Below are 54,824 nucleotides of genomic sequence, written 5' to 3' on the forward strand. Positions count from 1 at the left end.
GCCGTGTTGTGTTCGGTGGTCCAGCCGCGGCGTCGGGCGATCTCGCCGGTGGCGCGGGACTGCATGGCGGTGGCCCAGGAGATGAGGTCCTGCCATCGTGCCGCGACGTCCACGAGCGTGGCGTCATCGGTATCCGCTACCTCGACACCGGTCAGGGCATCGACAAGGACCGCACCCACCGGCAGGCCGGTGAGTTCTGGCAGCGAGGCCGGGGCCGCGGTCTCGGTCGGCCCCTCGGCGAGATCGCTCACCGTCGCAGGTGTGCTGCGCCCGTGACCTGGCCAGGTCACCGTGGCAGCCGGTAGGGCGCCCTCGTCGCTCAGGGCTTGCGCGCTCCAGCACAGCGTGTGGAACACCGTCGTCGTGCTCGTAGGGGCCGGTGGCAGCGCGGCGAGGGCGCGTTCGACGGTGGTTGCGGGGCTGGTTGGTGTCTCCACTCGGGCTCCCTTCGCAGATGAACCATGAGAATAAGATGTCCTTGCGTCGAATATACGTTCGACAGCCAACGACCGCAGCCCCAGACCCAAATCTGTGGACAACCCTCGACCGCCGGGCAACCGAGCGGTCCACCAGCGTGACCGGATCCGTCCGCCCCGCGACCTGATCCAGCCTCCCGCACGGGTCGCACCAGGAAGCAGACTGGGACCATGAGCAGAGCACTGATCGTCATCGACGTCCAGGAGTCCTTCCGGGTGCGCCCGCTGTGGGCCGACACCCTCAACCCGGGGGTCGCCGAGCCGGTCAACCGGCTGGTCGACCTCGCCCGCGCGGCCGGCGACCTCGTCGTCTGGGTGCTGCACACCGAGCCGGGTTCGGGCAACCCGTTCGATCCGGCGACCGGTCACGTCCGCCTGTTCGAGGAGCTGGGCGAGCCCCGGCCCGGTGAGCCGCTGCTGCACAAGACCTCGCACAACGCGTTCACCACCACCAACCTGCAGCAGATCCTCACCACTCACGGCGTGGGCGAGCTGCGGATCTGCGGCATCCGGGCCGAGCAGTGCGTGGAGACCACCACGCGCCTCGCCTCCGACCTCGGTTACGACGTGACGTTCGTCAGCGACGCGACCACGACCGACCCGCTGGGCCGGTTCAGCGCCGCGGACATCCTGGAGCGCACCGAGACCGTGCTTCGTGACCGGTTCGCGCGCATCGCGACGGTCGCCGAGCTCGAGTCCGAGGTGGCAGCATCGACGGCGTGACCACCGTCGTCTTCCTGCTCCTGCCCGGGGTCCACCTGCTCGACCTGGCGGGCCCCGCGCAGGCGTTCTTCACGGCCGGGGACTTCGGCCACCGCTACGACCTGCGCTACGTCTCGGGCACCCCGACCAGGAGCAGCGCGGCCGGCGGCACCCCGGGCAGCCCGGTGCCCGACGTCGCCGTGGTCGCCTCCGCGCAGGGTCTCCCGCTGGTCGCCGGTACCGACTGGCCGGCGCTCGGCCCGGACGACCTCGTCGTCGTCCCCGGGTGGCGCGTGGGAGACGACCCGCAGGCGTGGCCCCGCCTGACCGCGGAGGCGCGCGAGCGGCTCCGCGCGCACCACGCGGCGGGCGGCACCGTGGCCAGCGTGTGCGCGGGCTCCGACGCCCTCGGCCAGGCGGGACTGCTGGACGGCCGGCGCTGCACCACCCACCACGCCGTCCAGGACGCGCTGGCGGCGCGGCACCCGCGGGCGCACGTGGTGCGGGACGTCCTGTTCACCACGGACGGCGGCGTGGTCACCTCCGCGGGCATCGCCAGCGGCATCGATCTCTCGCTGCACCTGCTCGCCATGCGGCACGGCCCGGCCCTCGCCGCCCGCGTGGCGCGGGAGATGGTCGTGTACGCCCGCCGGAACGGGGCGGAACCGCAGGCCAGCGCGATGCTGCGGCACCGGTCGCACGTCGACGACACGGTGCACCAGGCCCAGGACCACATCGACGAGCACTTCGCGCGGACCCTGCCGCTCGCCGCCCTGGCCGCGCGGGCCGGCGTCGCCGAGCGCACGCTGACCAGGGCGTTCACGCGGGCCACCGGGGTGACGCCGCTGCGCTACCAGCAGCTGCTGCGGCGCGAGCGCGCCGAGCACCTCATCGAGCACGGGGCCACGGTGGGGTCGGCCGCACGGACGGTCGGCTTCGAGGACTCCCGGTCGCTGCGCCGGCTGCGCACCGTTCCGGAGCCCCGATGAGCACGAGGCGAGGGCGTCAGGCGCCCGCGCCGCCGTCGACCTGGAGCACGGCGCCCGTGACGTAGGACGCGCGGTCGCTGAGCAGCCAGGCCGCGGCCTCGGCGATCTCCTCGGGCTGGGCACCACGGCGCAGCGGGATGCCGGGGGCGAGCTGGTCCATCAGTCCGGGCGTGTACTCCTCCCAGGTCTGGATCATCCGCGTGTGGGTGCCACCGGGGGAGACGGCGTTGACCCGGATGCCCTCCGGTCCGTAGGTCACGGCCGCGGACTCGGTGAGGCTGTTCAGGCCTCGCTTCATCGCACCGTAAGCGGGCAGCACGGGGTTGGCCCGCAGGCTGCCGATGCTCGTGTTGTTGACGATCGCACCCCGGCCCGCGGTCGCCCGGATCGCCGCGATCTCGGCCACCATCGACAGCCACGGCCCGCGGAGGTTCACCGCATAGAGGTGGTCGAAGTCGGCCTCGGAGACCTGGTCCAGCGGTGCGGGCTCCGTGAACGCGGCGCCGTTGTTGAAGGCGACGTCGAGGCGGCCGTAACGCTCGACCGCCCGGTCGACGGCGGCGCGCACGCTGCCGGCGTCGGCCAGGTCGGCCACAGCGTGGTCCGCCGTGCCGCCCGCCGCCCGGACCTCGTCGGCCACGGCACCGAGCTCTGACTCCGTGCGCGCCGTGAGGAAGACCGCGGCGCCCTCCCGGGCGAAGAGGCGGGCCGCGGCGGCACCGATGCCGCGGCCCGCGCCCGTGATGAAGGCGACCTTGCCGGCGAGCAGGCCGGCCCCGGTCGTCGTGGTGGTTGCTTGCGTGATCGATTCGCTCATGCCGACGAGCGTGCGCCCGCTCCTGTGGCCCATCCAGGCATCGCGGGTACCTGGCTACGGCCGTGCCGCCTGCCCATACTCGGGGTATGGACAGAGCCGAGCTCGCGACGTTCCTGCGGTCCAGGCGCGAGCGCATCGCACCGGCCGACGTCGCGCTGCCCGCAGGGCAGCGGCGTCGGACGCCGGGGCTGCGCCGCGAGGAGGTGGCCCAGCTCGCGTTCATCTCGACCGAGTACTACACGCGCCTCGAACAGGCCCGCGGCCCGCACCCGTCGCGGGAGGTGCTGTCCGGGCTGGTGCGGGCGCTGCGCCTGTCCGACGCCGAGCGGGACCACCTGCACGACCTCGCGGACGTGCCGCCGGGTCTGCCGTCGGGTCCGCCGCGCGAGGTGCGGCAGAGCATCCTGGACCTCCTGCACCGGCTGCCCTCGTCTGCGGCGTTCGTGACGTCGGCAGCGCAGGAGGTGCTCGCCTGGAACCCGCTCGCGGCGGCGCTCATGGAGGACTTCTCGGCGACGCCGCGGAGCGAGCGCAACCTGCTGCGCCGGGCGTTCCTGGGCGTCGACGCGGAGGATCGACGACTGTTCGGCGTCTCGGACCTGGACGAGTTCCAGCAGGCCTCGGCCCGCAGGCTGCGCACGGTGCTGGCCCGGTACCCCGACGACCCCGAGCTCGCCACGCTGCTGGAGGAGCTCCTGCGCGGCAGCGACCGGTTCGCCCGGCTGTGGGCCGCGGGGGACGTACAGGTCGCGCCGGTGCTGCGCAAGACGTTCCGGCACCCGCTGGTCGGCCCGGTGACCGTCAACTGCGACGCGCTCGACATCGCCGACCGGGACCAGCACGTGGTGATCTACACGGCCGACCCGGGATCGTCGTCGGAGGAAGCGCTCCGGCTGCTGTCGGTGCTCGGCACGCAGCGGATGGACGTGACGGCCTGAGCTCCTGGGTCCCGCCTCAGACCAGCAGCCCGACGACCACCGCGACCACACCCAGCAGCGGGACCACGCCCTGCTTGAGCGCGGCACTGCTCTTGCTCGGGTCCGAGACGATCAGCACGAGCGACGCCGCCACCATGGAGCCCGCGCCGGCCAGCACGAGCGCGGTGCCCGCCGCCATCGACCCGGCGGCCGTCAGCACGATGCCCACCGCCGTGACGATCGCGAGGAACAGGTTGTAGTACCCCTGGTTCAGGGCGAGCGGCTTGGTCACCTCGGCCTCCTCGGCGCTCATCCCGAACGTCGCGAGGGTGCGCTTCTCGGTCCAGGCGAAGGACTCCAGGTAGAAGATGTAGACGTGGATGAGTGCCGCGAGGCCCGCGAGCACAAGTCCGGCGATCAGCAAGGTGGTGCCCTTCGTTCCCTGGGTGCCGGCGCGGAACGCGGCCGGGTGATCGGCAGTATGTCAGGGGATGGGCGACCACGGCCTGTTGACGGATGATTTCGCCTAGGCGAAACTGTCTGTCATGTCACTGCTCACCGTCGGGGAGGCCGCCGAGCGCCTGGGAGTCTCGACCCGTCAGGTGCAGCACCTGGTCGCCCAGGGCCACCTCCGTCAGATCGCCCGCGGCGTGGTCGACGAGACCTCCGTGGACCGGGTCCTCGCCGTACGTGGTGCCCGGCAGGGCCGGGGCTGGGCGGAGCCGACGGCGTGGGGCGCCGTCGCGATCCTCTCCGGCAACGCGGTGGAATGGATGGGGGCGAGCCAGCGCTCGCGGCTCAGGACTCAGCTCCGTGGGCTCTCGCCTGCCCAGCTCGTGGCGCGCACGCGGAACCGGGCAACGGCGGTCAGGTACGCAGCGCACCCGGCGAGCCTCTCGCGTCTACGCGCCGAGATCGTCGACACGTCGCAGGCTTCCGCGCCCCTCGGGCTCGCCGCGACGGCGTCGGTCGACGGCTACGTCGAGCTCGGCGAGCTCGATGCCGTCGCGGACCGGCACCGCCTGGTGCAGGACGAGGAAGGGCAGGTCACGCTGCGCGCCACCTCGATGGACCTCGCCGTCGTCCGGGTCCTTGCCGAGACCGCGGTCACCGTCGCGGCCCTCGATCTCGCCGAGTCGCTCGACTCGCGCGAACGCCACGCGGGTCTCGCCGCCCTCGAGCGAGCACTGGAGCGACTGTGACCGACCGGCCCACCCTCGACGTCGCGACACCGCCGGGCGGGTGGGGCACGCCCTGGCCGAACGTCGCCGAGATCGAGACCGCGCTGCCGCACGAGAGCTGGACGCTCGTCGGGGGCCTGATGACCCAGCTCCACGCCTTTCGTTCCGGCATCGACGTGGTCAGGCCGACGAACGACGTCGACATCGTGCTGCACGTCGAGACGACCCGGGGTGTCGCGGCGACCGCCGCGACAGCACTGGAGGGTCTCGGCTACGTGCTCACGCCTCCGATCGATCCTCGCGAGGGGAGCGCCCACCGTTTCGTCCGTGACGACGCCAGGGTCGACGTCGTCGCGACGGTGTCGGACGTCGTCGACGTGCTGGCGGCGGACCACGCGCCGCCGAGCGTCACGGAGAAGCTGCGCGGGCATGCGATGGTCGCCATCGAGGGCGGCACCCAGGCGCTGCGCCGCACGGTCAACGCCCGGCTGACCGTCTCACCGGAACGCACGACGACGATCAGCGTGCCGGACGTCTTCGGGGCGATCGTGCTCAAGGCAGCCGCCTATCGGACCGACTCCCGCGACCCTGAGCGCCACCTGCACGACGCCGCCTCGTTGCTGTGCTGTCTCGAGGACCCCTACGCCGAACAGGAACGGTTCGCCGGCTCGGACCGACAGCGGTTGCAGACCTTGCGGCTGAACCTGCCCGATGAAGCACGGGCCTGGCGCGCCCTGCCGGCAGGACACCGGCGCAACGGACAGGCCGCTCTGCGCATCCTGACGGCGTGACCAGGCGGCACCTCGAACCCCGCCCGGCCGTCCCCGGGAATAGCCGGCGCGTCCAGATGGCTCCGTCTCGTATGGAGTGGGAGATGACGGCGCTGACGCGCGAGCGGCTGTCCATGGGTGACGTGCGCTCCCGGCCGGGCGCCCTGTGGGCCGTCGTGCTGGCGGGTGCGGCCACGCTGGAGACCGCCGGGGCCCGCCACCGGCTCCTGTCCGGCGACGCGGTGCTCGTCGACTCCCGGACCGCGCACCGGCTCGTCGCCGACCGCGAGACCGACCTGGTGCACGGCGACCTGCGGCCCGCGGTCCCGTCAGCGGCGCTGCCGAGCCCGCTGGTCGTCCACGGTTTCGACCAGCGGCAGCGCGGCGTCGTCGCCCTCGTGACCGCGTGCCCCCTCGACGCGATCTCCAGCCCGGCCCCGTTCGCCGCGAGCTACGCGGGCCTGATCGGCGCGGCGATGACAGCGCTGTGGCAGGAGACCGGGACCGGCATCGACGCCGGCGCCACCGCCGACACCCAGGTCGCCGACGTCGTCGCGGCGCTCGCGGACCGGCCCGGCGAGCCGTGGACCCTCGACCGGATGGCCGCGCTGGTGCACCTGTCGCGCTCCGCGCTGACCGAGCGCTTCCGCCGCGCCACCGGGCACAGCCCGATGCAGGTGCTGCGGGAGGTGCGCATGCACCGGGCCCGCACGCTGCTGATCGACCGGTGCCTGCCGGTCACGCGGGTCGCGTTCGAGGTGGGCTACGGCTCGGTCGCTGCGTTCAGCCGGGCGTTCACGTCCGACCACGGCCTCTCGCCGCTGGCGTGGCGGACCGGGCCGGACCAGGCTGCGCCGTCCGCCGCCTGTACCGGCCCGAGCACGAACCAGGCCCGGAACCCGGCCCGGCCCCGCCCGGCCCGGCCCTGGGTCCCGTCGGCCCCGCTCGGCCCGTCAGGTGCGGGGTACCCGCAGGAACGCCCAGCCGAGTCCCGCCGCGACCGCCGCGGCCGCCCCGACCAGCATCAGCGGCCGGACGCCGTGCCCGTCCAGTAGCACGCCGCCCAGGGACGAACCGGCGGTGATGGCGATCTGGAACGCGGTGACCTGCAAGGACATAGCCGACTCGGCCCGCTCCGGCTCCACCCGGGTGACCCAGAGCTGGGTGATCACCGGCACCATGCTGATCGAGAAGCCCCACAGCACCACAGCGACGGCCAGCACGGGCACCGACGAGGCGAACGCCGTCAGCACGAGGCCCGCGGCCAGCGCGACCGGGGCCGCCGCGGCCAGCGGCCGCAGCCACCGCGCGAGCACCCCGGCGAGCACCGTGCCCACCGTGCCGCCGATGCCCCAGGCCAGCAGCATCCAGGTGGTGGCGGCGGGGTCCACCCGCTCGATGGCGATCCGGATGTACGGGTACGCGGTGAAGTTGGCGAACGCCACCAGCACCACGCAGCCGATGCCCGCCATCAGCCGCCCGTTACGCAGCGCCTCGCGGAGCATCCGCAGGCCCGCGGTCGGGTGCGGCGGCACCGAGGGCAGGCTCAGGCCGAGCACGACGGCGCCGAGCGCGGTGAGGACGGCGACGCCCCCGAACGTCGTCCGCCAGCCGACGGCGTCTCCCACCACGGAGGCCAGCGGGATGCCGACGACCGTCGCGATGCTGGTGCCGAACGCCAGCGCGGACGAGACCACGTGGTCCCTGCCGGGCACGGCCCGGGTGCCGGCCCCGAAGGCGAACGACCAGTAGCCGGCGAGCGCGATGCCGAGCAGGAGCCGGCCGAGCAGCAGCACGGCGAAGCTGGGCGCGAGGGCGACCGCGATGTTCGAGATCGCCGCCGCGACGAGCAGCGCGACCAGCACGGTGCGCCGGTCGGCGCGGGGGAGCAGCACCGCGATGCTCGGCGCGGTGAAGGCCCCGGCGACCGCGGTGGCCGCCACGGCCAGCCCGGCCGTCCCCTCGCTCGCGCCGACGTCGGCCGCCAGCGCGGGCAGCACGCTCGCCGGCAGGAACTCGCTGAGGACCACCATCGCGATCCCGAAGGAGAGGGCCACGACGGGTGTCCAGGTCGGGTTGCCCGACGGCGGGGCCGCAGCGGCGTCGCGCTGCGTGGTGGTGGTTGTGCTCGTACTCATGGGCACCACCCTGACCGCCCGCGCCGCCCGCCGGTTGATCGTGCGGCGGGTGCCGTTGACCGGACGGCGGGACTACTCGACCTCGGCCGGGCGGGGGGCCACCCGGTCGTGGCGCCAGGCACGGATACCCGCGACGACCGACGCCGCGATGACCACGCCCGCCACCACGTACGCGATGGGCCGGACCGACGGGTCCGACGCCGCGTAGTAGCCGAGCACCGTGATGAGCACGCCCCAGCTCACGGCCCCGAAGATGTTCGCGGTGAGGAACCGCAGGTAGGACATCCCGCCGACGCCCGCGATGACCGGCACGAACACGCGCGCCCAGGGCATGTACCGGCCGATCACCACGGACCACCAGCCGAACAGCTCGTAGAACCGTTCGGTGCGCACCACGGTGGCCTGTACCCAGCGACCCTTGCGGGTGCTCAGGTACGGCCGCCCGTACCGCCGCCCCAGCAGGAACGCGACCTGGTCGCCCGCCACCGCTGCGATGCCGACGCCGATCGCGAGCACCCAGATGTCGATCCGGTCGGTGCTCCCGGCCACGATCCCCGCGCCGAACAGCAGCCCGTCGCCGGTGAGGAACGGGATGAAGACGCCGACGAAGAACGCCGTGCCGACGAACACCAGGCCCCAGACGGCCAGGTAGAAGGCGAGGGGGCCGAGCACGTCGAGCCAGCCGGCGACGTCGTCCGAGACAGCGGTCCTGATCATCGAGGGCGTCCTCCGGTGCCGTGGGGGAGCGTTGGTGAGGACAGCCTAAGCTCCGCCGTCGCCCGCGGGGACCGCCGGACGGGTGGACCTAGGCCCCGGGCCGGTCCACCACGCGGGACATCACGAGCGCCGTGCGGGTCTTGACCACGTGCGTGACGGTCCGGATGCGTTCGACGGTGCGCTCGATCTCCTCCATGCTCGTGGCCATGACGTGCACGATCGCGTCGGCGTCGCCGGTCACGGTCGAGACGCGTACCACCTCGGGGATGGGCGCGAAGTCGCGCTCCAGCACCTTGGGTGACACGATCCCGGAGCAGAAGATCTCGACGTAGCCCTCCAGGATCCAGCCCATGGCCTGCGGGTCCACGCGCACGGTGAAGCCCGCGATCTCCCCGCGGGCGAGCATGAGGTCGACCCGGCGCTTCACGGCGGGCGCCGAGAGGCCCACCACGCTGCCGACCTCCTGGTACGTGGCACGCCCGTCGCGCAGCAGCTCGCCGACGATCGCCCGGTTCACGGCATCCATGAACGAATCGTTCAATACTCGCTGCGATTGCGCAAGATTCCGTGCCTGGATACGCAACGGATGCCTGCCTGTTGTGAATCGGTCCGGCCGTAATCTCGCGCCATGACGCAGACCACCGCGCAGCGGACCGCCACGCCGCGGCACTACCTCATGTGCCCGCCCACGTACTTCGACGTCGTCTACGCCATCAACCCGTGGATGGACCCGTCCTCCCCCGTCGACACCGCCAAGGCCCTCGCCCAGTGGGAGGCGCTGCGTGACGCCTACGAGGCGCGCGGTCACAAGGTCGACATCATCGAGCCCGAGCCAGGCCTGCCCGACATGGTCTACGCGGCCAACGGCGGCATCGTCGTGGGCGGACGGGCGCTCGCCGCCCGCTTCACCTACCCGGAGCGCGCGGCCGAGGGCCAGGCGTACGACCGCTGGTTCGGCACGCCCGCCGCCGACGGCTACCGCCGCCTCGGCGAGTCGGCCGAGATCATGGAGGGCGAGGGCGACCTGCTGACGATCGGCAAGCTGCTGCTCGCCGGCACCGGCTTCCGCACCACGCCCGCCGGCCACGCCGAGGTGGCCGAGCGGCTGGAGCTCGCGGAGCAGGGCATGGAGCTGGTCCCGCTGGAGCTCGTCGACCCGCGCTACTACCACCTCGACACGGCCCTCTCCGTGCTCGACGACGGCGCCGTCTCCGGCGAGACCGTCGTGGCCTACCACCCCGAGGCGTTCAGCCCGGCCGCGCAGGAGACGCTGCGCACCCTGTTCCCGGACGCGATCCTGGTCGGCGCCGACGACGCCGCCGTCCTGGGCCTGAACGTCGTGTCCGACGGGCTGAACGTGTTCCTCAGCGACCGCGCCCGCGACTACGCCGACGCGCTCAAGGAGCGCGGCTTCGTGCCCGTGGGCATCGACCTGTCCGAGATCTTCAAGGGCGGCGGCTCGGTCAAGTGCTGCACGCTCGAGCTGCGCCCCGCCACCACCGAGGAGACCCGATGACCACCGTCCCGTACCTCGACGTCGCCGCCACCGCCCGCTGGGTCGCCCGCCGCGGCCCGGAGGCCGCCATCGCCGCGCTGACCGACGCCCTGGACCGCGACTTCGCGCGCTGGCCCGAGCTCGACAAGCGCCCGCGCATCGCGTCGCACTCCCCGGAGGGTGTCATCGAGCTGATGCCCACGTCGGACGCCGAGACCTACGGCTTCAAGCTGGTCAACGGCCACCCGCTCAACCCCGCGCGAGGGTTCCAGACCGTCACCGCGATCGGCATGCTGGCCGACGTCGGCAACGGGTACCCGACGTTCCTCGCCGAGATGACGCTGCTCACGGCGCTGCGCACGGCCGCGACGTCAGCCCTCGCCGCCCGCTACCTGGCGCCGGCCAGCTCGCGGACGCTCGCCCTGATCGGCTGCGGCTCGCAGGCCGAGTTCCAGGCGCTCGGCATGCGCGCCGAGCTGGGCATCGAGACGCTGCGCGTCTTCGACGTCGACCGCGACGCGATGGAGAAGCTGGCGAAGCACGCCAAGGCGCTCGGCTTCGACGTCGTCCTGGCCGACGACGCCGCCGACGCCGTGCGCGGCGCCGACGTCATCACGACGTGCACCGCCGACAAGCAGAACGCGACCGTGCTGCACGACGCCGACGTGACGGGCGGCGTCTTCATCAACGCGATCGGCGGCGACTGCCCGGGCAAGACCGAGCTGGACCCGGCGATCGTCGCGCGGGCGAGCGTGTTCGTCGAGCTCCCGGAGCAGACCCGCATCGAGGGCGAGATCCAGCGCCAGGCCGCCGACTTCCCCGTGACGGAGCTGTGGCAGGTCGTCACGGGCGCCGCGCAGGGCCGCCGGAGCGAGGACGAGCTCATCGTGTGGGACTCCGTCGGCTTCGCCGTCGAGGACTGGACCGCGCTGAAGTTCGTCCTGGAGGACGTCACGGCGAACGCGCCGGAGCTGCTCCAGCACCTGGACCTCATCGCGGAGCCGGAGAACCCGAAGGACCTGTTCTCCCTGGTCGCGGAGGCCTGACCGCCCCTGACCGGCGGAGGGCGAACGTACGAATTCGAGGTGTGTTGCTCTGCGTAGAGCTTGTCTACGCAGAGCAACACACCTCGAATTCGTAGGTCGTCTGCCCGCCGCGACACGCCGACGACATGCCCGGGACACGCTTCCGGTGGGTCCGATGGTCGAGCTCGCTACAGGAGCTCCGCGCGCAGGTCCGGCTCTGTCTCGAACTCGTGGAACGGGTGGGTCGGGGTCGTCAGGTGGTGGTGGCCCAGGCGGAGCAGGTCCTGGTCGACGCCACCCGGGGTGAGCATGAGCATCCAGTCGGCCGCCATGTCGTACAGCTCGGGCTCCAGGTAGCCGATCTTCACCACGACGACGTCGGTGGCGCGCGGGTCCAGGCCCAGCACCTTGAAGTCGCGCTCCAGGTGGTACGGCTTGCGCCGCTCCGTGAGGATCACGCGCAGCCCGCCCGCGCGGACGACGGCGACGATCCCGGCGTCCGGGTCGCCCTCGCTCACGTGCTCCACGACGCCCGTCAGGCGGACCGGCCCGTGCGGGCCGTCGTCGACCCGGGCTCCGGCCTCGACGTCGACCGCCGCGCCCGGTCCGTCCGCGGCGAAGGCAGCGGCCACAGAGCGCGCCGCCGCGCCGTCCGGCAGCGAGGCGTAGATCGCGGTGCTCCCGCCGTCCTCGGCCGGACGGGAGAAGGCCGGCTCCGCGAGCAGCCGCGCGAGCGTCCAGGTGACGTCGCCCGCACCGCCCGCCGTCGGGTTGTCGCCCGAGTCGGACAGGAAGTACGGCCGCGCCTCGCTCGCCAGCGCGGTCGCCACGCACTGCTCGTACGGGGCGGCGGGCGCGACGAACGCGAAGTCGTCGCGCGCGTCCCAGTACTGCCGGGCGAGCTGCTCGGCCTCGCGCACGATCACCTCCTCGTCGTCGCCCGTGACGACGACGGCGGCCCGGCAGCTCGGCTCGTCGGCCCACGCGTACCCGACCCAGAGCGCGGCGTCGAGCACGCCGGGCAGGTCGGCCACGCGGGCGACGTCGGCGTAGATCGACGCCGCGGGCTCGATGCGGGTGCTGGTCTTCTCGCCCGGCAGCAGCACGGGGACCTGCAGCCACGCCTTCTTGGGCGCGCCCCCGGACCGGAGGCGCGCGAGCAGGTTGGTCGCGGCGCGCTCGCGGGTCTCCCAGGCGTCCTCGTGCGGGGCCATGCGGTAGCAGGTGATCAGGTCGCTGGCCTGGGCCAGCTCGCGGGGCACGTTGCCGTGCAGGTCCATGGTGGTGCTGATCAAGGTTCCGGGGCCGACGGCGGCGCGTACCGCCGCCGCGAGGTCGGACTCGGCGTCGTCCCGGCCGACCACCGTCATGGCGCCGTGGATGTCGAGCAGCAGGCCGTCGTACGGCCCGTGCTGCGCCTGCTGGTCGCGCAGGGTCGCCACGATCTCGTCGCGCACTGCCTCGTAGACCTCGGCGGGCACGGCGCCGCCGGGCAGCGACCGCGCGTGCAGCACGCCGCTCCACTCGGCGGCGTCGCGCAGGGGAGCGCCGTCGGCGAGGAACGGGTAGTGCTTCACGAGCTCGTCGCCGCGGCGCAGGGTGAAGGCCTCCCACCCGGAGCGGTGCGGGGAGAACGTGCTGGACTCGATCGACATACCGGCGATCGCGACCCGCGGGCGGGGGTTGGTCATCGTGGTCCTTCCGACGTTGTGGGGGACGGGGCAGAGGGCTGGGCGGTGAAGGCGTGCGGGACGAGCGCGTCCTCCAGCAGGCGGCCCACGCCCACGAGGTTCGCGTCGGCGCCCAGCCCGGACGGCGCGATCACCAGGTCGCGGGTCATCAGGGGGTGGGCGCCCTCGTAGATCTGGCTGCGGATCGCCGAGACGAACGGCTCCAGCGTCGAGAGCGCGCCGCCCAGGTACACGGCGCCGGGGTTGAAGAAGTTGACCACCGTGCACAGCGCCGCGCCGAGGTGCCGGCCGGCGGTGCGGGTCAGCGTGGTCGCCACGGGTTCGGCGTCGCGCACCAGGGCGAGGACGTCGGCCGTCCCCGCGACGTCGTACCCCTGCTCGTGCAGCAGCCGCACGAGGGCGGCGCCGGAGGCCACGGTCTCCAGGCAGCCGCGGTTGCCGCAGGTGCACGGGGTGTCGCCGCCGGCGGGGATGCGGGTGTGCGTGATGTCGCCCGCCGCGCCGCCCGCCCCGCGGTACAGCCGGTCGTCGACGAGGATGCCGGCCCCGATCGCGCTGCCCGCCTTGACGGAGACCGAGTGCCGCGTGCGGCGGGCGTGCCCGAAGTGCTCGCCGACGGCCATCGCGTTGGCGTCGTTCTCGACCACGGCGGGTACGCCGAGCGCGTCCTCCAGCCAGGAGCCGACGTCGAACCCCGACCAGCCGGGCATCCGCGACGGGCTGTCCAGGGCGCGCTGCGCGACGTCGACAGGGCCCGGCAGGGAGATGCCGACGCCGAGCAGCCGGCCGCCGTCGGGCGCGGCGCCGGCCAGCTCCCGCAGCGCCGCCGTGACCTGCGCCAGGACCGGCTCGGGTCCGTCGGCGATCGCGAGGGGCACCTCCGTGGTCGTGGCCAGCTCGCCGCCGTGCCGCAGGATGCCGAGCCGGGCGTGCGTGCCGCCCACGTCGACCACACCGAGGTAGCCGGTGCTGCCCGGCACGCGCAGGGCGCGCGGCCGCCGTCCGCCGCTGGACTCGCCCTCGCCGGTCTCCTCCAGGGCGCCCGCGGCGAGCATCGCCTGCACCCGCTGCGAGACGGTGGACGGCGCGATGCCGAGTGACTCGGCGATCTCCTTGCGCGAGCGGGCGCGGCCGCTGGACACGAGCACGAGGATCTCCCGCTCGAGCCGCGGCGCGGCGACTCGGGGACGCGTGGGCTGGGGCACGGGCCTCCTCCAGACTTCTTGCAGAACTTTTTTCGATAAGTGGAACAAGTGCCGGGCAAGAGTCTGCACCACGTTCCCGCTGATCCGGGCGGGCGGGGCTTTTTACGGCGCCGAATTAACAGTCTTGTTACGGCTTTCGCATAGATCCGGGAAACTTTGTACGTCTACGGTGCTCCATTATTCGGCTGACGAAACAAGTGCCCCGTGCCGCACAGGCCCCGGCGTCGTCAGCCCCCGCAGACCAAGGAGACCCAGATGCGCACCACGCATGCCGGACGGGCCGCACGGCTGGCCGTCGGCGCGACCGCCGCCGTCGCCCTCCTCGCCGGATGCTCGACGTCCTCCGGTGCGGACACGTCCGCCGCCCGTACCGACGTGAACTACGCCCTGCCCGCCAACGCGACCCCCAACTGGATCGTGCCGCTGGGCATCGCGGGCAAGCTCGCGACCCACAACTCCGCCATCATGCGCACCCTCTGGGAGCCCCTGGTGGCCTACGACGGCTCCGAGGGGGAGGTGGGGCGCGTGGCGAGCGCCGATCTCGCCGACGAGATCACCTTCTCCGACGACGCCCGCACCGTGACGATCACGCTCGACGACCGCACCTGGAGCGACGGCGAGCCCGTCACCTCGGCGGACGTGAAGTTCTGGTTCGACCTCGTGAAGGCCAACACGGACGTCTGGGCCAGCTACTCCGAGGGCCGCATGCCCGACAACGTCACCGACGTGGCCACGCCCGACGAGAAGACGGTCGAGCTCACCTTCGACAAGGTCTACAACCCGGAGTGGCTGCAGGCCTCCCAGCTCACGCTCGTCGTGCCGCTGCCCGCCCACGCCTGGGCCAAGGCCGCCGACGGCGACGAGCCCGACCCGGCGCTCGCCGGGACGAAGGACGGCGCGAAGGCGATCTTCGACTACCTCGTGACGCAGAGCGAGGACCTGGGCACCTACGAGTCCAACCCGCTGTGGCAGACCATCAACGGCCCGTACTCCCTGACCGGGTTCACGGACAGCGGCCAGGTCGAGCTGACGAAGAACGAGAAGTACGACGGCGACGACGCCGCCTCGATCGACACCGTCAACCTGCTGCCGTACACCTCGACCGACGCCGAGGTGAACGCGGTGCGCTCCGGCGCCGTCGACTACGGGTACATCCCGACCACGGGCCTGGACGCGCCGGAGCAGTACGAGTCGCTCGGCTACGCCGTCGAGCCGTGGGCGGGCTGGTCCATCACCTACCTGCCGTACAACTTCAACCACCCCGAGCTGGGTCCGGTCTACCGCCAGCTCTACGTGCGCCAGGCCCTGCAGCACCTCGTGGACCAGGAGCAGATCTCCGACGTCATCTGGAAGGGCGCCGCGCTGCCGGGCTACGGCCCCGTGCCGCAGAACCCCGAGAGCGACTTCCTCTCCGAGGAGCAGAAGACCAACCCGTACCCGTTCGACCCGGAGGCCGCGGCCACGCTGCTGGCCGACCACGGCTGGACGGCGGGTCCCGACGGCGTGCTGGAGTGCACCAGCCCGGGCGACGGCGCCGACGAGTGCGGCGCGGACATCGAGAAGGGCCAGCAGCTCGCGATCACCATCCTGACGCAGAGCGGCTCGGCCGAGACCGACAACATGTTCGCCGAGATCAAGTCCACCTTCGAGCAGGCCGGCGTGGGCGTCACCATCGAGAGCGCGCCGCTGAACACGGTGCTGTCCTCCATCGCCCCGTGCACCGCGGACCAGGCGGACTGCGACTGGGAGCTGCCGTTCTTCGGCACCGCCGGGAGCTGGTACTTCGGCGGCTACCCGAGCGGCGAGCGCGTGTTCGGCACGGGCGCCGCGTCGAACTTCGGCTCGTACTCGGACGACGAGTTCGACACCCTCATGCACGACTCCACCGAGAGCACCGACCCGTCGGTCATGCAGGAGTACTCGAAGTTCGGCGCCGAGAACCTGCCGGTCATGTGGCTGCCGAACCCCGTCTACCAGGTCTCGGTGATCAAGGACGGCCTGGAGGGCACCACGCAGGACCCGCTCGCCAGCTTCCACCCGCAGCGCTGGAGCTGGGCCGGCTGACATGACGACAGCCATCCCCGCGCAGAGCGGGACCGTCGAAGCCGGAGCCGCCGCGCCCGCGCCCGTCAGGGCAGCCCGCGGCGGCTTCGGCCGCTTCCTGGTCCGCCGCGTGCTCCAGGCGCTCGCCGTGATCCTCGTGGTCAGCGTCATCGTGTTCGCGCTGCTGCACGCGCTGCCCGGCGGGCCCGCCCGCGGCGTGCTCGGCCAGCAGGCCACCCCCGAGCAGATCGCGGCCTTCGAGGCCGCCAACGGCCTGGACCAGCCCGTGGTGCTCCAGTACCTCTCGTTCCTCGGGCGCTCACTGACGGGCGACCTCGGCGAGTCGTACCTGCTCAACCAGTCGGTCTCCGACGCGATCGCGCTGCGGCTGTCCAAGACGCTGCTGCTGACCGGGCTCTCGCTCGTGGTCGCGGTGCTGATCGCCGTGCCCGCCGGCGTCTACCAGGCCGTGCGCCGCAACCGCGCCGTCGACTACTGGCTGTCCACGCTGGCGATCGTCGCCTACTCGACCCCCACGTTCTTTCTCGGGATGCTCCTGATCCTGCTGCTCAGCCAGAACGCCGGGCTGTTCCCCGCGGCGGCGCCGCAGGGCACCGGGATCGCCGAGGTGCTGGCCCAGCCGGCCGGGCTCGTGCTGCCCGTGCTCACGGGCGCCGTGCCGATCGTCGCGACGTTCAGCCGCTACATGCGGTCCTCGACCCTGGACAACCTCGGTGAGGACTACGTGCGCACCGCCCGCGCCAAGGGCACGGCCTACCGGAGCGTCGTGCTGCGGCACGTGCTGCGCAACTCGCTGACGCCCGTCGTCGCGATGCTCGGCTACTACCTCCCCGTCATGTTCGGCGGCGCGCTCGTGGTGGAGCAGCTCTTCAACTACCCGGGCATGGGCCTGCTGTTCTGGAGCGCCGCGCAGAGCAGCGACTTCCCGGTGCTGCTGGGCTGCGTGCTCGTCATCTCGGTGGCCACCGTGGTGGGCTCGCTGCTGGCCGACCTGCTCCAGGCCCTCCTGGACCCGCGCACCCGCGGAGGCCTGCGATGACGGGGCTGCGCAGGTTCGCCCGCAACCGGCTCGCCGTGGTGGGCGCCGTGGCGCTCGCCGTGCTGGTGCTGTTCGTGCTCGTCGGTCCGCTCGTGTACCCCACCGAGCAGGTGGCGACCGACCTGGGCGCCGCCAACCTGGCGCCCGGCGTCGACGGGCACCCGCTCGGCACCGACGCGCTCGGCTACGACAACCTGGGCCGGCTGATGGTGGCCGGCCGGGTGTCGCTCCTGGTCGGCGTGCTGGCCGGGGCGCTCGCGACCGTGGTCGGCACCCTCTGGGGCGCCGTCGCCGGGTACGTGGGCGGCGTGGTGGACGCCGTCATGATGCGCGTGGTCGACGCCGGGATCGCGATCCCCGCGATCTTCCTGCTGCTGGTGCTCTCCACCATCGTGCGGCCCACGGTCGGCATGATGATCGTGGTGCTGGGCCTGGTGTCCTGGCTGGTCCCCGCGCGGCTGATCCGGGCCGAGGCCCTGTCGGTCCGCACGCGCGACTACGTGGTGGCGGCCCGCGCGATGGGTGCCACGCACCGCCGCACCGTGCTGACGCACGTCATCCCCAACACCGTGGGCACCGTGGTGGTGAACGCGACCTTCCAGGTGGCCGACGCCATCCTGCTCGTGGCCTACATCAGCTTTCTCGGGATGGGCGTCCAGCCGCCCACGACCGACTGGGGCGCCATGCTCAACGACGGCATCAACTACATCTACCAGGGCGCGTGGTGGCTCATCCTGCCGCCGGGCCTCGCGATCGTGATCGTGGTCTGCGCCCTGAACTTCGTGGGCGACGGGCTGCGGGACGTCGTCGACGTGAAGGGGAGGACTACATGAGCGACGTCGTCCTGCGCATCGCGGACCTGAACGTCACCTTCTCCACCGACTCCGGGGAGGTGGCGGCGGTGCGCGGCATCGACCTGGAGGTCCGCCGCGGCCGGGTGGTGGCGCTGGTGGGCGAGTCCGGCTCCGGCAAGAGCGTCACCTCGCTGTCCGTCCTGGGCCTGCTGCCCGCGACGGCCCGGGTGTCGGGCTCGGTCGAGCTGGCCGACGGCGCCGGCCTGCGCGACGTCGTGACCACCCCCGAGGAGCAGCTCGTGGACCTGCGCGGCCGCGTGGCGTCCATGGTGTTCCAGGAGCCGATGACGGCGCTGAACCCGACCATGACCCTCGGTGACCAGGTCGCCGAGGCGGTGCTGAACCACGAGCGCGTGCCGCGCGCCGTCGCCCGGGAGCGGGCGGTGGAGCTGCTGCGGTCGGTGGGCATCCCCGAGCCGGAGCGGCGGGCGGGGCAGTACCCGCACGAGCTGTCCGGCGGGCAGCGGCAGCGCGTGGTCATCGCGATCGCCCTGGCCTGCGAGCCGCGGCTGATCGTCGCGGACGAGCCGACCACGGCGCTCGACGTGACGGTGCAGGCCGGGATCCTCGACCTGCTGCGTGGGCTGGTGGCGCAGCACGACACGGCGCTGCTGCTGGTCACGCACAACATGGGCGTGGTCGCCGACCTCGCCGACGAGGTGGCCGTGATGAGCGGCGGCCGGATCGTGGAGCACGGGCCGGTGGAGCAGGTGCTGCTCGCCCCGGCGCACGAGTACACGCGGGCGCTGCTGGACGCGGTGCCGGCGGCGCCGCCGGCCGAGCCGCCGGCCGAGGTTCCCGCCGACGACCGCGAGGTCGTGCTCGACCTGCGCGGCGTCAGCCTCGACTACCGGGTGCAGGGCCGCCACGTGCGCGCCGTCGAGCGCCTCGACCTGACCGTGCGCGCGGGCGAGATGCTGGGCCTGGTCGGCGAGTCCGGCTCGGGCAAGTCGACGGCGGGCCGGGCGTGCCTGGGCCTGCTCGCGCCGTCCGAGGGCGAGGTGCTGCTGCTCGGGACGTCGGTGGCGCGGGCGCGCGGCCGGGCGCGCCGGCGCCTGCTGGCCGACGTCGGCGTGGTGTTCCAGGACCCGGGCGGGTCGCTCGACCCGCGCCGACTGGTGGGCGAGTCGATCGCGGAGCCGCTGGCGATCCACGGCCGGGACGGGCGGCGGCTGTCCCCGGCCGAGAAGCGGGCGCGGGTGCGGGAGCTGCTGGACGCCGTCCGGCTGCCGGCGGGCGCCGAGCGGCGCTACCCGCACGAGTTCTCCGGCGGGCAGCGGCAGCGCATCGGGCTCGCCCGCGCGCTCGCGCTGCGCCCCCGCCTGCTGGTGGCCGACGAGCCGACGAGCGCGCTGGACGTGTCCGTGCAGGCCGAGGTGCTGCAGGTGCTGCGCGACCTGCACGCGGAGCTGGGGTTCGGCTGCCTCTTCATCAGCCACGACCTGGGCGTGGTGCACGAGCTGACCGACCGCGTGGCCGTGCTGCGCTCGGGCCGCCTCGTGGAGAGCGGCGCGACGGCGGAGGTGTTCAGCGCGCCTCGCGAGCTGTACACCGCGGAGCTGCTGGCCTCGGTGCCGACGCCGGACCCGCTGGCGCAGCGGGACCGGCGCGCGGCGCGCCTGCGGCTCGCCGGCACGGGCGAGGACCGGTGACGGACGCGCCCACGGCGGGCGTCGACATCGGCGGCACCAAGATCCGCGCCGCCCTGGTGACGCCCGACGGCGAGGTGCTCGCCTCGGCGACCGCGCCCACGCCGTCGGGCGGCCAGGCCATGCTCGACGTCGCGGCGGAGCTGGTCGCGCGGGCGTCCGCGACGGCGGGGCGGAGCGCAGTCGGCGTCGGGGTCGGGGCGGCGGGCGTCGTCGACCCGGTGACGGGCGAGGTGCTGGCAGCCAGCGACTCCTTCGTGGACTGGGTGGGCACGAACCTGCGCTCGGGGCTCGCGGCCCGGACAGGGCTGCCGGTGACCGTCGCGAACGACGTGGACTCGTTCCTCGTGGGCGAGGCGACCTGGGGCGCCGTCCGCGGCGTCCGGTCGGCGGCGGGCATCGCGCTCGGGACCGGTGTCGGGGGAGCGATCTGGCTGGACGGCGCGCTGTACCGCGGCGCGGGTGCCGCCGGGGAGATCGGGCACATGCCCGGGTTCGGCGACGCGCGGTGCACCTGCGGCCAGCGCGGGCACCTGGAGACGCTCGCGTCCGGGCGCTCGGTGGAGCGGCGGTACGCGGAGCTGGTCGGGGCGGGCTCGGCCGCGGCGGACGGCGTCGGCGCCGCGGAGATCGAGGCCCGCGCACGAGCCGGGGACGAGGCGGCGCTCCGGGTGCTCGCCGACGCCGGCCACGCGGTCGGGTCGGCGGTCCTGGTGCTGGCGGCGCTGCTCGACGTCGGGCACGTGGTGGTGGGCGGCGGGCTGACCCACGCCTGGGACCTGCTGGAACCCGCGATCCGGGCCCGGCTGGACGACGAGCCGCCGGTCTCCGGGCACACGGTCGAGGTGCGCCGGGCCGTCCAGGGCGGCGACGCGACGGTGATCGGAGCGGCAGCCCTGGCCCGCCCCTAGCGGGCGGCGCAGACGAGATCGGTCCGTTGCTTCTAGATCGGTCGGTCGATGGACCGATCTCACGACAAGGGACCGAACTCGATGAGTTCGGTCCCTTGCCTGCTGCCAACTTTGCCTGTCTGAGGGGATCAGGCGGCGGTGGTGACCTCGATGCGCTGCGGCGTGGTGCCGGCGAAGACGCCCGGCACGGTGACCGTCAGCACGCCCGCGTCGTAGGACGCGCGGACGACGTCGCCGTCCACGGCCTTGGGCAGCGTGACGACGCGGCGGAAGGATCCGAAGCGGACCTCCGAGATGCGGCGGCCCTCGGACTCCTCCGAGCGCTGGTCCTTGCGCTCGCCGCGGACGACGAGCTTGCGGCCCTCGACCTCGACGGTGATGTCGTCGGCCGGGTTCACGCCCGGCAGGTCGAGGCGGGCGACGAGGTCCTCGCCCTCACGGTAGACGTCAGCCGCGGGCACGACGCCCTCGGTGACGCCGAGCTGCTGGCTCCACGGCTCGCGGAGCCAGGTGCTGGCGAACGGGGAACGGGTAAGAACTGTGGTCATGATGTCCTCCTCCGGACGGGTCTGATGACGGGTACAACCTGAGTCGACCCGACTCAATTTCCGGGTTCGCCGACGGCGGACGGAGGGCTCCGAGGCTGACTGTGCTGGTGCTCGGAGGCGCGTTCACATTGCCCTGGCGCGGATCCCGATCCGGAGGCCGAGGTCGCCGAGCTCGTCGAGCAGGGCGACCGTGCCCCAGACCTGGTTCCGTGTGCGGTCTGTGAGCGGCCGGATGACGCCGGCGTCGTGCAGCCGGCTGATCGCGGCGTACACCGTGGATGTCCCGGCACGGGTCATGTCCTCGGCGTCTTCCGACGAGAAGACCGGGTGAGCGGGTAGAGCGCCCAGCAGGTCGGCGGCGGCGCTTCCTCGACGAGGTCGGCCCGCCGCGTCGGCCCAGGTCCCGGGCATGGTGGAGATCCGGTCCGCGGTGATCCGCGACTCCTGCGCCGCGATCGCGGCGGCGGCGGTGAATCCCTGCACGACCGGGCCGGCATCGCCGTCGCGATACGCATCCAGGGTGTCGAAGTAGTCGTCGCGTCGCGCGACCAGAGCGGACGCCAGCGGGACGACCACGCGCGACGTGACGCCGCGCCGACGAAGGACGGTGTTCACGAGCGCACGCCCGATGCGTCCGTTGCCGTCCGTGTACGGATGGATGGACTCGAACTGCGCGTGGACGAAGGCCGCCTGGACCAGCGCGCTGAGGTCGTCCCGGTTCGCGAACCGGATGAGGTCGTCCATGTACTCGTCGACCGTCTCCGCGGGTGGGGGTACGAAGAGCGCCCCACGCGGCGAGTAGTCAGAACCACCGATCCAGTTCTGCATGTCACGGAAGCGGCCGGCGTAGTCCTTCTCGTACGGGTCGTCCGCCATGAGTGCGGCGTGCGCCCGGTGGATGTTGGCGAGCGTCAGGTCGGTCCCACCGGCCACCGAGGCGATCAGGTGGTCGAGTGCGTTGGTCGAGGCCACCATGGAAGTCGCCGATGCGTTGGCCCGGCTGCCGTGCAGGGCACGCGCGAAGTCGTCGATCGACGCCACGACGTGTTCGATCTTGGACGATGCGACGGACTCGTTGCGTAGGAGCAGAGCCGAAAGAGCATCGAGGTGCTCGCCGTGTGTCTGGTCGAGGCTCGAGATCTCGCGCAACGCGGCCTCGATCTGGCTCGAGGCGGAGGCACTGGTGGTCGGAGCAAGGCCTGAGATGTGTGGGGGCAGGCGCACCGTCACCTCGCTCAGCCGGCGATCGTCGACCGTGCCACCGCGCACCGTCTGCTCCCACGGGACTACGGCCGAGCGGTGTGGTTCGAGGGTGATCGGCTCGGCCATCAGGACTCCATAAGTCGGACTCGGATCGGAGTTAGTCTGACTTATGCAGAGTAACCCAGACTAACTCCGTCCGAGTCTGACTTACGGCGGCGGTCGCTGCCACCGCTCGCGACATGCGAGTCAGTGGCGGGTGATCGTCAGGCTTGCGTCGTCCTCGCCGACGACGACCTCCGCCGTGCCGCCGACCGGGATCGTGAGCAGTGGGCTGGTGTGGCCGAGATCGACGCCCGCCAGCACCGGCTTGCCGGCCAGTGCGGGCTGGCGCGCGACGATCTCGTCGAGCGCCGCCCGCGTCATGCCCGTGGCGGCCTGGAACCGGCCGATCACCAGACCGGTCACGCCTCCGGCGTCGGGCAGCTGGAGCAGGGAGGTGAGGTTGCGGGCAAAGGCGACCGTGTCGGACTCGAAGTCGTCCTCCAGGAAGAGCAGTGCCCCGTCGAGCGGCGGCATGTTCGCGGTGCCCTGGAGCAGGTTGAGCGTGCAGAGGTTGCCGCCCACGATCCGGCCCGACGCCTGCCCCGGGCGCAGCCGCCACCAGCCGTCGTTGGCCACGGGGGTGCGGGCGTCCTGGTCGAGGAACCACAGGTCGTCGGTCCAGGCCCCGGAGGGTTCGACGGCGATCGGGGCGTCGCCGGTCACCGCGGCGCGGAACCAGTCGCCGGTGGGCTCGAAGTGGTCGCGCATGCCCCAGCTCGACCAGTGCGGGCCGGAGTAGGTGACCAGGCCCGTGCGGGCGAGGATCGCGTTCTGCAGCGCGGTGATGTCCGAGTAGCCGCAGAACACCTTGGGGTGCGCGGCGATCAGGTCGAAGTCCAGGTGGGGCAGCAGCTCGTTGCTGTTGAACCCGCCGATGACCGTGAGGATGCCGGCGACGGCCGGGTCGGCGAACGCGGCGTGCAGGTCGGCGACCCGGTGCTCGATCGAGGAGCTGCGGAACTGGTCGTCCTCGTCGACGTGCTCGCCGAACGTCAGCGTGAGCCCCATCGCGGCGAACCGCTCGTCGATCCAGCGGGTGTTGTCGTGCTCCATGACCATCGCCCGCGACCTGGAGGGGGCGATGACGCGGACGGTGTCGCCGGAGCGGAGCCGGGGCGGGACGATGGTTGCGTGCGCTGACATGCCCGCAGCCTAGATCGGGGCCGCGGGACAGGCCCTCAGATTTCCGCGAGCAGGAGGAACCGTGCGTGCCAACCGCATCACACCCAACCTTCGGGTGGCCGACATCGAGACGGCCAAGGGCTTCTACGTCGACTTTCTCGGGCTGAGCACCGAGGAGTTCAACCTGGGCTGGGTGGCCCGCTACACCTCTCCCGAGACGGGGGCGCACGTCCAGCTCGTCACGGGCGACGCGACGTCGCCCGAGGACTCGGTCATCTCGGTCCACACGCCGGACGTCGACGCCGCGTACGAGGAGGCTCAGCGGCTCGGCTACGAGATCGTGCACCCGCTGACCACGGAGTCGTGGGGCGTGCGCCGGTTCCTCGTGCGGGCGCCGGACGGCAACGTGATCAACGTCGTGCGACACCGCGACTGAACGGGCCGACACGAGCTCAGCCGTGGATCGGGCCGTCCGTCTCGCGCAGGGGGCGGGCCGTGGCGCCCGAGCGGGCCGCGATCAGCTCGGCGACGATCGACACGGCGGTCTCGTCCGGCGTGCGCGCGCCCAGGTCCAGGCCGATCGGGCTGTGCAGCCGGGTCAGCGCGGAACGCGGCACACCGTCCTCGACCAGGCGGGCCGCCCGCTCGGCGTGCGCGCGGCGGGAGCCCATGGTGCCCACGTACGTGCCGGCCGGCAGGTCGGTGAGCGCCGTGTGCAGCAGGGGCACGTCGAACTTGGCGTCATGGGTCAGCACGCAGACGGCGTCGCGCGCGGAGACCCGGCCCGCCGCGATCTCGGCGGCCAGGTACCGGTGCGGCCACTCGGTCACCACCTCGTCGGCCTCCGGGAAGCGGGCCGGTGTGGCGAACACCGGCCGGGCGTCGCACACCGTGACCCGATAGCCCAGCAGCCGGCCGGCCCGCGCCAGCGCCGCCGCGAAGTCGATCGCGCCGAACACCAGGAGCCGTGGCGGCGGCGCGAACACCTGCAGGAAGACCCGCGTGCCCGTACCGGTGCGCTCGCCGTGCGGCCCGTACTCCCGCAGGGCGGAGGTACCGGCGGCGACCTGCCCGACGGCGTCCGCGGTCACCGCCGCGTCGAGGCCCGGGTCCCCGAGCGTTCCCTCCGGCGCGTCCGGCGCGTCCGGCGCATCCGCACCCGCCCCGGGGACGACCAGGTGCCGGCCGAGCGCGCCGCCGGCACCGCCGCTGCCGTCCGCCCCGACGACCGTGGCGAGGCAGACGCCCGACGGCACGCGACCGCCGTCGGGCGACGAGGGACCCAGCACCCGCCGGGCGAAGGAACCGAAGCCCGGCCAGGCCGTCCGCGACAGGGGAGCGACGAAGACCTCGATGGTCCCGCCGCAGGTCAGGCCCACGTCGAAGGCGTCGTCGTCGGTGACGCCGTAGCGCGCCGCCACGGGGCGGCCGGTCTCGGCGACCTCCAGGCCGAGGTCGTACACGGCGCCCTCGACGCACCCGCCCGAGACCGAGCCGATCACCTCGCCGCCCGGGCCGACGGCCATGGCGGCCCCCGGATCGCGCGGCGCGGACCGGAACGTGCGCACCACCGTGGCCACGGCCGCGCGCTCGTCGGCGCGCCACCAGTCGAGCAGCTGCGGCAGCAGATCCCGCACCCCGGCTCCCTCCTCCGTCCGCGAACGCGCGAACCTCCGCGCGAACCCTTCTCCTGCCAGGTTCTCACTTCCGTGTCACACGCCGAGGTCGCCCAGGTAACCGGTACGTCTGTCCCGTCGCGGGGTTCGGGGCGATGATGGGGAGATCGCAACGACGCGAGGAGGACCCCATGAAAGCAGCAGTGGGCGACCGGATCGTCACCGCTTCCGGCGTGGTCGGCGGCGTGGTGCGGGACGGCGTGGTGACCGAGTGCCCCCATGGCGACGGGTCGCCGCCCTACCGGGTGCGCTGGTCCGACACGGGCGAGGAGACGCTCGTCTACCCGGGCGGGGACACGTACGTGGACGCGCAGGTCGAGGCGGGCTCGGGCGTCTGGGCGGAGGCCCGGCGCGGGCGCGCGCTCACCTGGGACGTGCGGATCACCGTGGTCGAGGCCGCGGGCAGCACGACGGCGGAGGCGACCGTGATGAACGGCCCGCCCGACGCCCTGCGCGGCGTCGGGCACGCCAGGAAGTCACCCGACGACGACGAGGTACCGCTGATCGGCGACGAGATAGCCGCCGGCCGGGCGCTGCGCCGGCTCGCGGACCGCCTGCTCGCCGTGGCCGAGGCCGACGTCTCCGCGGCGGTCGGGCACAAGGCGCACCTGCACCGCTGACCGCGCGCTACGCCAGGATCCCCGACGCGTCGAGCGCCGCGCGCACCTCGGGGTCGAGCCACGGTTCGACGCCCGCCCAGCTGGTGCGCCACGAGATGCCGGTGATCCGGGTGCCGTCGGCGAACGTCTCGATGTAGTCGGCCTGCAGCACGCCGTGCTCGTCGCACCAGAAGGCGTTCGCGGGGCTGCCGTCCAGGAGCTGGTCGATGCGCATCGCGGAGACCGAGACACCGTCGGGCAGCACGAGCGGCTGCGTGTCGGTGCGCACCAGCAGCGCGTGCCGCGTGCGCGCGGGGTCGGTGTCGTCGAGCTGGGTGTACTCGACCCAGGAGCCGACGGCTGCGAGCTCCAGCACCAGCAGGTACCGGGCGAACGAGGGCACGCCGTTCCCGACGCCCGGCGGCAGGTCGGCGCGCTCGAACGCGACGTCCACGCCGCCCGGCTCGCGCTGGTGCGACCAGCGCACCCAGCGCCGCACGTTCCCCTCGTACTCCACGCGGTGCCGGGCCCGCAGCACGACGTCGGGCATCGGGCGCATCGCCAGCACCGACTCGAGCACCTGGAGGCCGTCCGCGGTCTCGGACTCCCGGCGCACCAGGGCGCCGTCCGGGGTGGTCCCGTTGTTGCTCAGCGCCTGGATGTACATGGCTGATCCTCCGGTGCGGCGGGGTTCCCGCGCCAGGGTAACCACCGACCGGTGCCGCTCGCCGGGTAGGTTGCGGACATGAGCGAGCGCGTGGACGTGGAACAGCACCGGGCCGACGTCGCGGAGCTGCTCGCGGCGTTCGTCGAGCGGCCCGTCGAGGAGGTGCCCCTCGACGGCGACGTGCTCGGCCGCGTGCTGGCGCGCGACGTCGTGGCCCCCGAACCGCTGCCGCGGTTCCGCAACTCGCAGATGGACGGCTTCGCGGTCCGCGCCGCCGACGTCGCCGCGGCCGCCCCCGACGCGCCGGTCACGCTGCCCGTGGTGGGCGACGTCGCCGCCGCCCCCGGCGACCCGGCCCCCCTGGCACCGGGCACGGCGGTCCGGATCATGACCGGCGCCCCCGTCCCCGCCGGCGCGGACGCCGTGGTGCCCGTCGAGGACACCGACCACGGGACCTTCAACAGGGTCGCGGCGGCCCCGGCGGTCACCGCGAACCGCGTCGCGGTGACGCGCGGCCGGGCGCCGGGCGAGTTCGTCCGGGAGCCCGGGTCCGACGTCGCGGCCGGCACCGTGGTGCTCCCCGTCGGTACGGTGCTCGCACCCCACCACGTGGCGGCCGCCGCCGCGTGCGGCGTCGCCCGCCTCGCGCTCGTCGCCCCGGTCTCGGTGGCGGTCGTCTCCACGGGCAGCGAGCTCGTCGGGCCGGACCGCGAGCCCGGCCCCGGCCAGATCTTCGACGCCAACGGCCCGGCGCTCGCGGCCGCGGTCCGGGCGGCCGGCGGGCGCGTGGGCCTGCGTCTGGCCCTGCCCGACGACCCGGAGGCGGTGCGCGCCGGGCTGGAGCGCGCGGCGGCGCTCTGCGACCTGGTGCTCACCACGGGCGGCGTGAGCCAGGGCGCCTACGAGGTGGTCAAGGACGCCCTGCCGGAGGTCACCTTCCGCTCCGTGGCCATGCAGCCCGGCGGCCCGCAGGGCCTCGGCCGGGTCGGCGGCAGGCCGCTGCTCGCCTTCCCCGGGAACCCGGTCAGCGCGCAGGTCTCGTTCGTGGTGTTCCTCCGGGAGATCCTGCGGGCGGCCGCGGGCCTGCCGCCGGTGAATCGGGTGCGGGCGGTGCTCGACGACGCGGTGGTCTCGCCCGCGGGCCGGCGGCAGCTCCTGCGGGGGCGCTGGGTGCGGACTGCCGGGCCGGGCGCGTCGGCGGGTATGCCGCCGCACGTCGCCGTCGTCGGCGGGCCCGGCTCGCACCTCGTCGCGTCGATGGCCGCCGCGGACGTGCTGATCGACGTGCCCGCGGCCGCGACTACGCTCGAACCGGGTGCCGAGGTGGCCGTGTGGCCGCTGTGACGCCGCATCCGACGGAAAGGGACCGGTGAGGGAGCACGTGATGGACGACGCGGTGCCGGCAGAGGTCGTGCGCGTGACGCAGGAGGTGCTCGACGACGCCGTCGGGCGCGCGGTCGAGGCCGCCGTGGCCGCACCGGAGTGCGGGGCCGTGGTCACGTTCCGGGGCGTCGTGCGGGACGACGACGGGGGTCGCGACGTGGTCAGCCTCGACTACGAGGCGCACCCCGACGCGACCGCCGTCCTCCAAAAAGTGTGCCAGGCGGTGAGCGTCGAGACGGGCCTGCGCGTCGCCGCGACCCACCGCTACGGGCACCTCGTGGTGGGGGACGTCGCGCTCGTCGCGTCGGCGTCGGCCGGGCACCGCAAGGAGGCCTTCGAGGCGTGCTCCCTGCTGGTGGAGCGCATCAAGGCCGAGGTGCCGATCTGGAAGAAGCAGCAGTTCACGGACGGCGAGTCCGAGTGGGTCGGTCTGTAACGATGCGCCGGACCCGGGTGACCGCCCGGCCGACCGTGCGCGGGATGCCGGCGGGCAGCAGCTCGGGGAGCCGGGCGACGCGGCCGGGCAGCGTCAGGCTGGGCAGGGCCGGCAGGCTCGGCAGGTTGAACGTCGGCCGGGTCAGGTGCGGCAGCGTCAGGCTGGGCATGGTCAGGCTCGGCATGCTCAGCCCGGTCAGGCCGAGGCTCGGCAGCCGGTGCATCCCGCGCACCCAGACGCGTTCGCGCACCGGTGGGGGCGGCACGGCGAGCCGGTCGTAGAACGCCTCGGCGCAGGCTCGCCAGGAGAACAGCTCCGCGTACCGGCGCGTCTCCTCGCGGGAGCACGCCAGCGCGGCGAGGCAGGCCGCGCGCAGGTCGTCGTCGACGGCGCCCGCGCCGGAGCCCGGGATGAGGTCGCGCGGACCCGGCGCGTCGAAGCCGGCCACGGGTGTGCCCGAGGCCATGGCCTCCAGGATGACCAGGCCGAACGTGTCGGTGCGGCTCGGGAAGACGAGCACGTCGGCGTCGGCGAAGTGCTGGGCCAGGTCGTCGCCCGAGCGGCGGCCCCGGAAGTGGGCGTCGGGGTAGGCGGCCTCCAGGTCGGCGCGCGCCGGCCCGTCGCCCACCACCACCTTCGAGCCCGGCAGGTCCAGGTCGAGGAACGCCTCGACGTTCTTCTCCACGGCCAGCCGCCCCACGTACAGGAAGACGGGCCCGGGCACGTCGCGGTGGACGCCGGTCCCGGTGGCGCCGGTTCCCGGGTCGGCGCCCCGACGCCGGGGGTGGAACTGTTCCGTGTCCACGCCGAGGCTCCACGGCGTCACGTTCCTGATGCGCCACTGGGTGAGCTGCTCGCGCATGGTCGGCGTCGCCACCAGCACGGCGCCGGACTTGTCGTGGAACTTGCGCACGTAGCGGTAGCCCGCCCACAGCGGGATCCACGACCAGCGCGCGCTCACGTACTCCGGGAACTGGGTGTGGTAGCTGGAGGTGAAGGGGAAGCCGAAGTGGTCGCAGACGGCGCGTGCGTACCAGCCGAGCGGACCCTCGGTGGCGATGTGCACGGCGTCGGGCGCGAACTCCAGGAAGCGCCGCTCCACGTCGTCGCGCGCCATGATCGGCACCCGGATCTCGGAGTAGGTGATCAGGGGGATCGTCCGGTAGCCGTCCCACGGCGTGACCACCTCGACCGCGCAGCCCATCCGGCGCAGCTCGGCCACGGTGCGCGAGAGCGCCGTGGCCACGCCGTTCACCTGTGGTTCCCAGGCGTCGGTGACGATCATGATCCGCTGCGGCCGCTCGGTCGCTGTCAGCACGGCGCGATTCAACCACGTTCCGGGGGACGCGCCGACCACCGGGACGCCGGGCGGCCCGGTGGTCGGCGCGGTCACGTCAGTCCTGCGCGGCGAGGTAGGGCTCGACGTTCTCGGTGTACGCCGTCTCGATGCGCGGCGTCACCGACTCGAACGCCGTGGCCGGGTCGGCGCCCTCGATGATGATCTGCTCGAGCGCGTCGTTGAGCAGGGCGTCGGCCCCGGGCACGAAGACGCGGACGTCGTCCTGCTTGCGGGCCTTGTCGGCGAGCTGGTCCACCGCGGTGCGGAACTGCGGCGTCTCCTCGTAGGTGGCCTTCATCGTGTCGCTCTCCACGGCGGAGGTCCGCACGGGCATGTAGCCGGTGCTCTGCGAGAACGTGGCGGTGTTCTCGGTGTTCGTGAGGAACTGAAGGAACATCGCGGCCGCGAGCTGCTCCTCCGGCGTCTTGGACGACGGGATGGCCAGGCCGGTGCCACCGGTCGGGGTGCCGCCGCCCTGCGGGCCGTCGGGCAGGTAGGCCGTGCCCACCTCGAACTTCGCGGCGTCGAGGGCGCCCTTGAGCGAGCCCGTGGAGCCGATGGTGGAGGCGATGAGGCCGGAGGAGAAGTCGGCCATCGCGTCGTCGGCCGACAGGGTGGCCACGCCGGACTTGTGGAAGAGGTCGTGCACGAACTGGCCGCCCGCGATCGCCTCGGGGGTGTCGAGGGTGAGCTCGAAGCCGTCGGAGTACGCCCCGCCCTGGCCCCAGATCATGTTCTCGAACCACCAGGCGCCCCACGACGGGCCGGTCGACAGGCCGAACGTCGAGCCCTTCTCGGGCACCTCCTTCTTCAGGGAGGCGTCCCACTCCTCGAGCTCGGCCCAGGTCTCCGGGCCGCGGTCGGGCAGGCCGGCGGCCTCCCACAGGTCCTTGTTGTAGTAGAACAGCGGCGTCGAGCGGGCGTACGGCACGGCCCAGTGCTGGCCCTCGTACTCGTAGTCGGAGTAGAGCGCGGGCTGGAAGTCGGCGGCGTCGGCGTCCAGGAACTCCATGACGTCGTCGACCGGCATGATCTGGTCGTTCAGGTGGTAGCGGAACCACCACACGTCCGAGGCGATGACCAGGTCCGGCAGGTCGTCCGTCTGCGAGGCGGCCTGGAAGCGCTGGGCGACCTCGTCGTAGTCGGCGCCGGCGGTGACCAGCTTGACGCTGATGCCCGTCTCGGCCTTGAAGTCGTCGATGAGCTGCTGCTCGACCTCCTGGGACGCACCCGGGTGGTTGCTCCACCAGGTGATCTCCTGGGCGGGCTCGACCTGCGACCAGTCGACGGCCTCGGCCGACGCCTCGTCGGAGCCGCCGGCCGCGCCGACGCTCGGGCCGGCGCACCCGGCGGCGGTCAGGGCGGTGAGCGCGGCGAGCGCGGTGACGACGGCGGCGCGGGGGCGCCGGGCGGCCCTGCGGGCAGGACTGTGGGACACGGGGGTGCTCCTTGGGTTTCGTTCCGGGACGGCGCACCCGGTTCCGGGCGCTGGGGGGAGGGGAAGGTGAGGGCGGATCAGCCGGTGACGGCGCCCGCGGTGAGGCCGGCGACGAGCCGGCGCTGCAGGACGAGGAAGACCAGCAGGATGGGAAGGGTCACGACGACCGTGGCGGCGAGCAGCACGCCCCAGTTCGTCATGCCGTCGGTGTTCTGCAGCAGGGTGAGGCCCACGGGCAGCGTCATCTTCGAGGGGTCGTCGACCACGAGGAACGGCCACAGGTAGTCGTTCCACTCGGTCACGACGGAGACCAGGGCGACGGCGGCCAGCGTGGGTGTGCTCATCGGCACGACGAACCGCCACAGCCTGCGCCAGTGCCCCGCGCCGTCGAGCTCGGCCGCCTCCAGGACGGACCGCGGCAGCGTGAGGAAGTGCTGGCGGAAGAGGAAGGTGCCGAACGCGCTGGCCAGGCCCGGCACGAGGATGCCCTGATAGGTGTTGAGCCAGCCGAGGCTCGCCACCAGGGTGTAGTTGGGGATGATCGTGATCTGCGGCGGGATCATCAGCGTCGCGATGACCAGCCCGAACACGACCTTGCGGAACGGGAAGTCCAGGAAGACGAGCGCATACGCGCAGCACAGGCCGAGCGCCACCTTGAGGCCGGCGCCGACGATCGTGAGGCCGATGCTGTTGGCCAGGAGCCGGCCGAGCGGGATGGCACCCGCGGCCTGCGCGTAGTTGTCGAGGTCCGGCTGGGCCGGGAGCCACTGCAGCGGGAGCTGGTAGAGCTCGTCGGGGGCCTTGAGGCTCGCGAGCGCCATCCACAGCAGCGGCGCGCCGAGCACGAGGGTCGCGAAGATCATCGTGAGGTAGCCGCCGACCTGCGGCGAGCGCCGTCGTCGGGTGGACTGCTGGAGCGTGGCGGCGGTCATGCGTAGTGCACCTTCTGCTGGACGAACCGCAGCTGCACGGCGGTGACGGCGAGCAGCACGAGGAACAGGACGGTGGCGACGGCGGACGCGTACCCGGCCCGGCCGTTGACGAAGCTCTCCACGTAGATCGAGTACATGAGCGTGGTGGTGGACCCGAGGGGGCCGCCCTGCGTCATGGCCTTGATGGTGTCGAAGGACTGCAGGGAGCTGAGCAGCATCGTCACGAGCAGGAAGAACGTGGTCGGCGTGAGCAGCGGCAGCACGACCGAGCGCAGGGTGCGGGCGGCCGACGCGCCGTCGATGGCCGCGGCGTCCTTGAGGTCCTGCGGCACGGCCTGCAGGCCCGCCAGGTAGATGAGGGCGACGTACCCGAGGTTCTTCCACAGGTAGACGACGATGACCATGACCAGCGGCCACGGGCGGCTCGTGTACCACTCGGGGGAGGCGATGCCCACCCAGCCGAGCACCTCCTGGATCAGGCCGTAGCGCGGGTCGAACATGAAGAGCCAGAGGATGCCGACGGCGAAGCCGCCGAGCACGTACGGCGCGAACGCGACGGTGCGGGCGATGCCCCGGCCGCGCAGCCTGCGGTTCAGCAGCAGGGCCAGGCCGAGGCCGAGGACCATGGCGCCGCCGACGGTCGCGACGGTGAAGACGAGGGTGGTGGTGACGACCCGCCCGGTGGTGGGCGCGGTGAACCACTCGACGTAGTTGCCGAGTCCCACGAACCGTGCGGTGGGTGAGCCGAGATTCCACTGCAGGGTCGAGAGGTAGAGGCTCTCGACCAGCGGCCGGTACACGAAGACGAGCAGGAGGGCGATGTTGGGGCCGGCCAGCAGCAGCGCCCAGAGCAGGGCGGTGCGCCGGCGGCCGGCCGCGAGGCGGCTGCGGCGCGGGCGCTGCGGTGCTGTGCGCTGCGGGGCCGCGGATCCGGCCGGCGGGGCGCCGGGGTCCTCCGGCGCCCGTGGCGTCGCGATGGTGGTCACGTGCCGGGAGCCTAGGAACCCGTCTGGGCGTTATGCGGCTTTTTGGCGGCCGGGTGGCCGAGGCTTCCGGCAACGTACACCCGGGGGTCCCCGGGGCGTCACCTGGGACGACTGGGTGTTACGCGGGCGTCATGTCAGCCGCCGATCGCGCCCATGCTGCGCTCGGTCTCGGCGAAGGCGTCGGCGGCCAGCTCGACGGCGTCGCTGCCGTGGGCGCGGGGCTTGGCCCACATGGCGGCCCGCCACGCGTCTCCTACCTCGTCGTCCGTGGCGCCGGCGCGCAGCAGGGACTTGAGGTCCGTCTCCTCGTTGCCGAACAGACACGAGCGCACGGTGCCCTCGGCGGTCAGCCGGGTGCGGTCACAGGCCCCGCAGAAGGAGCGGGTGACCGACGCGATGATCCCGACGGTCGCGGGGCCGTCGTCGACCAGCCACTCCTCCGCCGGGGCGGACGGGTCCTCGCGGCCGGCGGGGGTCAGGGTGAACCGCTCCTCCAGCACCTCCAGCAGGTCGGCCGCGCTCACCACGTCGTCGCGGGTCCAGCGCCCGTCGGCGTCGAGCGGCATCTCCTCGATGAACCGCAGGTTGCAGCCGTGCGCCACCGACCAGGCGAGCAGGTCGGCGGCGCCCGCCAGGGTCTCGGGCAGCAGCACCGCGTTGATCTTGACGGGCGACAGCCCGGCGGCCAGCGCCGCGCGGATCCCCGTGAGCACGTCGTCGAGGCGGTCGCGCCGGGTCAGGGTCGCGAACGCCTGGTGGTCCACCGTGTCCAGCGAGACGTTGACGCGGTCCAGCCCGGCCGCGACCAGGGCGTCCACGCGCTTGTCCAGCCCGAGCGCGTTCGACGTCATGGCGATGCGGACGTGCTCCGCCGAGCCCAGGGCGCGCATCGCGTCGTCGGCCGCCGTGCGCGCCGCGCCGATGATCTGCTCCAGGTCGCGCCGCATGAGCGGCTCGCCGCCCGTGAACCGGATGTCGCGGATGCCGAGGTCGCGCACGCCGACGCCTACGAGCCGGCCGATCTCGTCCGGCGTCATCAGCTCGTCGCGCGGCACCAGCGGCAGGCCCTCGGCCGGCATGCAGTACGTGCAGCGCAGGGAGCAGGCCGTCGTGATCGACACCCGCAGGTCGCGCGCGACCCGCCCGTACCGGTCGACCAGCAGCGGCGTCTCCGGGCGCGGCCGGCCCGCCGGCGTCGCCGCGCGCCGGGGCACGCCTCGCACCGACGGGATGCCGAGAGTCACAGCGGTCATCCCACGAGGGTAGTCCTCCGGTTCAGGCGTAGCTGGCCTTGACCACCAGCACCGGGGCGGGGGAGTCGAGCAGCACCTGCTGCGTCGTCGAGCCGACCAGGAACGTGCCCACCGTGGAGTGCTTGCGCGAGCCGATGACCACGAGCTCGGCGGCGACGGCCTCGGCCTGGTCGACGATCGCGTCGGCCACCTCGGCCTGCTCGGCGCGGAACGTGACGGGCGCGACGGTGACCGTGCCGGGGACGCTGTCGAGCAGGTGCGCGAGCGACGCGGGGACCTTGGTGTCCGCCTGCGGCGTGAGCACGAGGACGGCCAGCTCCTGCCGGCGTCGTACCGCCTCGGCGACGGCGGCGCGCATGGCCGCCTCACCCTGGGGCGACTCGTTGTATGCCACGAGGACGGTCATCGGTCCTAGCACCTCCGGACAGGTTCGCCGGGTAGTCACCCTGCGGTGAAACTCTCTCACATGTCCGGTCCACCGGCAGGCGCCGGACAACGCGCGGAACTTCTATGGGACGCCCTGGGCACCGAACGGGACTTCTTTTCGTTTGCCGGGACGTACCGGACTTGTAGGGTCCGAGTGCCCGGGGTTCCCGGGCGTGCGCTCGGGTGGAGAGAAGAGGAAGACGGCATGGGCCTGCTGGACAAGATCAAGGGCGAGCTCGTCGACATCGTCGAGTGGCTCGACGACACGCGGGACACGATCGTCTGGCGGTTCCCCCGCTACGAGAACGAGATCAAGATGGGCGCCCGCCTCGTGGTGCGCGAGTCGCAGACCGCCGTCTTCGTCAACGAGGGCGTGATCGCGGACGTCTTCCAGCCCGGCACGTACACGCTCGAGACCCAGAACCTGCCCGTCCTGTCGACCCTCAAGGGCTGGAAGCACGGCTTCCACTCGCCGTTCAAGGCCGAGGTGTACTTCGTCAGCACCCGTCAGTTCACGGACCTCAAGTGGGGCACCAAGAACCCCGTCATGATGCGGGACCCGGAGCTGGGCATGGTGCGCGTGCGGGCCTTCGGCGCGTTCTCGGCGCGGGTCACCGACCCCCAGGTGCTGCTGCGCGAGCTGGTCGGCACCGACCCGCAGTTCCGCACCGACGAGGTGCACGAGTACCTGCGGCAGAACGTGGTGAGCCACCTCGCGAGCGTGCTCGCGTCGTCCGGCATCCCCGTGATCGAGCTCGCCGCGCACCACGGCGACCTCGGCACCCAGCTCGCCACCCGCCTCACCGACGAGCTGTCGGACCTCGGCATCGCCGTGCCCAAGTTCGTCATCGAGAACATCTCGCTGCCGCCCGAGGTCGAGGAGGCCCTCGACAAGCGCACGTCGATGGGCATCGTCTCGTCCGGCACCGTGGGCAGCATGGCCGCCTTCCAGCAGTTCCAGGCCGGCCAGGCCATGGAGGCGGCGGCCGACGGCGGCGGCAGCGCGGGCGCGGTGATCGGCATGGGCCTGGGCCAGGGGGTGGGCAACGCGATCGTGCCGCCCACGCAGCCGGCGCCCGCCCCGGCCCCGGCCGCGACGTCGGGCCCGCCGCCCCTGCCGGGCTGGTACCTGGGCAACGGCGGCGCGCAGACCGGGCCGTTCGACGACGCCGCGCTCGCCGGCCAGGCCGCCACCGGCACCCTCACGGCGACCACGCTGATCTGGCGCGCCGGCATGGCCGGCTGGGAGCCGGCGGCGTCGGTCCCGGACGTGGCGAAGCACCTGGGCGCCACGCCGCCCCCGCTGCCGCAGGCCTGAGCATGGCGGAGCTCACCGACGGCGGCCCGGCCGCCCACCACGCCTACCCCTGCGCGCAGTGCGGGGCCGCGGTCGAGTTCGCGGCCGGGACCGGCACGCTGACCTGCCCGTACTGCGGTCACGAGCAGGAGGTCACCGCCGTCGTCCGCGAGGTGCGCGAGCACGACTTCGCGGCGCTGGCGGCCACGGCCCGGCCCGCCGCGCCCGCGGCGCACGACTACCGGTGCGGCACCTGCGGCGCGGTCACCACCAGCGACCACCTGTCCCAGAAGTGCGGGTTCTGCGGGTCGCCGATGGTCGCGGAGGTCGAGACCCTCGGCCTGGTCGAGCCCGAGGCCGTGCTGCCCTTCGAGGTGGACCGGGCGGCCATGCAGGGCGCCCTGCAGACCTGGGTGCGCTCGCGGTGGTTCGCGCCGTCGGCCCTGAAGAAGGTGGTCTCGGCGGAGCAGGCACACGGCGTCTACCTGCCGCACTGGACGTTCGACGCGCGCACCCGCTCGGACTACACCGGGCAGCGAGGCGAGCACTACTGGGTCACGGAGACCTACACGACCACCGACTCCGAGGGCCGCAGCCAGACCCAGACCCGGCAGGTGCAGAAGACCCGCTGGTACCCGGCGTCGGGCACGGTGGCGCGAGACTTCGACGACGTCCTCGTCACCGGGACCCACCGGGTCATGCCCGAGCACCTGGCGAAGCTCAGCCCGTGGCCGCTGCAGCAGGCCCGGGCCTACCAGCCCGACTACCTCGCCGGCTACGAGACCCTGCGGTACGACGTCGAGCCCGAGACCGGGCTGGAGGCGGCCAAGGGGGAGATGGCGCCGGTCATCGAGAACGACTGCGAGCGGGACATCGGCGGCGACGTGCAGCGCGTGCACCAGGTGCACACCAGCTACGCGGCGGTGACCTACAAGCTCCTGCTGCTGCCCGTGTGGATCGCCACGTACCTGTACGGCGGCAAGCCGTTCCAGGTGCTGGTCAACGCCCGCACCGCCGAGGTGGTGGGCCAGCGGCCGTGGTCGGCGTGGAAGATCACGTTCGCCGTGCTGGCGGGCCTGCTCGTCGCGGCGGCGATCGTCTGGGCGGTCGTCGCGAACGGCGACGGCGGCTCGGCCGGCGCGCTCGCCCAGGCCACCGACGTCGCAGAGGCCGCCGCGCACTGGGCGGCGCCGGGTTGGCGTGAGAGCGTGGGAGTTCCGGCGTACCCGGTGGTGTAGGAACCGCAGACCCGTCCCGTCCGTTGGGCGAGCGGTAACGACGACCGCGAGGAGACCATCCCGATGCTGTGCCCCATCGACCAGACCACGCTCGTCATGTCCGAGCGCAAGGGGATCGAGATCGACTACTGCCCCACGTGCCGTGGCGTGTGGCTGGACCGTGGCGAGCTCGACAAGGTCATCGACCGGTCGGTCGAGGCCGAGATCGCCGCGGAGAACCGCCCGACGACGCCGTCGGCCCCCGTCGCGCCGCCCGCCCCCGCCGCCCCGCCCGCGCCGAACCCGGTGCACGCCGGCCCGGCCTACGGCTCGCCGCAGCCGGCCTACGACCCGCGCTACGACGACCGGCGCCGCGACGACGACCGCCGCTACGACCGGGACCGCCGGTACGACGAGGGCCGCCGGTACGAGTCCTACGACGACCGCCGCCGCGACCCGCGGTACAAGAAGAAGCGCAAGGAGTCCTTCCTGGAGGACCTGTTCGACTTCTGAGCCTCGGCGTCGAACGTAGGCCCGGTCGCTCCAAGGGTCGAACGTTGGGGTAGTCGCTCTGTCAGCCCTGACAGAGCGACTACCCCAACGTTCGTCAGGGCCCGCCGCCTGGAGCAGCTTGACCTCAACTCCGGTTGAGGTCTTAGCGTCGCCCACCTGGACATACGGACCGATTCCGGTGATCTGCGACGGGGAGACGTGATGAGCGAGCTGGAGCTGGGACGGATGGGGCTGGTCCTCAATGTGGCGGACGATCGGGCCCACATCGAACAGGCCGCCGAGGCCGAGCGGCTCGGCCTCTCCGCGCTGTGGCTCTTCGGCGGCCAGCTGGAGCTGCTCGAGCCGCTGGCCGAGCTGTTGCACGCGACGAGGACCGTGGCGGTTGCGCCCGCGATCGTCTCGCTCGACGTCCACGGTGTCGACGACGTCGTCCGCCTCCTCAAGGTGTTGGACGACGGCGAGGCGGAACGGCTGGTCGGGGGCTTCGGGGCGCCGCAACAGGCTGCGCGGCCGCTCGCAGGGCTGCGTGCGTTCCTGGACGAGATCGACGCCGCGGATGGGTCGCTGCCCGCGGAGCGACGGCTGATCGCGGCCCTGGGCCCCCGCAAGCTGGAGCTCGCACGGGACCGCGCGGCGGGCGCCATCACGATGCTGGTGACGCCCGGCTACACCGCGTGGGCGCGAGAGGTCCTGGGGCCGGACGCGACACTCGTGGTGATCCAGCCGGTGGTGCTGGACACCGATCTCGACCGCGCCCGGCAGACCGTGCGCGGGCCGCTGGGCTTCCTGCTCTCCGTCGGCGGCTACGCGGCGAACATGCGCCGGATGGGTTTCGACGACGACGACATCACGGGCCTCGGCGACAGGCTTGTCGACGCCGTCGCGACCATCGGCGACGCCGACGCGATCGCTGCCGGGGTGCGGGCGCACCTGGCCGCCGGGGCGAGTCACGTGGCGCTCTCCGTGCTCTCCGACGGGCAGCAGCCCGGGGCGATCGAGGTCGCCCGCGCGGTGGTGGCGGCCGACCCGACCCTGCCGGGGTAGCCGGGCAGCCGAGGCGCCTCCCGCATCAGAGGGCCGTTAGCGACCGCTCAGCCGGCGTCAGCGTTCCGTCAAGGACTGGTTCCACCGGTCGCGCACAGGCGTAGACCAGTGGCATGACCGATCTGGCCTTCATCCTCCTGACCGTGGCGTTCTTCGCCGCGGTGGCCGTGGTGGCGCGTCGCGCCTCCTCGAACGAGTCCTCCGTCAACCCTCAGGGGAGGCGGAAGTGAACCCGTTCGACGCCGTGGGCCTGGTGCTCACCCTCGCCGGCCTCGTGTACCTCTTCGTCGCGCTGATCCGCGCCGACCGGACGCGGTGATCACCCCGTGAACACCGCAGTCCTGGTGGCAGCGGCACAGATCCTCGTGCTGCTCGCCCTCCTCGCCGCCGTCCACGCGCCGCTGGGCGCGTACATGGCGCGCGTCTACTCCAGCCCGAAGCACCTGCGCGCCGAGCGCCTCTGGTACCGGCTCGTCCGCGTGGACCCGGACGCCGAGCAGCGCTGGACCACGTACCTGATGTCGCTGCTGGGCTTCTCGCTCGTCTCCGTGCTCTTCCTCTACGGGATGCTGCGCCTGCAGGCGTACCTGCCGTGGAGCCTGGGCTTCAGCGGGTTCGACCCGGCGGGTGCCTGGAACACCGCGGTCAGCTTCGTGACGAACACCAACTGGCAGTGGTACTCGGGTGAGGCCGCCGCCGGACACCTGGTGCAGATGGCCGGCCTGGCCGTGCAGAACTTCGTCTCGGCCGCCGTCGGCATGGCCGTCGCGATCGCCCTGGTGCGCGGCTTCGCCCGCTCCGGGACGGACGCGCGCGTCGGCAACTTCTGGTCCGACCTGACGCGCGGCGTGACGCGCATCCTGCTGCCCCTGGCCCTGGTGGCCGCGATCCTGCTCATGGTGGGCGGCGTGATCCAGAACCTGGACCCGCACACCGCGATCACCACGGTCGAGGGCGCGAGCCAGCAGTCGCTGGGCGGCCCGGTGGCCTCGCAGGAGGCCATCAAGGAGCTCGGCACCAACGGTGGCGGCTTCTTCAACGCGAACTCCGGCCACCCGCTGGAGAACCCGACGCCGTTCACCAACCTGGTCGAGATCTTCCTGATCCTGCTCATCCCGTTCACGCTGCCGCGCACGTTCGGCATCCTGGTCGGCGACAAGCGGCAGGGCTGGGCGATCCTCGGCGTCATGGGCGGCCTGGCGCTGGCCTCGCTGGTGCTGACCACCTGGGCCGAGATGGCCGGCCCGGGTGCCGCGCCGCAGGCGGCGGGCGCCGCGATGGAGGGCAAGGAGACCCGGTTCGGGCTCGCGGGCAGCGCGCTGTTCGCGGTGGCGACCACGGCGACGTCGACCGGCGCGGTGAACGCGGCGCACGACTCGCTGACGGCGCCGGGCGGCGGGCTGGTGCTGTTCAACATGCTCCTGGGCGAGATCGCGCCGGGCGGTGTGGGCGCGGGCCTGTACGGCATGCTCGTGCTGGCCGTGGTCGCGGTGTTCATCGCCGGGCTCATGGTGGGCCGCACGCCGGAGTACCTGGGCAAGAAGATCGGCCGCCAGGAGATGACGCTCGTCGCCCTGTACGTGCTGACCACGCCCGCCCTGGTCCTGGTGGGCACGGCGACCGCCGTGGTGGTCGAGCCCGGGCTGGTGGGTATCCAGGAGGCCGGCCCGCACGGCCTCTCCGAGGTGCTGTACGCCTTCGCCTCGGCGGCGAACAACAACGGCTCCGCGTTCGGCGGGCTCACGTCCGGCACCCCGTTCTACGAGGTGACGCAGGGCCTGGCGATGCTCTTCGGCCGGTTCGTGCCGATCGCGCTGGTGCTCGCGCTGGCGGGTCGCCTGGCCAGCCAGACGGCGGTGCCGGCGACGGCGGGCACCCTGCCCACGCACCGTCCGCTGTTCGCGGGCATGCTCGCGACGGTCGCGATCATCGTCGTGGGGCTCACCTTCATCCCAGTTCTTTCTCTCGGTCCCGTTGTGGAGTCCCTGTCATGACCATCGACACCCGGAACGTCCCGGACGTTCCCATCCAGGAGCCCGTGCCCGACGGCGGCACGCGGCACCGCCCCGAGCGGCGCACGCCGCGCGCCCTGACCTGGGCGCAGCTCCGGTCCGCGCTCCCGGGCGCGCTGCGCAAGCTGGACCCGCGCGTCCTGTACACCTCGCCCGTCATGTTCGTGGTCGAGGTCGGCGCGCTGGTGACGACCGTGCTCGCGATCATCGAGCCGGACATGTTCGCCTGGTGGATCGCGGTGTGGCTGTGGGCCACCGTGCTGTTCGCGACGCTCGCCGAGTCCGTGGCGGAGTCGCGCGGCAAGGCGCAGGCCTCCACGCTGCGCGCCACCCAGAAGCAGACGACGGCGCGCAAGGTCAGCGCCCCGCAGGACACCCTGACCTCGGGCACGCGGCTGGACCTGCTGCCCACGGTCGAGGTGCCGTCCTCGACGCTGCAGGTGGGCGACGTCGTCGTGGTCGCGGCGGGCGAGACCGTCCCGGGCGACGGCGACGTCATCGAGGGCGTCGCATCCATCGACGAGTCGGCCATCACCGGCGAGTCTGCCCCGGTCATCCGCGAGTCCGGCGGCGACCGCAGCGCCGTCACCGGCGGCACCGTGGTGCTCTCGGACCAGGTCGTCGTGCGCATCACCGCACCCGCCGGGGCCACGTTCGTGGACCGGATGATCGCCCTCGTGGAGGGCAGCGAGCGCCAGAAGACGCCGAACGAGATCGCGCTGAACATCCTGCTGACGTCGCTGACCATCGTGTTCCTGCTGGCGGTGGCCACGCTGCAGCCGTTCGCGGTGTACTCGGGCTCGCGGCAGTCGCTGCTGGTCCTGGTGGCGCTGCTGGTCTGCCTCATCCCGACGACGATCGGTGCGCTGCTGAGCGCCATCGGCATCGCGGGGATGGACCGGCTGGTGCAGCGCAACGTGCTGGCGATGTCGGGCCGCGCCGTGGAGGCGGCGGGTGACGTGGACGTGCTGCTGCTCGACAAGACGGGCACCATCACGTACGGCAACCGCCGTGCCACGCAGGTGCTGCCGGTGAGCCGGGTGACGCCGCAGGAGCTCGCGGTCGCGGCGCGGCTCGCGTCGCTGGCCGACGAGACCCCGGAGGGGCGCAGCATCGTCGAGCTGGTGGACGAGAAGTACGGCGCGGGCGAGGAGCTGCCGCTGGACGCGGAGCTGGTGCCGTTCTCGGCCCAGACCCGGATGTCGGGCGTGGACCTGCCGCTGACCCGGTCCAGCGAGGCCGGCGGCGCGGGCCACACCGAGCTGCACCGCATCCGCAAGGGTGCCGGCAGCGCGATCCAGCGCTGGGTGCACAGCACGGGCGCGCAGATCTCCGACAAGGAGGTCAAGGACCTGGAGAAGCACGTCGACTCCGTGTCCCGGGCCGGCGGCACGCCGCTGGTGGTCGCGGAGCAGGTGGGCGAGGGGCCCGCGCGGGTGCTCGGCGTGGTCCGGCTCAAGGACGTGGTCAAGGAGGGCATGCGCGAGCGGTTCGACGAGCTGCGCGCCATGGGCATCCGGTCGGTGATGGTCACGGGCGACAACGCCGTGACCGCGCGGGCGATCGCGGCCGAGGCCGGGGTGGACGACGTGCTGGCGGAGGCCACGCCGGAGGACAAGCTCGCGCTCATCAAGCGCGAGCAGGAGGGCGGCAAGCTCGTCGCGATGGCCGGGGACGGCACGAACGACGCCCCGGCGCTGGCCCAGTCCGACGTCGGCGTGGCGATGAACACCGGTACGTCCGCCGCCAAGGAGGCGGGCAACATGGTGGACCTCGACTCCGACCCCACCAAGCTCATCGAGATCGTGGAGATCGGCAAGCAGCTCCTGATCACGCGCGGCGCGCTGACCACGTTCTCCGTGGCGAACGACGTCGCGAAGTACTTCGCGATCCTGCCCGCCATGTTCATGACGGTGTTCCCGCAGCTGGAGGCGCTGAACATCATGCGGCTGGCGAGCCCTGGCTCCGCCATCCTGTCGGCCGTCATCTTCAACGCGCTGATCATCCTGGCGCTGATCCCGCTGTCGCTGCGCGGCGTGAAGTACCGGCCGGCCTCGGCGTCGTCCCTGCTGACGCGCAACCTGCTGGTCTACGGGCTCGGCGGCCTGGTGGCGCCGTTCATCGGCATCAAGCTCATCGACCTCGTCGTCTCGCTGCTCCCGGGCCTGTAGCCCGGTACCGAGCAGATCCGGAAAGGAAATCCCATGGCATCGACCACAGTCGCGAGCGATCTCGCGGCGCTGACCCGGCACTCCCTGGCGGGGCTGCGCATGCTGCTCGTGTTCACCCTCCTGCTGGGGCTGGCCTACCCGCTGGCGGCGACCGCCGTCGGGCAGGTGGCCTTCCCCTGGCAGGCGAACGGCTCGCTGGTGCGGGCCGACGGCACGCACACCACCGACCGCTCCGAGGCGGTGGGCTCCGCGCTCGTCGCGCAGGGCTTCGAGGGCGCCGAGTACTTCCACCCGCGGCCGTCCGCCGCGGGCGACGGGTACGACACGTCCGCCTCCGCCGCGTCGAACCTCGGCCCGCTCAACCCGGACCTGGTCGCGACGATCGAGGAGCGCAAGGCCGCCGTCGCCGAGCTGGAAGGTGTGGACCCGGCGGACGTCCCGGCCGACGCCGTCACGGCGTCCGGCTCGGGCCTGGACCCGCACATCAGCCCTGAGTACGCCGCGATCCAGGTGGCGCGGGTCGCCGAGGCGCGCGGGCTGTCCGTGGCCGACGTCGAGGCGGCCGTGGCCGCGCACACCGCCGGGCGCGACCTGGGCGTGCTGGGCGAGCCGCGGGTGAACGTGCTGGAGCTCAACCTCGCCCTCGATGACGCACACTGATCCCATGACCACCGGACGCCGGGGCCGCCTCACTGTCTACCTGGGGGCGGCCCCTGGCGTGGGCAAGACCTACGCCATGCTGGACGAGGCGCACCGGCGGCGCGCCCGGGGCACGGACGTCGTCATCGGCCTGGTGGAGACGCACGGGCGGGCCGCGACGATCGAACGGATCGGCGACCTCGAGATGCTGTCCCGGCGGCTCGTCGAGCACCGCGGGTCCACGCTCACCGAGCTCGACGTGCCGGCCGTGCTCGAGCGTGCGCCCGAGGTGGTGCTGGTGGACGAGCTCGCGCACACCAACGCCCCCGGTTCCGAGCACCCCAAGCGGTGGCAGGACGTGCACGACCTGCTGGACGCCGGGATCGACGTGGTCACCACGGTCAACGTGCAGCACCTCGCGTCGCTGACCGACGACGTCGAGGCCATCACCGGGGTGCGGCAGCGGGAGACCGTGCCCGACCAGGTGGTGCGCGACGCCGACCAGATCCAGCTCGTGGACCTCTCGCCGGAGCAGCTCCGGCGCCGGCTGGCCCACGGCAACGTGTACCGGGCCGAGCAGATCGACGCCTCGATGTCGTCGTTCTTCCGGGTCGGCAACCTGACGGCGCTGCGTGAGCTCGCGCTGCTGTGGCTGGCCGACCGGGTGGACGACGCCCTGACGAGGTACCGCGCCGACCACTCGATCGGCGGTACCTGGCCGGCCCGCGAGCGCATCGTCGTGGCCGTCACCGGCGGGCCGGAGACGGAGACGCTGCTGCGCCGGGCCGCGCGCATCGCCCAGCGGGCGGCGGGCACCGAGCTGCTCGCCGTGCACGTCCTGCCCACGGACGGGCTGCCGGCGACGCCGTCGTCCACGATCGCCGCGCACCGCGCGCTGGTGGAGTCGCTCGGCGGGGTGTTCCACACGGTGGTGGGGGAGGACGTGCCGTCCGCCGTCGTGGACTTCGCTCGCGGGGTGAACGCGACCATGATCGTCGTGGGCGTCTCCCGGCACCCGGTGTGGCGGCAGGCGCTGCTCGGCTCGTCCAGCGCGGAGATCGCCCGGCTCTCGGGCACGATCGACGTGCACCTCGTGACGCACGAGCGGGCCCGCGTGGGTGTGGGGGTGCGCTCGCGGTACTCCTCGCTGTCCCCGAAGCGCCGCGCGGCGGGCTGGGGCTCGGCCCTGCTGATCCCGGCCCTGCTGACGGCCGCGCTCCTGGTGATCGGCACGGACGACGTCGCGCTCGCCACGGACGCCATGCTGCTGCTGGCGGGGGTGGTCGGCGTCGCGCTGATCGGCGGGCTGTGGCCCGCCGTGGTGGCGGCCGTGGTGTCCAACCTGTGCCTCAACTGGTTCTTCGCGCCGCCGGTGGGACGGTTCACGATCGCCGAGGGGGAGAACGTGCTCGCGCTGGCCGTGTTCGTGGTGATCGCCGTCGCCGTCGCGTCCGTGGTGGACCTGGCCGCGCGGCGCACCACCCAGGCGTACCGGGCGCGGGCGGAGGCGTCCACGCTGGCCGCGCTGTCGCGCTCGGTGCTGTCGGGCCAGGACACGGCCCAGGCGATCGTGCACCGGCTCGCCCAGACCTTCGCGATGGCCGACGTGCGTCTCGAGGAGCGCACCGACGACCGCGCGCCGTGGTCCGTGGTGGCGCACGAGCGGTGGGTCACGGACGCGGAGCCCGCCCCCGCGTCCGGCGGTGCGGAGGCGGACCCGACCGTGACCGAGGTGGTGATCGACGACCGGCACCGGCTGGTGCTCGCCGGCCGGGTGCTGCCGGCGAGCGACCGGCAGGTGGTCGAGGCGTTCGGCGTGCAGGCCGGCATCGTGCTGGAGCGGCGCCGCCTGCGCGAGCAGGCCGCCCAGGCCGAGGTGCTGGAGCGCACCGAGAGCACCCGCACCGCGCTGCTCGCCGCCGTCTCGCACGACCTGCGCACGCCGCTCGCCGTGATCCGCACGGCGGTGGACGGTCTGTCCTCGCCGGACGTCGAGCTGGACCGGGAGGACCGCGACGTCCTGACGGCCACGATCGCGGACTCGACGCACCGGCTGGAGCGCCTCATCGGCAACCTCCTGGACCTGTCCCGCATCCAGACCGGCGCCGTCCGGCCTGCGCTGCGGGCGGCGTCGCTGGAGGAGGTGGTGCCGATCGCCGTCGAGCCGTGGCTGGCCGACCTGGCGCTCGACGTGCCGGAGGACCTCCCGCTCGTGCACACCGACCCCGGCCTGTTCGAGCGGGTGGTGGCCAACGTCGTGTCCAACGCGGTGCGGCACTCGCCGCCGGGCGCCAAGGTGCTGTTCACCGCCTCGGCCGCGCGCGACGCGGTGGAGCTGCGCGTGGCCGACACGGGGCCGGGCGTGCCCGACGAGCGCAAGACCACGATGTTCGAGCCCTTCCAGCGGCTCGACGACACGAGCGCGGGCGGCCTCGGCCTCGGTCTCGCGGTCGCGGCGGGTCTCGCGAACGCCGTCGGCGCCCGGATCTCCGCCGAGGACACCCCGGGCGGCGGCCTCACGATGGTGCTCACGGTGCCGCGGGAGATGGCCCTGGATGATGGGATGGCCTCGTGACCGGTGAGACGGACAGTGAGGCGCGCGCGACGACGTCGGGCAACCGCGTGCTCGTGGTGGACGACGACGCGGCGCTGACCCGCGCCCTGGCGATCAACCTGCGCGCCCACGGCTGGGACGTGACCGCGGCGCCGACGGGCGCGGCGGCGCTCGACGCCGTGGCGTCGGCCCGGCCCGACGTGGTGCTGCTCGACCTGGGGCTGCCCGACATGCCGGGGCTCGAGGTCATCGCGGGCATCCGCGGCTGGACCCGGGTGCCGATCGTGGTGCTGTCCGCCCGGCAGCTCGGCGACGACAAGGTGGACGCGCTCGACGCCGGGGCCGACGACTACGTGACCAAGCCGTTCGCGATGAACGAGCTGCTGGCGCGGCTGCGCGCCGCCGTCCGCCGCGCGGAGCCCGCGCAGGCCGAGGAGCCCCTGGTCACCGCGGGCGACCTGCGGATCGACCTGGCGCGGCGGCAGGTGTTCCGTGCCGGGGAAGAGGTGCGCCTCAGCCCCACCGAGTGGGCACTGCTGGAGGTGCTGGTGCGCAACCGCGGCCGGCTCGTGGACCGCAAGCTGCTGCTGCACGAGGTGTGGGGCCCGGCGTACTCGACGGAGACCAACTACCTGCGCGTCTACACGGCGCAGCTGCGGCGCAAGCTGGAGCAGGACCCGTCGCACCCGAAGCACATCCTCACGCACCCGGGCGCGGGGTACCGGTTCGAGGAGTGAGCCGGACGGCGGGTCAGCCGATGATGGGCGCGCTCTCCGGGTGCCGGTACAGCCGGCCGCGGGTGCGCAGGGCGAGCGCGGTGCCGAGCGTGATGGGGCCGAGCCGCCCGACGAACATCAGTGCCACGAGCACGAGCTGGTGGTACCAGGCCAGGTCGGCAGTGATCCCGGTGGACAGGCCGGTCGTGCTGAACGCGGAGGTCACCTCGAAGAGGATCTGGTCCACCGTGAACGGCGAGAGCGCCGTCATCCACAGCGTCGGGAGCACGACGATCGCCACCGAGAGCAGCGCGAGCGTGAGGGCCTGACGCTGGGTGGCGAGCGAGATGCGCCGGTCGAACACGGTCGCGTCCGGGTCGCCGCGCAGCTCGGACCAGATCAGCACCGCGAGCACGGCGAACGTGGTCACCTTGATGCCGCCGGCCGTGCCGCCGGACCCGCCGCCGATGAACATCAGGATGACCGTGCCGAGCCAGGTCTCGGTGTGCATCTCGCTGGTGTTCACGGAGTTGAACCCGGCGGTGCGCGCCTGCGCCGACTGCGTGAACGACGCCAGGATGCGGCCCCCGGTGTCGAGGGTGCCCATGGTCGCCGTGTTGTCCCACTCCGCCAGCAGGAAGAAGCCGGTACCGCCCACCAGGAGCAGGGCGGTCATGAGCAGCGTGATCTTGGTGTGCACGCTCCAGCGGCGCGGGCGACGACGTTCGCGCAGCACCTCCAGGACGACGGGCAGGCCCAGCCCGCCCACGATGGTGCCGACGCAGATCGGCACGCAGATCCACGGGTCGGCCACGAAGTCGATCAGCGACGTCGAGAACAGGGCGAAGCCCGCGTTGTTGTAGGCGGACACCGAGTGGAACACGCCGTACCAGAGTGCCCTGCCGGCCGGCTCGTCGTAGGCGACGGCGAACCGTACGGCCAGCACCACGGCCACGACGGCCTCGACGACCAGTGCCAGGACGACCACGCGAACCAGCATCCGGCGCACGTCGCCGAGGCTCACGGTGCGGGTCGACGCCGCCGCCACCAGCCGGGAGCTCAGGTCGAGGCGCCGGGTGACCAGGACGCTGAGCAGCGACGCGACGGTCATGACACCGAGCCCGCCGACCTGGATGAGCACCAGGATCACGGCCTCGCCGAACCCGGACCAGAACACCGGCGTGTCGAGGACGACCAGTCCCGTCACGCACACCGCCGATGTCGCGGTGAACAGCGCCTCCATGAACGAGGCCGGTCGGCCGGAGGACGCGATCGGGAGCAGCAGGAACACCGTGCCGACCGCTACTGCGCCGAGAAAGCCCGTGATCACGAGCTGGCCCGGCCGACGGCGCAGGGCCGCGCCCCGGCCCTCCTCACGACCCGTGGGACTGCTGAACCGCATCCTGGCTACCGTTGTCTCTCGTTCGTCACCCGTGCCGCCCCGGGGGTGGGTTCGGCGCCCGCCGGTCACCGTAGCCCCTCTGCGTCGTGACCGGCTCCTCCTCCTTCGCCGCCGGCGCTCCGAGTCACACGTTCGTGAGGCGTCGCCAGGCCCGCACGACGGCGGCGATCGCGAACGGGCCGACGACGGCCGCGAGCAGGAGGTGTGGCGGGCCGATCGCGGCCGCGGCGTCGGCGCCGCCCATGCCCGTCCACAGGGACGGTGCGGCGTAGGGGAACCAGGAGCCGCCGCCGAGCAGCACCACGATCTGCGTGAGGGCGACCATGCCCACGAGCGCGCCGACGGTGCCGAGCTGGCTGCGCGTCACGGTCGCGACCCACGCGAACGGCAGGGCCAGGCCGCCCCCGAGCAGCCCCGCGAGCAGGGCGGTGCCGACGCCCGCCCAGGCCTCGAAGGGCGCGCCCGCACCCGCGGCGGCGACGGCGGACGCTGCGACGGTCACGGTGACGGTCAGCACCACGCACGCCGCGATCCAGGCGAGCGCGACCAGGCACTTGGCGAGCGCGATCGTGCCGCGCGGCACGGCGAGGCCGAACAGCGCGCCCGCGGTCCCGCTCTCCAGCTCGCGCCCGAACGACCACGCGACGAAGAACCCGCCGGCGGCCAGCGCGGCGACCGAGAGCACCTGGGCGCACACCATCAGGTGCGTGGTCGCCAGGTCGCCGGTGGCATAGTCGGCGAGCTTGGCCGCCGTCGGGCCTGCGGCCTGCGGCGACCGGGCCAGTGCCACCATCCCCACGCTGCCCAGCGGCACCAGCACGACGAGCAGCGCGGTCGCCAGGCGCGCGACGACGGAGCGGCGCAGCTTGAGCGTCTCGACCACCAGGGCGGCGCGGAGCGCGGTGCCCGGGGTCATGGCGGGCTCCCGGCGTCGGCGGCTCGGGTGTCGGCCGCTCGGGTGTCGGCAGCGAGCACCATGGCGAAGAACCGCTGTTCCAGGTCGGTGCCGCCTGGTTCCAGCCGTCCGACGTCCCGCCCCGCGTGCAGCACGACGATCTCGTCGGCGATGCGCGCGACCTCGTCGAGGTGGTGGCTCGAGACGAGGACCGCCGTGCCGTCGTCGGCCAGGTCGCGGACCAGCCCGCGCACCAGGACCACGCCCTGCGGGTCGAGGGCGCTGGTGGGCTCGTCGAGGATCAGGGCGGCCGGCCGGTGGAGGGTCGCGCAGGCGATGCCCAGGCGCTGGCGGTTACCCATCGAGAGCGTCCGGGCCAGGGCATGGCGCCACGGGTCGAGCCCCACGCGGCCGACGGCGGCGTCGGCCGCCGGCGCAGCGTCTCGTCCGGACAGTCCGTGCAGCAGCGCGGCGCAGCGCAGGTTCTCGGTGACGGTGAGCTCCGGGTAGACCAGTGGGGTCTCGACCGCCTGGCCGAACCGCAGGGCGACGGCGGCGGGCAGGGTCGCCGGGTCGTGGCCGAGGACCCGGGCCGTGCCACGGGTGGGGCGCAGCCGGCCGGCCAGCGCGCGCAGCGCCGTCGTCTTGCCCGCGCCGTTGAGGCCGATCAGGGCCGTGACCTGGCCGGGCCCGACGGCCAGCGTGAGGTGGTCCAGGGCGACCCGAGCGCCGAAGGCGTGCGCGACGTCGTCGAGCAGGAGCGCAGGCGTGGTCATGACGTCGCTCCTGCCGGGGCGAGCTGCGCCAGGGCGCGGCGGACGAGGGCGGCGAGCGTGACGTCGTCAGGCGCCGAACCCCAGGCCAGGAGGGCCGCGGTGGTGGCGGCGAGGCAGGCCGAGGCGGCGATGGCGGCGTCCAGGCGCTCGACGCCGTCGGCCACGAGCCGGTCCACGATCGCCTGTTGGGTTGCCTCGGTCCCGACCGATACCGCGGCCCGGAGCGCGGGCGACCGCGCGACGAGGGCGACGCGTCGCCTCGCCGTCGCGTCCTCGGTGGGCGTGATGTCACCGAGGGCCGCGAGCAGGCCGAGCCGGGTGCGCTCCAGGGGCGGGAGGCCGGTCGGCTGGGCGCCGACGGCCTCGGCGATCAGGGGGTCGTACGGGTCGGTGACGAGAACGGCGTCCTTGGTGGGGAAGTGCCGGAAGAACGTCATGGGGGTGATCCCGGCGGCGGCGGCGATCTGGTTGACCGTGGTGGCGTCGTACCCCTGGCGCTCGAAGAGGTCGAGCGCCGCGTCGAGGATGCGGGCCCGGGTGCGGAGAGTGCGGGGAGTGGCCACCCTTGAAATGTTAGTCGCTAACATTCCGGCCTTCAAGGGTGACCGGTCGACGGCCGGCAGCGGGAGCGCGGCCGCGAGCGTCAAGGTCCCGTCAGCATGCGGGCGCCCGGCGTAGGGATCGCGTTCATGTCGCGGGTGCGACCGCGGGTCGTCCCTAGCGTCACGGGTATGGCCTCGACTCCCGCCTCCCGCCGCTCCTCAGGAGCTGACCCGGTGGTCGGCCGGCCGGTGGAGGTCCTGGCCCACGTGCAGGTGCGCGCGGACGGCGACCTCGACGCGCTGGAGGAGCACCTGGCGGGCGCCCTTGCGACCGTGGCGGCCTGGCAGGTCACCGGGGAGTCCGACTACGTGGCGCACCTCGCGTGCCGGAGCCTGCGGGACGTCGAGGCCGAGCTGCGCCGCGTGCGCGAGCACCCCGCGGTGCGGCGGGTGACCGCGCAGCTCCTGCTGCACCGCGTCACGGGCTCAGCGCAGGCGTAGCGCACCGCCGTGCGCGTCCGGGTGGTCCAGCCGGACCAGCCCGCGGTGGAAGTCCGGCAGTCCGTCGTAGACCTCCAGGTCGCGCCGGATCGCCGCCGTCTCCTCGGGCAGCGGGCCGACCAGGGGCAGGCGGACCCGCGCCGTGGGCAGCAGCCCCAGGCCGCGCAGCACCACCTTGGTCGCCACCGCTGGGGGGACATGGCGGTGCAGCGCGTGGTCGAGGGGTGCGAGCCGCTCGGCGAAGCCGCCCGCGACGTCCGGGTCGCCACCCAGGAGTGCGTCGACATAGGCCCGCCAGAGGGCAGGCTCCACGTTGACGCCGACGCCGACCACGCCCTGCCCGCCGGCGGTGAGCACCATGGCCGCGGCGTCGGACCCGGCGTAGTAGGCCAGGTCGGTCAGGCCCATGATCTCCGCGGCGCGGTGCGGGTTCTCCGTGGCGTCCTTGACGGCCCGGACGTTCGGATGATCGGCCGCGCGGAGCAGGGTCGCCGTCTCGAAGCCGACGCCGAACCGGCGGGGGTTGTCGTAGAGCATGACGGGTGCCTCCGCGGCGTCGGCGATCGCCCACACATGGGCGAGCAGGCCCGCCTGCGAGGGCCGGCTGGCCGCGGGCGCCGCGACGAGGACCCCGTCGGCTCCGGCCCGGACGCCGTCGGCGGCCAGGGCGATGCCCTCGGTGGTGTCGTGCTCGCCCGCGCCGACGACGACGGCTGCGCGGCGCGCGGCGGCGTCGACCGCCGTCCGGACCAGGTCCAAGCGCTCCGCGGGTGCGATGGCGCCGGACTCGCCCGTCGTGCCCGCGACCACGACGCCGTCCACCCCCTGCGTGACGAGGCGGTCGACGTGGGCGGCGAGGGCGGCGAGGTCGAGGTGACCGTCGGCGGTGAACGGGGTGACGGTCGCGGCGAACAGCCGCGTGGAGAGTGGATCAGGCACCCGTTCACGCTAGGTCGTGCGGTGGGTGGCCGTCCGTACGGGCACCGTCAGGAGTTGCCGGGCGCCCGTATGGGTTGCGTCAGGGAGCCGGTCCGCGCCCGGCCCCGCGCCGTACGACGGGGGGTATGACCCTCACCGCGATCCTGCCCACGCTCCGCGCGAGCATCCCCGACCCGCTCGCCGCCGGGTGCTGGCCGGCGTACACCCGCGCCACGACCACCGACCTGGTGGTGGACGGCGTCTCCCTGCACACCCTGGCGACGCTGTGCGGCACCCCGTGCGTGCACACGGCGCAGGCCACCGAGCCGGTCGTGGTGGTCACCGCCGTGGGCGACACCACGACCACCCCAGACGGGCGGCGTGTGCTGGTGCTCGACGCCGACCTGGGTCGCGCCGGGGCGACGTGGCCCGAGCTGCGCCTTGTCGGCCGGGCTTCCGTCGCGCGGCTGGTGCCGACCGTCGTGTGCGACCCCGACAAGGCGCGGCTCGCGCAGGTGGAGCTGCCCGCGGACCTCGCGGTGGGTGACGTGCTCGGGGTGCCGTGCGCCGCCGTCGGGGTGCGCGGCGGCGTCGGGGTGCGTGGCGGCGCCGGGGCACGCGGCCGGCGCGAGCTCAGTCGAGGGACGCGTCCAGCGCGGTGAGCGCCCGCTCGAACGCCGCGCGCTCGTCGGCCGGAAGGTCGCCCAGCAGCTCTCGCTCCATGGCGACGATGCCGGCCTGACAGGTGGCCAGCACCCGCCGCCCCTCGGCGGTGAGCGAGACGACGCGGTTGCGGCGGTCGGCGGGGTCGGGGGCGCGGCTGACGAGCCCGAGCTCCACGAGCCGGTCCAGGTTGCCGATCAGCCGCGTCTTGTCGCGACCCGTGGTGGCCGCGAGCTGCGCCTGCGTCGGGGCGTCCTGCTCGCCCAGGGCGGTGAGCACCGCGTAGTCCCACATCTGCAGGCCGGCGGCTGCGAGGATCGGCTCCTCCCGGGCGATCACCATCCGCAGCAGCCGGGTCAGCAGGTAGCCAAGCTCGGGACGCTCCACCCGGCGATCCTATCCAGCAACCTACGATCTACTCGGGTGTATCGTCTACTTATGCTTACTTATTCGGAGATGCTCACCCTGCACCACGCCGCCCTCGCCGACACCACCAGCCTCGTCGAGCGGGCCGCCCTGGGCCCGCTCGACATCGCGACACCGTGCGACGAGTGGGACCTCGCCGCCCTGCTGTCGCACATGATCGGCCAGAACCACGGTTTCGCGGCCGCCCTCGGCGACGGCAACGCCGACGTCGCGCTCTACGCCGGTCCGGAGGTGACGCCGGCCGGCGCCGTCGACGCGTGGGAGGCGTCCGCGACGGCGCTCCGCGAGGCGTCCGTGCGCGCGCAACCGGACGCCCCCGTCCACCTGGCCGAGTTCGACGCCCAGGTCTCGGCGACGCTCGCCCTCGGGATGCAGCTGCTCGACACCGCGGTGCACGCCTGGGACGTCGCCACGGCGCTCGGCACCACCTACCGGCCCGACGACGCCACCGTCGCCTTCGTGCTCGAGAGCGCCGGCCCGATCGCCGCCCGCCCCGGCGGGACGCCGGGCGTGTTCGCGGCCCCGCTCACCGCGACCGGTTCCGACCCGTGGACCGACGCCCTGCGGCTGCTGGGCCGGGACCCCCAGCCGGCCTGAGCATCCCGAGCGCGACGCCCGCCACCACGACCGCGACACCCAGCCAGACGGCCGGCCCGGGCACCGGCCCGCCGAGCGCCACGCCGCCCACGGCCGACGCCACGGGGACGACGCCGGTGAACAGCCCGGCCCGTCCCGGACCGATCCGGCCGACCGCGGTGTACCAGAGCAGGAACGCCACGACCGTGACGCCCAGCGCGAGGTGCAGCGTGGCCGGCAGGTGCTCGGCCCGCAGGGTCAGCACGGCGCCCGGCCCCTCGACCGCCACGCTGAGCACCCAGAGCGCCACGGCCGCGATCCAGACGGCGTGCAGCGAGACGCCGTGCGGCCCGAGCCGGCCCAGCACGGGGACGGCCAGCAGCGTGAACCCGGCCTCGCAGACCAGGGTGAGCAGCGCGTAGCCGACTCCCGCCGCGTCCGTGCGTCCGCCGCCGGTGACCAGGACGGCGCCCAGGGTCACCACCGCGGCGGCGCCCACCACGGCCGGCGTCGGCCGGGATCCGCCCAGGAGCGGCCCCACCAGGGCGAGGAGCACGGGCACGGCGGCGACCGCCACCCCGATCACCGCGGGCTCGGCATGTGCGACGCCGCGGACCACCCCCACGTTGAACAGCACCAGCCCGCTCAGCGCCACACCCGCGAGCCAGGCCCACTCCCGGCCGCGGGGTGCGGGCAGCGCCCGGCCGGTCAGCCGCAGCACCACCGCCAGCACCAGGGCCGCCAGCGTGTAGCGGACGGCCTGCACCGCGAACAGCGGCGCGTCGGCGAGCACGCCCGAGACCGCCACCTGGCTGCCCACCAGCGACATGCCGAGCGCGGCGAAGAGCGGGCCGGTCCAGGCGGAACGGTGCTGGTCGGTTCGGAGGCCGTCAGGACTGCCCGGCTCGGGGGCGGTGCCGGCGTGTGGTGCCGTGCGGGTGCTGGTCGTCATGTCCGCGAGCCTGCCCCCGCTTTGGTATATCTGACAGAGCCAAGATCACGGAGATCGAGGGGACCAAGATGGCCGGAGCCGACTTCCTTCAGCTCGACCCCGCCCATGCCCCGGCCGGCGGGCTGACCGCCTGGCTCGCCGAGGCGGTACGCGGGGCGGTGTCCGACGGCCGCCTGGTCCCGGGCGACCGGCTCCCCGCCACGCGGGTGCTCGCCGACCAGCTCGGCTGCTCCCGCGGCGTGGTGGTCGACGCCTACCGG

Annotated in this window: 56 protein-coding genes and 1 pseudogene (1 of these 57 running past the window's edge); 31 read left to right on the plus strand and 26 right to left on the minus strand. The window is 73.4% G+C overall.

Features of this window, described 5'->3' with window-relative positions; translation table 11 throughout:
• Window positions 1–437, minus strand: a pseudogene (locus ACIPN7_RS25620) (hypothetical protein); the annotation flags it as partial.
• 210 nt (window positions 438–647) lie between these two features.
• Between ACIPN7_RS25620 and ACIPN7_RS25625 the strand changes: the two are divergent.
• Both ACIPN7_RS25625 and ACIPN7_RS25630 read left to right on the plus strand, forming a co-directional pair.
• The gene (locus tag ACIPN7_RS25625) at window positions 648–1,199 is read left to right on the plus strand and encodes a cysteine hydrolase family protein (protein WP_400549265.1); all 552 of its coding nucleotides are present in this window, start codon (window positions 648–650) and stop codon (window positions 1,197–1,199) included.
• Window positions 1,196–2,167: a GlxA family transcriptional regulator gene (locus ACIPN7_RS25630; RefSeq protein WP_400549268.1), complete on the plus strand. Its 972-nt coding sequence runs from the start codon at window positions 1,196–1,198 to the stop codon at window positions 2,165–2,167. The genes ACIPN7_RS25625 and ACIPN7_RS25630 overlap by 4 nt, the downstream gene beginning before the upstream one ends.
• A gap of 16 nt (window positions 2,168–2,183) precedes the next feature.
• On the opposite strand, the gene ACIPN7_RS25635 is transcribed toward ACIPN7_RS25630, so the two are convergent.
• A complete protein-coding gene (locus ACIPN7_RS25635; RefSeq protein ID WP_400549271.1) occupies window positions 2,184–2,984 on the minus strand; it encodes an SDR family NAD(P)-dependent oxidoreductase in 801 nt (266 codons plus the stop codon).
• 86 nt (window positions 2,985–3,070) lie between these two features.
• Here ACIPN7_RS25635 and ACIPN7_RS25640 point away from each other — a divergent pair, with 86 nt between their 5' ends.
• Window positions 3,071–3,922, plus strand: coding sequence for a helix-turn-helix transcriptional regulator (locus ACIPN7_RS25640; RefSeq protein WP_400549274.1), 852 nt, complete (start codon window positions 3,071–3,073; stop codon window positions 3,920–3,922).
• 16 nt (window positions 3,923–3,938) lie between these two features.
• Here the strand turns inward: ACIPN7_RS25640 and ACIPN7_RS25645 are convergent, their stop codons facing one another.
• Window positions 3,939–4,325 (minus strand): DUF1304 domain-containing protein, encoded by a 387-nt coding sequence (locus tag ACIPN7_RS25645; protein WP_400549277.1) that lies wholly within the window; start codon window positions 4,323–4,325, stop codon window positions 3,939–3,941.
• 121 nt (window positions 4,326–4,446) lie between these two features.
• On the opposite strand from ACIPN7_RS25645, the gene ACIPN7_RS25650 reads away from it, so the two are divergent.
• From ACIPN7_RS25650 to ACIPN7_RS25660, 3 genes are all read left to right on the plus strand, one after another.
• Entirely contained in the window at window positions 4,447–5,103 is a 657-nt protein-coding gene (locus tag ACIPN7_RS25650; protein WP_400549280.1) for a hypothetical protein, read from the plus strand.
• Window positions 5,100–5,873 (plus strand): hypothetical protein, encoded by a 774-nt coding sequence (locus tag ACIPN7_RS25655; RefSeq protein WP_400549283.1) that lies wholly within the window; start codon window positions 5,100–5,102, stop codon window positions 5,871–5,873. The genes ACIPN7_RS25650 and ACIPN7_RS25655 overlap by 4 nt, the downstream gene beginning before the upstream one ends.
• Window positions 5,874–5,956: 83 nt before the next feature.
• Window positions 5,957–6,907 carry a helix-turn-helix domain-containing protein gene (locus tag ACIPN7_RS25660; RefSeq protein ID WP_400549286.1) on the plus strand — a complete coding sequence of 317 codons (951 nt, stop codon included), beginning with the start codon at window positions 5,957–5,959 and terminating at the stop codon, window positions 6,905–6,907.
• On the opposite strand, the gene ACIPN7_RS25665 is transcribed toward ACIPN7_RS25660, so the two are convergent.
• From ACIPN7_RS25665 to ACIPN7_RS25675, 3 genes are all read right to left on the minus strand, one after another.
• A complete protein-coding gene (locus ACIPN7_RS25665) occupies window positions 6,806–7,990 on the minus strand; it encodes an MFS transporter (RefSeq protein WP_400549289.1) in 1,185 nt (394 codons plus the stop codon). The genes ACIPN7_RS25660 and ACIPN7_RS25665 overlap by 102 nt on opposite strands.
• A gap of 72 nt (window positions 7,991–8,062) precedes the next feature.
• Window positions 8,063–8,707, minus strand: a complete 645-nt coding sequence (locus tag ACIPN7_RS25670; RefSeq protein ID WP_400549292.1) for a DedA family protein — start codon at window positions 8,705–8,707, stop codon at window positions 8,063–8,065.
• An 88-nt stretch (window positions 8,708–8,795) separates the two neighbouring features.
• Window positions 8,796–9,233 carry an Lrp/AsnC family transcriptional regulator gene (locus ACIPN7_RS25675; RefSeq protein WP_285102503.1) on the minus strand — a complete coding sequence of 146 codons (438 nt, stop codon included), beginning with the start codon at window positions 9,231–9,233 and terminating at the stop codon, window positions 8,796–8,798.
• Window positions 9,234–9,335: 102 nt separating this feature from the next.
• Here ACIPN7_RS25675 and ddaH point away from each other — a divergent pair, with 102 nt between their 5' ends.
• Both ddaH and ACIPN7_RS25685 read left to right on the plus strand, forming a co-directional pair.
• Window positions 9,336–10,223: a dimethylargininase gene (gene ddaH, locus ACIPN7_RS25680; protein WP_400549296.1), complete on the plus strand. Its 888-nt coding sequence runs from the start codon at window positions 9,336–9,338 to the stop codon at window positions 10,221–10,223.
• The gene (locus tag ACIPN7_RS25685; RefSeq protein WP_400549299.1) at window positions 10,220–11,248 is read left to right on the plus strand and encodes an ornithine cyclodeaminase; all 1,029 of its coding nucleotides are present in this window, start codon (window positions 10,220–10,222) and stop codon (window positions 11,246–11,248) included. Before ddaH ends, ACIPN7_RS25685 begins: the two co-directional genes overlap by 4 nt.
• Window positions 11,249–11,415: 167 nt before the next feature.
• On the opposite strand, the gene ACIPN7_RS25690 is transcribed toward ACIPN7_RS25685, so the two are convergent.
• Together ACIPN7_RS25690 and ACIPN7_RS25695 are read right to left on the minus strand one after the other, a co-directional pair.
• Entirely contained in the window at window positions 11,416–12,918 is a 1,503-nt protein-coding gene (locus ACIPN7_RS25690) for a M81 family metallopeptidase (RefSeq protein ID WP_400549301.1), read from the minus strand.
• Window positions 12,915–14,123, minus strand: coding sequence for an ROK family protein (locus ACIPN7_RS25695; RefSeq protein WP_400549303.1), 1,209 nt, complete (start codon window positions 14,121–14,123; stop codon window positions 12,915–12,917). The genes ACIPN7_RS25690 and ACIPN7_RS25695 overlap by 4 nt, the downstream gene beginning before the upstream one ends.
• A gap of 255 nt (window positions 14,124–14,378) precedes the next feature.
• Here ACIPN7_RS25695 and ACIPN7_RS25700 point away from each other — a divergent pair, with 255 nt between their 5' ends.
• From ACIPN7_RS25700 to ACIPN7_RS25720, 5 genes are read left to right on the plus strand one after another with little or no spacing between them, the layout of a single operon-like run.
• Complete coding sequence (locus ACIPN7_RS25700) at window positions 14,379–16,187, plus strand: peptide ABC transporter substrate-binding protein (RefSeq protein ID WP_400549305.1); 1,809 nt, start codon at window positions 14,379–14,381, stop codon at window positions 16,185–16,187.
• A gap of 1 nt (window position 16,188) precedes the next feature.
• Complete coding sequence (locus tag ACIPN7_RS25705; protein WP_400549307.1) at window positions 16,189–17,226, plus strand: ABC transporter permease; 1,038 nt, start codon at window positions 16,189–16,191, stop codon at window positions 17,224–17,226.
• On the plus strand, window positions 17,223–18,059 hold the full coding sequence (locus ACIPN7_RS25710; RefSeq protein WP_400549309.1) for an ABC transporter permease: 837 nt from the start codon (window positions 17,223–17,225) through the stop codon (window positions 18,057–18,059). Before ACIPN7_RS25705 ends, ACIPN7_RS25710 begins: the two co-directional genes overlap by 4 nt.
• Window positions 18,056–19,732 carry a dipeptide ABC transporter ATP-binding protein gene (locus ACIPN7_RS25715; protein WP_400549311.1) on the plus strand — a complete coding sequence of 559 codons (1,677 nt, stop codon included), beginning with the start codon at window positions 18,056–18,058 and terminating at the stop codon, window positions 19,730–19,732. Before ACIPN7_RS25710 ends, ACIPN7_RS25715 begins: the two co-directional genes overlap by 4 nt.
• Window positions 19,729–20,640, plus strand: a complete 912-nt coding sequence (locus ACIPN7_RS25720; RefSeq protein WP_400549313.1) for an ROK family protein — start codon at window positions 19,729–19,731, stop codon at window positions 20,638–20,640. Before ACIPN7_RS25715 ends, ACIPN7_RS25720 begins: the two co-directional genes overlap by 4 nt.
• A gap of 128 nt (window positions 20,641–20,768) precedes the next feature.
• Here ACIPN7_RS25720 and ACIPN7_RS25725 read toward each other — a convergent pair whose 3' ends face one another.
• The 3 genes from ACIPN7_RS25725 to ACIPN7_RS25735 form a co-directional block, all read right to left on the minus strand.
• Complete coding sequence (locus ACIPN7_RS25725) at window positions 20,769–21,188, minus strand: Hsp20/alpha crystallin family protein (protein ID WP_400549315.1); 420 nt, start codon at window positions 21,186–21,188, stop codon at window positions 20,769–20,771.
• Window positions 21,189–21,311: 123 nt separating this feature from the next.
• Complete coding sequence (locus ACIPN7_RS25730; protein WP_400549317.1) at window positions 21,312–22,517, minus strand: Fic family protein; 1,206 nt, start codon at window positions 22,515–22,517, stop codon at window positions 21,312–21,314.
• Between the two features lie 120 nt (window positions 22,518–22,637).
• Window positions 22,638–23,636 carry a S66 peptidase family protein gene (locus ACIPN7_RS25735; RefSeq protein WP_400549319.1) on the minus strand — a complete coding sequence of 333 codons (999 nt, stop codon included), beginning with the start codon at window positions 23,634–23,636 and terminating at the stop codon, window positions 22,638–22,640.
• A 61-nt stretch (window positions 23,637–23,697) separates the two neighbouring features.
• On the opposite strand from ACIPN7_RS25735, the gene ACIPN7_RS25740 reads away from it, so the two are divergent.
• Window positions 23,698–24,051, plus strand: coding sequence for a glyoxalase superfamily protein (locus ACIPN7_RS25740; RefSeq protein WP_400549321.1), 354 nt, complete (start codon window positions 23,698–23,700; stop codon window positions 24,049–24,051).
• A gap of 16 nt (window positions 24,052–24,067) precedes the next feature.
• On the opposite strand, the gene ACIPN7_RS25745 is transcribed toward ACIPN7_RS25740, so the two are convergent.
• On the minus strand, window positions 24,068–25,252 hold the full coding sequence (locus tag ACIPN7_RS25745; RefSeq protein WP_400549323.1) for an XdhC family protein: 1,185 nt from the start codon (window positions 25,250–25,252) through the stop codon (window positions 24,068–24,070).
• 170 nt (window positions 25,253–25,422) lie between these two features.
• On the opposite strand from ACIPN7_RS25745, the gene ACIPN7_RS25750 reads away from it, so the two are divergent.
• A complete protein-coding gene (locus tag ACIPN7_RS25750) occupies window positions 25,423–25,911 on the plus strand; it encodes a dsRBD fold-containing protein (protein WP_400549325.1) in 489 nt (162 codons plus the stop codon).
• A 7-nt stretch (window positions 25,912–25,918) separates the two neighbouring features.
• Here the strand turns inward: ACIPN7_RS25750 and ACIPN7_RS25755 are convergent, their stop codons facing one another.
• Window positions 25,919–26,557, minus strand: a complete 639-nt coding sequence (locus ACIPN7_RS25755; RefSeq protein WP_400549327.1) for a hypothetical protein — start codon at window positions 26,555–26,557, stop codon at window positions 25,919–25,921.
• 78 nt (window positions 26,558–26,635) lie between these two features.
• On the opposite strand from ACIPN7_RS25755, the gene glp reads away from it, so the two are divergent.
• Together glp and ACIPN7_RS25765 are read left to right on the plus strand one after the other, a co-directional pair.
• A complete protein-coding gene (glp, locus tag ACIPN7_RS25760) occupies window positions 26,636–27,901 on the plus strand; it encodes a gephyrin-like molybdotransferase Glp (protein ID WP_400549329.1) in 1,266 nt (421 codons plus the stop codon).
• Window positions 27,902–27,941: 40 nt separating this feature from the next.
• Window positions 27,942–28,376: a molybdenum cofactor biosynthesis protein MoaE gene (locus ACIPN7_RS25765; protein WP_400549330.1), complete on the plus strand. Its 435-nt coding sequence runs from the start codon at window positions 27,942–27,944 to the stop codon at window positions 28,374–28,376.
• On the opposite strand, the gene ACIPN7_RS25770 is transcribed toward ACIPN7_RS25765, so the two are convergent.
• From ACIPN7_RS25770 to ACIPN7_RS25795, 6 genes are all read right to left on the minus strand, one after another.
• Entirely contained in the window at window positions 28,342–29,694 is a 1,353-nt protein-coding gene (locus ACIPN7_RS25770) for a glycosyltransferase family 4 protein (protein WP_400549332.1), read from the minus strand. The genes ACIPN7_RS25765 and ACIPN7_RS25770 overlap by 35 nt on opposite strands.
• A 76-nt stretch (window positions 29,695–29,770) precedes the next feature.
• On the minus strand, window positions 29,771–31,153 hold the full coding sequence (locus ACIPN7_RS25775; protein WP_400549334.1) for an ABC transporter substrate-binding protein: 1,383 nt from the start codon (window positions 31,151–31,153) through the stop codon (window positions 29,771–29,773).
• 77 nt (window positions 31,154–31,230) lie between these two features.
• Window positions 31,231–32,085 carry a carbohydrate ABC transporter permease gene (locus ACIPN7_RS25780; protein ID WP_400549336.1) on the minus strand — a complete coding sequence of 285 codons (855 nt, stop codon included), beginning with the start codon at window positions 32,083–32,085 and terminating at the stop codon, window positions 31,231–31,233.
• A complete protein-coding gene (locus ACIPN7_RS25785; RefSeq protein WP_400549338.1) occupies window positions 32,082–33,071 on the minus strand; it encodes a carbohydrate ABC transporter permease in 990 nt (329 codons plus the stop codon). The genes ACIPN7_RS25780 and ACIPN7_RS25785 overlap by 4 nt, the downstream gene beginning before the upstream one ends.
• A gap of 134 nt (window positions 33,072–33,205) precedes the next feature.
• A complete protein-coding gene (gene moaA / locus ACIPN7_RS25790) occupies window positions 33,206–34,324 on the minus strand; it encodes a GTP 3',8-cyclase MoaA (RefSeq protein ID WP_400549340.1) in 1,119 nt (372 codons plus the stop codon).
• 22 nt (window positions 34,325–34,346) lie between these two features.
• Entirely contained in the window at window positions 34,347–34,730 is a 384-nt protein-coding gene (locus tag ACIPN7_RS25795; RefSeq protein WP_400549342.1) for a universal stress protein, read from the minus strand.
• A 225-nt stretch (window positions 34,731–34,955) separates the two neighbouring features.
• Between ACIPN7_RS25795 and ACIPN7_RS25800 the strand changes: the two genes are divergently transcribed.
• From ACIPN7_RS25800 to ACIPN7_RS25845, 10 genes are all read left to right on the plus strand, one after another.
• Window positions 34,956–36,068, plus strand: coding sequence for an SPFH domain-containing protein (locus ACIPN7_RS25800; protein WP_400549344.1), 1,113 nt, complete (start codon window positions 34,956–34,958; stop codon window positions 36,066–36,068).
• Window positions 36,069–36,070: 2 nt separating this feature from the next.
• Window positions 36,071–37,285 (plus strand): hypothetical protein, encoded by a 1,215-nt coding sequence (locus ACIPN7_RS25805; RefSeq protein WP_400549346.1) that lies wholly within the window; start codon window positions 36,071–36,073, stop codon window positions 37,283–37,285.
• 63 nt (window positions 37,286–37,348) lie between these two features.
• A complete protein-coding gene (locus tag ACIPN7_RS25810) occupies window positions 37,349–37,777 on the plus strand; it encodes a zf-TFIIB domain-containing protein (RefSeq protein WP_400549348.1) in 429 nt (142 codons plus the stop codon).
• 201 nt (window positions 37,778–37,978) lie between these two features.
• Window positions 37,979–38,821 carry a TIGR03620 family F420-dependent LLM class oxidoreductase gene (locus ACIPN7_RS25815; RefSeq protein WP_400549350.1) on the plus strand — a complete coding sequence of 281 codons (843 nt, stop codon included), beginning with the start codon at window positions 37,979–37,981 and terminating at the stop codon, window positions 38,819–38,821.
• Between the two features lie 226 nt (window positions 38,822–39,047).
• Window positions 39,048–39,140 (plus strand): K(+)-transporting ATPase subunit F, encoded by a 93-nt coding sequence (kdpF, locus tag ACIPN7_RS25820; RefSeq protein WP_020016455.1) that lies wholly within the window; start codon window positions 39,048–39,050, stop codon window positions 39,138–39,140.
• 7 nt (window positions 39,141–39,147) lie between these two features.
• Complete coding sequence (gene kdpA / locus ACIPN7_RS25825; protein WP_400549352.1) at window positions 39,148–40,815, plus strand: potassium-transporting ATPase subunit KdpA; 1,668 nt, start codon at window positions 39,148–39,150, stop codon at window positions 40,813–40,815.
• Window positions 40,812–43,004, plus strand: coding sequence for a potassium-transporting ATPase subunit KdpB (gene kdpB, locus ACIPN7_RS25830; protein WP_400549354.1), 2,193 nt, complete (start codon window positions 40,812–40,814; stop codon window positions 43,002–43,004). The genes kdpA and kdpB overlap by 4 nt, the downstream gene beginning before the upstream one ends.
• 33 nt (window positions 43,005–43,037) lie before the next feature.
• Window positions 43,038–43,664, plus strand: coding sequence for a potassium-transporting ATPase subunit KdpC (kdpC, locus tag ACIPN7_RS25835; RefSeq protein WP_400549356.1), 627 nt, complete (start codon window positions 43,038–43,040; stop codon window positions 43,662–43,664).
• Window positions 43,665–43,668: 4 nt separating this feature from the next.
• Complete coding sequence (locus ACIPN7_RS25840) at window positions 43,669–46,218, plus strand: DUF4118 domain-containing protein (RefSeq protein ID WP_400549358.1); 2,550 nt, start codon at window positions 43,669–43,671, stop codon at window positions 46,216–46,218.
• Entirely contained in the window at window positions 46,215–46,934 is a 720-nt protein-coding gene (locus ACIPN7_RS25845) for a response regulator (protein WP_400549360.1), read from the plus strand. Before ACIPN7_RS25840 ends, ACIPN7_RS25845 begins: the two co-directional genes overlap by 4 nt.
• Window positions 46,935–46,947: 13 nt before the next feature.
• On the opposite strand, the gene ACIPN7_RS25850 is transcribed toward ACIPN7_RS25845, so the two are convergent.
• From ACIPN7_RS25850 to ACIPN7_RS25865, 4 genes are all read right to left on the minus strand, one after another.
• The gene (locus ACIPN7_RS25850; protein ID WP_400549362.1) at window positions 46,948–48,315 is read right to left on the minus strand and encodes a TrkH family potassium uptake protein; all 1,368 of its coding nucleotides are present in this window, start codon (window positions 48,313–48,315) and stop codon (window positions 46,948–46,950) included.
• A gap of 124 nt (window positions 48,316–48,439) precedes the next feature.
• The gene (locus tag ACIPN7_RS25855) at window positions 48,440–49,231 is read right to left on the minus strand and encodes an ABC transporter permease (RefSeq protein ID WP_400549364.1); all 792 of its coding nucleotides are present in this window, start codon (window positions 49,229–49,231) and stop codon (window positions 48,440–48,442) included.
• Window positions 49,228–49,986 (minus strand): ABC transporter ATP-binding protein, encoded by a 759-nt coding sequence (locus ACIPN7_RS25860; RefSeq protein WP_400549366.1) that lies wholly within the window; start codon window positions 49,984–49,986, stop codon window positions 49,228–49,230. Before ACIPN7_RS25860 ends, ACIPN7_RS25855 begins: the two co-directional genes overlap by 4 nt.
• The gene (locus ACIPN7_RS25865; RefSeq protein ID WP_400549368.1) at window positions 49,983–50,549 is read right to left on the minus strand and encodes a TetR/AcrR family transcriptional regulator; all 567 of its coding nucleotides are present in this window, start codon (window positions 50,547–50,549) and stop codon (window positions 49,983–49,985) included. The genes ACIPN7_RS25860 and ACIPN7_RS25865 overlap by 4 nt, the downstream gene beginning before the upstream one ends.
• A gap of 168 nt (window positions 50,550–50,717) precedes the next feature.
• Between ACIPN7_RS25865 and ACIPN7_RS25870 the strand changes: the two genes are divergently transcribed.
• The gene (locus tag ACIPN7_RS25870; RefSeq protein ID WP_400549370.1) at window positions 50,718–51,029 is read left to right on the plus strand and encodes an Lrp/AsnC ligand binding domain-containing protein; all 312 of its coding nucleotides are present in this window, start codon (window positions 50,718–50,720) and stop codon (window positions 51,027–51,029) included.
• Here ACIPN7_RS25870 and ACIPN7_RS25875 read toward each other — a convergent pair.
• The gene (locus ACIPN7_RS25875) at window positions 51,015–51,968 is read right to left on the minus strand and encodes a dihydrodipicolinate synthase family protein (RefSeq protein WP_400549372.1); all 954 of its coding nucleotides are present in this window, start codon (window positions 51,966–51,968) and stop codon (window positions 51,015–51,017) included. The two genes, ACIPN7_RS25870 and ACIPN7_RS25875, sit on opposite strands and share 15 nt — an antisense overlap.
• A gap of 125 nt (window positions 51,969–52,093) precedes the next feature.
• On the opposite strand from ACIPN7_RS25875, the gene ACIPN7_RS25880 reads away from it, so the two are divergent.
• Window positions 52,094–52,609 carry a hypothetical protein gene (locus ACIPN7_RS25880; RefSeq protein WP_400549374.1) on the plus strand — a complete coding sequence of 172 codons (516 nt, stop codon included), beginning with the start codon at window positions 52,094–52,096 and terminating at the stop codon, window positions 52,607–52,609.
• On the opposite strand, the gene ACIPN7_RS25885 is transcribed toward ACIPN7_RS25880, so the two are convergent.
• Window positions 52,581–52,997 carry a MarR family winged helix-turn-helix transcriptional regulator gene (locus tag ACIPN7_RS25885; protein ID WP_400549376.1) on the minus strand — a complete coding sequence of 139 codons (417 nt, stop codon included), beginning with the start codon at window positions 52,995–52,997 and terminating at the stop codon, window positions 52,581–52,583. The two genes, ACIPN7_RS25880 and ACIPN7_RS25885, sit on opposite strands and share 29 nt — an antisense overlap.
• Before the next feature lie 51 nt (window positions 52,998–53,048).
• Here ACIPN7_RS25885 and ACIPN7_RS25890 point away from each other — a divergent pair, with 51 nt between their 5' ends.
• Window positions 53,049–53,633: a TIGR03086 family metal-binding protein gene (locus ACIPN7_RS25890; protein WP_400549378.1), complete on the plus strand. Its 585-nt coding sequence runs from the start codon at window positions 53,049–53,051 to the stop codon at window positions 53,631–53,633.
• On the opposite strand, the gene ACIPN7_RS25895 is transcribed toward ACIPN7_RS25890, so the two are convergent.
• Window positions 53,563–54,564 carry a DMT family transporter gene (locus tag ACIPN7_RS25895; protein ID WP_400549380.1) on the minus strand — a complete coding sequence of 334 codons (1,002 nt, stop codon included), beginning with the start codon at window positions 54,562–54,564 and terminating at the stop codon, window positions 53,563–53,565. The two genes, ACIPN7_RS25890 and ACIPN7_RS25895, sit on opposite strands and share 71 nt — an antisense overlap.
• A gap of 68 nt (window positions 54,565–54,632) precedes the next feature.
• On the opposite strand from ACIPN7_RS25895, the gene ACIPN7_RS25900 reads away from it, so the two are divergent.
• On the plus strand, window positions 54,633–54,824 hold the 5' end (the start) of the coding sequence (locus tag ACIPN7_RS25900) for a PLP-dependent aminotransferase family protein (RefSeq protein WP_400549382.1). It continues 1,359 nt past the right edge of the window; only the first 192 of its 1,551 coding nucleotides appear in the window; its start codon is at window positions 54,633–54,635; the stop codon falls past the right edge of the window.

The organism is Promicromonospora sp. NPDC090134, from assembly GCF_044746965.1.
Lineage (GTDB): Bacteria > Actinomycetota > Actinomycetes > Actinomycetales > Cellulomonadaceae > Promicromonospora.

Bases quoted from the DNA above. Each gene is read 5' to 3' on its own strand.
- ACIPN7_RS25625 (WP_400549265.1), top strand. From the start codon at position 648: ATGAGCAGAGCACTGATCGTCATCGACGTCCAGGAGTCCTTCCGGGTG.
- ACIPN7_RS25635 (WP_400549271.1), bottom strand. From the start codon at position 2,984: ATGAGCGAATCGATCACGCAAGCAACCACCACGACGACCGGGGCCGGC.
- ACIPN7_RS25640 (WP_400549274.1), top strand. From the start codon at position 3,071: ATGGACAGAGCCGAGCTCGCGACGTTCCTGCGGTCCAGGCGCGAGCGC.
- ACIPN7_RS25650 (WP_400549280.1), top strand. From the start codon at position 4,447: ATGTCACTGCTCACCGTCGGGGAGGCCGCCGAGCGCCTGGGAGTCTCG.
- ACIPN7_RS25660 (WP_400549286.1), top strand. From the start codon at position 5,957: ATGACGGCGCTGACGCGCGAGCGGCTGTCCATGGGTGACGTGCGCTCC.
- ACIPN7_RS25665 (WP_400549289.1), bottom strand. From the start codon at position 7,990: ATGAGTACGAGCACAACCACCACCACGCAGCGCGACGCCGCTGCGGCC.
- ACIPN7_RS25670 (WP_400549292.1), bottom strand. From the start codon at position 8,707: ATGATCAGGACCGCTGTCTCGGACGACGTCGCCGGCTGGCTCGACGTG.
- ACIPN7_RS25675 (WP_285102503.1), bottom strand. From the start codon at position 9,233: ATGGATGCCGTGAACCGGGCGATCGTCGGCGAGCTGCTGCGCGACGGG.
- ddaH (WP_400549296.1), top strand. From the start codon at position 9,336: ATGACGCAGACCACCGCGCAGCGGACCGCCACGCCGCGGCACTACCTC.
- ACIPN7_RS25685 (WP_400549299.1), top strand. From the start codon at position 10,220: ATGACCACCGTCCCGTACCTCGACGTCGCCGCCACCGCCCGCTGGGTC.
- ACIPN7_RS25690 (WP_400549301.1), bottom strand. From the start codon at position 12,918: ATGACCAACCCCCGCCCGCGGGTCGCGATCGCCGGTATGTCGATCGAG.
- ACIPN7_RS25700 (WP_400549305.1), top strand. From the start codon at position 14,379: ATGCGCACCACGCATGCCGGACGGGCCGCACGGCTGGCCGTCGGCGCG.
- ACIPN7_RS25705 (WP_400549307.1), top strand. From the start codon at position 16,189: ATGACGACAGCCATCCCCGCGCAGAGCGGGACCGTCGAAGCCGGAGCC.
- ACIPN7_RS25710 (WP_400549309.1), top strand. From the start codon at position 17,223: ATGACGGGGCTGCGCAGGTTCGCCCGCAACCGGCTCGCCGTGGTGGGC.
- ACIPN7_RS25715 (WP_400549311.1), top strand. From the start codon at position 18,056: ATGAGCGACGTCGTCCTGCGCATCGCGGACCTGAACGTCACCTTCTCC.
- ACIPN7_RS25725 (WP_400549315.1), bottom strand. From the start codon at position 21,188: ATGACCACAGTTCTTACCCGTTCCCCGTTCGCCAGCACCTGGCTCCGC.
- ACIPN7_RS25730 (WP_400549317.1), bottom strand. From the start codon at position 22,517: ATGGCCGAGCCGATCACCCTCGAACCACACCGCTCGGCCGTAGTCCCG.
- ACIPN7_RS25735 (WP_400549319.1), bottom strand. From the start codon at position 23,636: ATGTCAGCGCACGCAACCATCGTCCCGCCCCGGCTCCGCTCCGGCGAC.
- ACIPN7_RS25750 (WP_400549325.1), top strand. From the start codon at position 25,423: ATGAAAGCAGCAGTGGGCGACCGGATCGTCACCGCTTCCGGCGTGGTC.
- ACIPN7_RS25755 (WP_400549327.1), bottom strand. From the start codon at position 26,557: ATGTACATCCAGGCGCTGAGCAACAACGGGACCACCCCGGACGGCGCC.
- glp (WP_400549329.1), top strand. From the start codon at position 26,636: ATGAGCGAGCGCGTGGACGTGGAACAGCACCGGGCCGACGTCGCGGAG.
- ACIPN7_RS25765 (WP_400549330.1), top strand. From the start codon at position 27,942: ATGGACGACGCGGTGCCGGCAGAGGTCGTGCGCGTGACGCAGGAGGTG.
- ACIPN7_RS25780 (WP_400549336.1), bottom strand. From the start codon at position 32,085: ATGACCGCCGCCACGCTCCAGCAGTCCACCCGACGACGGCGCTCGCCG.
- moaA (WP_400549340.1), bottom strand. From the start codon at position 34,324: ATGACCGCTGTGACTCTCGGCATCCCGTCGGTGCGAGGCGTGCCCCGG.
- ACIPN7_RS25795 (WP_400549342.1), bottom strand. From the start codon at position 34,730: ATGACCGTCCTCGTGGCATACAACGAGTCGCCCCAGGGTGAGGCGGCC.
- ACIPN7_RS25800 (WP_400549344.1), top strand. From the start codon at position 34,956: ATGGGCCTGCTGGACAAGATCAAGGGCGAGCTCGTCGACATCGTCGAG.
- ACIPN7_RS25805 (WP_400549346.1), top strand. From the start codon at position 36,071: ATGGCGGAGCTCACCGACGGCGGCCCGGCCGCCCACCACGCCTACCCC.
- ACIPN7_RS25810 (WP_400549348.1), top strand. From the start codon at position 37,349: ATGCTGTGCCCCATCGACCAGACCACGCTCGTCATGTCCGAGCGCAAG.
- ACIPN7_RS25815 (WP_400549350.1), top strand. From the start codon at position 37,979: ATGAGCGAGCTGGAGCTGGGACGGATGGGGCTGGTCCTCAATGTGGCG.
- kdpB (WP_400549354.1), top strand. From the start codon at position 40,812: ATGACCATCGACACCCGGAACGTCCCGGACGTTCCCATCCAGGAGCCC.
- kdpC (WP_400549356.1), top strand. From the start codon at position 43,038: ATGGCATCGACCACAGTCGCGAGCGATCTCGCGGCGCTGACCCGGCAC.
- ACIPN7_RS25840 (WP_400549358.1), top strand. From the start codon at position 43,669: ATGACCACCGGACGCCGGGGCCGCCTCACTGTCTACCTGGGGGCGGCC.
- ACIPN7_RS25850 (WP_400549362.1), bottom strand. From the start codon at position 48,315: ATGCGGTTCAGCAGTCCCACGGGTCGTGAGGAGGGCCGGGGCGCGGCC.
- ACIPN7_RS25855 (WP_400549364.1), bottom strand. From the start codon at position 49,231: ATGACCCCGGGCACCGCGCTCCGCGCCGCCCTGGTGGTCGAGACGCTC.
- ACIPN7_RS25860 (WP_400549366.1), bottom strand. From the start codon at position 49,986: ATGACCACGCCTGCGCTCCTGCTCGACGACGTCGCGCACGCCTTCGGC.
- ACIPN7_RS25870 (WP_400549370.1), top strand. From the start codon at position 50,718: ATGGCCTCGACTCCCGCCTCCCGCCGCTCCTCAGGAGCTGACCCGGTG.
- ACIPN7_RS25880 (WP_400549374.1), top strand. From the start codon at position 52,094: ATGACCCTCACCGCGATCCTGCCCACGCTCCGCGCGAGCATCCCCGAC.
- ACIPN7_RS25890 (WP_400549378.1), top strand. From the start codon at position 53,049: ATGCTTACTTATTCGGAGATGCTCACCCTGCACCACGCCGCCCTCGCC.
- ACIPN7_RS25895 (WP_400549380.1), bottom strand. From the start codon at position 54,564: ATGACGACCAGCACCCGCACGGCACCACACGCCGGCACCGCCCCCGAG.